This window comes from Kutzneria sp. NPDC051319, assembly GCF_040682195.1.
Lineage (GTDB): Bacteria > Actinomycetota > Actinomycetes > Mycobacteriales > Pseudonocardiaceae > Kutzneria.
The window spans coordinates 284258-341928 of record NZ_JBFBAM010000001.1 but is presented as its reverse complement, the minus strand read 5'-3'; the positions used below and the strand labels follow the sequence as shown (position 1 = coordinate 341928).

General features: G+C 65.5%; 51 protein-coding genes and 1 pseudogene (2 of these 52 running past the window's edge). 25 read left to right on the top strand and 27 right to left on the bottom strand.

Features of this window, described 5'->3' with window-relative positions; translation table 11 throughout:
• The 5 genes from AB0M73_RS01640 to AB0M73_RS01620 form a co-directional block, all read left to right on the top strand.
• Window positions 1-728, top strand: partial view of a tetratricopeptide repeat protein gene (locus AB0M73_RS01640; RefSeq protein ID WP_363885557.1) — the 3' portion only. 2629 nt of this gene lie to the left of the window's left edge; 728 of the gene's 3357 nt are visible here — the last part of the coding sequence; its start codon lies beyond the left edge, outside the window; its stop codon occupies window positions 726-728.
• A gap of 548 nt (window positions 729-1276) precedes the next feature.
• Window positions 1277-1414 carry a hypothetical protein gene (locus AB0M73_RS01635; RefSeq protein ID WP_363885555.1) on the top strand — a complete coding sequence of 46 codons (138 nt, stop codon included), beginning with the start codon at window positions 1277-1279 and terminating at the stop codon, window positions 1412-1414.
• 123 nt (window positions 1415-1537) lie between these two features.
• The gene (locus tag AB0M73_RS01630) at window positions 1538-2347 is read left to right on the top strand and encodes an SAM-dependent methyltransferase (protein WP_363885553.1); all 810 of its coding nucleotides are present in this window, start codon (window positions 1538-1540) and stop codon (window positions 2345-2347) included.
• Between the two features lie 516 nt (window positions 2348-2863).
• Entirely contained in the window at window positions 2864-3136 is a 273-nt protein-coding gene (locus AB0M73_RS01625; protein WP_363885551.1) for a hypothetical protein, read from the top strand.
• Window positions 3137-3542: 406 nt separating this feature from the next.
• A complete protein-coding gene (locus AB0M73_RS01620) occupies window positions 3543-3968 on the top strand; it encodes a PadR family transcriptional regulator (RefSeq protein WP_363885549.1) in 426 nt (141 codons plus the stop codon).
• Window positions 3969-4104: 136 nt separating this feature from the next.
• Here the strand turns inward: AB0M73_RS01620 and AB0M73_RS01615 are convergent, their stop codons facing one another.
• From AB0M73_RS01615 to AB0M73_RS01590, 6 genes are all read right to left on the bottom strand, one after another.
• Window positions 4105-4446, bottom strand: coding sequence for a hypothetical protein (locus AB0M73_RS01615; protein ID WP_363885547.1), 342 nt, complete (start codon window positions 4444-4446; stop codon window positions 4105-4107).
• Between the two features lie 534 nt (window positions 4447-4980).
• Complete coding sequence (locus tag AB0M73_RS01610; protein WP_363885545.1) at window positions 4981-5421, bottom strand: hypothetical protein; 441 nt, start codon at window positions 5419-5421, stop codon at window positions 4981-4983.
• A 179-nt stretch (window positions 5422-5600) separates the two neighbouring features.
• Window positions 5601-6437 (bottom strand): phosphoadenosine phosphosulfate reductase family protein, encoded by an 837-nt coding sequence (locus AB0M73_RS01605; RefSeq protein WP_363885544.1) that lies wholly within the window; start codon window positions 6435-6437, stop codon window positions 5601-5603.
• An 8-nt stretch (window positions 6438-6445) separates the two neighbouring features.
• The gene (locus AB0M73_RS01600; RefSeq protein ID WP_363885542.1) at window positions 6446-10054 is read right to left on the bottom strand and encodes an ATP-binding protein; all 3609 of its coding nucleotides are present in this window, start codon (window positions 10052-10054) and stop codon (window positions 6446-6448) included.
• On the bottom strand, window positions 10051-11157 hold the full coding sequence (locus AB0M73_RS01595) for a DUF4007 family protein (RefSeq protein ID WP_363885540.1): 1107 nt from the start codon (window positions 11155-11157) through the stop codon (window positions 10051-10053). Before AB0M73_RS01595 ends, AB0M73_RS01600 begins: the two co-directional genes overlap by 4 nt.
• Before the next feature lie 58 nt (window positions 11158-11215).
• On the bottom strand, window positions 11216-12367 hold the full coding sequence (locus AB0M73_RS01590; protein WP_363885538.1) for a cysteine desulfurase family protein: 1152 nt from the start codon (window positions 12365-12367) through the stop codon (window positions 11216-11218).
• Window positions 12368-12971: 604 nt separating this feature from the next.
• Between AB0M73_RS01590 and AB0M73_RS01585 the strand changes: the two genes are divergently transcribed.
• From AB0M73_RS01585 to AB0M73_RS01565, 5 genes are all read left to right on the top strand, one after another.
• Window positions 12972-14543 carry a DEAD/DEAH box helicase gene (locus AB0M73_RS01585; protein ID WP_363885536.1) on the top strand — a complete coding sequence of 524 codons (1572 nt, stop codon included), beginning with the start codon at window positions 12972-12974 and terminating at the stop codon, window positions 14541-14543.
• Window positions 14537-16537, top strand: a complete 2001-nt coding sequence (locus tag AB0M73_RS01580; RefSeq protein WP_363885534.1) for an ATP-binding protein — start codon at window positions 14537-14539, stop codon at window positions 16535-16537. Before AB0M73_RS01585 ends, AB0M73_RS01580 begins: the two co-directional genes overlap by 7 nt.
• The gene (locus AB0M73_RS01575; RefSeq protein WP_363885532.1) at window positions 16534-17427 is read left to right on the top strand and encodes a phospholipase D family protein; all 894 of its coding nucleotides are present in this window, start codon (window positions 16534-16536) and stop codon (window positions 17425-17427) included. The genes AB0M73_RS01580 and AB0M73_RS01575 overlap by 4 nt, the downstream gene beginning before the upstream one ends.
• A 988-nt stretch (window positions 17428-18415) precedes the next feature.
• Complete coding sequence (locus AB0M73_RS01570; RefSeq protein WP_363885530.1) at window positions 18416-19009, top strand: hypothetical protein; 594 nt, start codon at window positions 18416-18418, stop codon at window positions 19007-19009.
• A 482-nt stretch (window positions 19010-19491) separates the two neighbouring features.
• The gene (locus AB0M73_RS01565) at window positions 19492-19827 is read left to right on the top strand and encodes a nucleoside triphosphate pyrophosphohydrolase (protein WP_363885528.1); all 336 of its coding nucleotides are present in this window, start codon (window positions 19492-19494) and stop codon (window positions 19825-19827) included.
• Between the two features lie 704 nt (window positions 19828-20531).
• On the opposite strand, the gene AB0M73_RS01560 is transcribed toward AB0M73_RS01565, so the two are convergent.
• Window positions 20532-21371, bottom strand: coding sequence for a hypothetical protein (locus AB0M73_RS01560; RefSeq protein ID WP_363885527.1), 840 nt, complete (start codon window positions 21369-21371; stop codon window positions 20532-20534).
• 781 nt (window positions 21372-22152) lie between these two features.
• On the opposite strand from AB0M73_RS01560, the gene AB0M73_RS01555 reads away from it, so the two are divergent.
• From AB0M73_RS01555 to AB0M73_RS01535, 5 genes are all read left to right on the top strand, one after another.
• The gene (locus AB0M73_RS01555; RefSeq protein WP_363885525.1) at window positions 22153-22521 is read left to right on the top strand and encodes a hypothetical protein; all 369 of its coding nucleotides are present in this window, start codon (window positions 22153-22155) and stop codon (window positions 22519-22521) included.
• Window positions 22522-22922: 401 nt separating this feature from the next.
• A complete protein-coding gene (locus tag AB0M73_RS01550; RefSeq protein WP_363885523.1) occupies window positions 22923-23561 on the top strand; it encodes an ABC transporter permease subunit in 639 nt (212 codons plus the stop codon).
• On the top strand, window positions 23558-24325 hold the full coding sequence (locus AB0M73_RS01545; RefSeq protein ID WP_363885520.1) for an ABC transporter permease: 768 nt from the start codon (window positions 23558-23560) through the stop codon (window positions 24323-24325). The genes AB0M73_RS01550 and AB0M73_RS01545 overlap by 4 nt, the downstream gene beginning before the upstream one ends.
• 8 nt (window positions 24326-24333) lie before the next feature.
• Entirely contained in the window at window positions 24334-25116 is a 783-nt protein-coding gene (locus AB0M73_RS01540; protein ID WP_363885518.1) for an ABC transporter ATP-binding protein, read from the top strand.
• 216 nt (window positions 25117-25332) lie between these two features.
• A complete protein-coding gene (locus AB0M73_RS01535) occupies window positions 25333-27267 on the top strand; it encodes an ATP-binding cassette domain-containing protein (RefSeq protein WP_363885516.1) in 1935 nt (644 codons plus the stop codon).
• A gap of 48 nt (window positions 27268-27315) precedes the next feature.
• Here the strand turns inward: AB0M73_RS01535 and AB0M73_RS01530 are convergent, their stop codons facing one another.
• The 4 genes from AB0M73_RS01530 to AB0M73_RS01515 are packed head-to-tail and all read right to left on the bottom strand — an operon-like array spanning window position 27316 to window position 29160.
• Complete coding sequence (locus AB0M73_RS01530) at window positions 27316-27669, bottom strand: RNA polymerase-binding protein RbpA (protein WP_363885689.1); 354 nt, start codon at window positions 27667-27669, stop codon at window positions 27316-27318.
• A gap of 1 nt (window position 27670) precedes the next feature.
• Window positions 27671-28507: an SAM-dependent methyltransferase gene (locus AB0M73_RS01525; RefSeq protein WP_363885514.1), complete on the bottom strand. Its 837-nt coding sequence runs from the start codon at window positions 28505-28507 to the stop codon at window positions 27671-27673.
• Window positions 28504-28917 carry a recombinase family protein gene (locus AB0M73_RS01520; RefSeq protein WP_363885512.1) on the bottom strand — a complete coding sequence of 138 codons (414 nt, stop codon included), beginning with the start codon at window positions 28915-28917 and terminating at the stop codon, window positions 28504-28506. The genes AB0M73_RS01525 and AB0M73_RS01520 overlap by 4 nt, the downstream gene beginning before the upstream one ends.
• 3 nt (window positions 28918-28920) lie before the next feature.
• On the bottom strand, window positions 28921-29160 hold the full coding sequence (locus AB0M73_RS01515) for a hypothetical protein (protein WP_363885510.1): 240 nt from the start codon (window positions 29158-29160) through the stop codon (window positions 28921-28923).
• 241 nt (window positions 29161-29401) lie between these two features.
• Here AB0M73_RS01515 and AB0M73_RS01510 point away from each other — a divergent pair, with 241 nt between their 5' ends.
• The 4 genes from AB0M73_RS01510 to AB0M73_RS01495 all read left to right on the top strand — a co-directional run bounded on the left by AB0M73_RS01510 (window position 29402) and on the right by AB0M73_RS01495 (window position 33822).
• Entirely contained in the window at window positions 29402-30736 is a 1335-nt protein-coding gene (locus AB0M73_RS01510; protein ID WP_363885687.1) for a helix-turn-helix transcriptional regulator, read from the top strand.
• A gap of 15 nt (window positions 30737-30751) precedes the next feature.
• The gene (locus AB0M73_RS01505) at window positions 30752-31207 is read left to right on the top strand and encodes a GNAT family N-acetyltransferase (protein WP_363885508.1); all 456 of its coding nucleotides are present in this window, start codon (window positions 30752-30754) and stop codon (window positions 31205-31207) included.
• 375 nt (window positions 31208-31582) lie between these two features.
• Entirely contained in the window at window positions 31583-32920 is a 1338-nt protein-coding gene (locus tag AB0M73_RS01500) for a helix-turn-helix transcriptional regulator (RefSeq protein WP_363885506.1), read from the top strand.
• Window positions 32921-32931: 11 nt separating this feature from the next.
• A complete protein-coding gene (locus tag AB0M73_RS01495; protein WP_363885504.1) occupies window positions 32932-33822 on the top strand; it encodes an aminoglycoside phosphotransferase family protein in 891 nt (296 codons plus the stop codon).
• 800 nt (window positions 33823-34622) lie between these two features.
• Here AB0M73_RS01495 and AB0M73_RS01490 read toward each other — a convergent pair.
• The 5 genes and pseudogenes from AB0M73_RS01490 to AB0M73_RS01470 all read right to left on the bottom strand — a co-directional run bounded on the left by AB0M73_RS01490 (window position 34623) and on the right by AB0M73_RS01470 (window position 39866).
• Entirely contained in the window at window positions 34623-34781 is a 159-nt protein-coding gene (locus AB0M73_RS01490) for a hypothetical protein (protein WP_363885502.1), read from the bottom strand.
• Between the two features lie 46 nt (window positions 34782-34827).
• Window positions 34828-35787 (bottom strand): ABC transporter substrate-binding protein, encoded by a 960-nt coding sequence (locus tag AB0M73_RS01485; RefSeq protein WP_363885500.1) that lies wholly within the window; start codon window positions 35785-35787, stop codon window positions 34828-34830.
• A 97-nt stretch (window positions 35788-35884) separates the two neighbouring features.
• Window positions 35885-36652, bottom strand: a complete 768-nt coding sequence (locus AB0M73_RS01480; protein ID WP_363885498.1) for a class I SAM-dependent methyltransferase — start codon at window positions 36650-36652, stop codon at window positions 35885-35887.
• 104 nt (window positions 36653-36756) lie between these two features.
• Window positions 36757-37146: pseudogene (locus AB0M73_RS01475) on the bottom strand (roadblock/LC7 domain-containing protein); the annotation flags it as partial.
• The gene (locus AB0M73_RS01470) at window positions 37143-39866 is read right to left on the bottom strand and encodes a nitrate- and nitrite sensing domain-containing protein (protein ID WP_363885496.1); all 2724 of its coding nucleotides are present in this window, start codon (window positions 39864-39866) and stop codon (window positions 37143-37145) included. The pseudogene AB0M73_RS01475 and the gene AB0M73_RS01470, both read right to left, overlap by 4 nt.
• A 508-nt stretch (window positions 39867-40374) precedes the next feature.
• Here AB0M73_RS01470 and AB0M73_RS01465 point away from each other — a divergent pair.
• Window positions 40375-41631, top strand: coding sequence for a methionine adenosyltransferase (locus AB0M73_RS01465; protein WP_363885494.1), 1257 nt, complete (start codon window positions 40375-40377; stop codon window positions 41629-41631).
• Here the strand turns inward: AB0M73_RS01465 and AB0M73_RS01460 are convergent.
• The 6 genes from AB0M73_RS01460 to AB0M73_RS01435 all read right to left on the bottom strand — a co-directional run bounded on the left by AB0M73_RS01460 (window position 41607) and on the right by AB0M73_RS01435 (window position 47243).
• The gene (locus tag AB0M73_RS01460) at window positions 41607-42626 is read right to left on the bottom strand and encodes a hypothetical protein (RefSeq protein ID WP_363885492.1); all 1020 of its coding nucleotides are present in this window, start codon (window positions 42624-42626) and stop codon (window positions 41607-41609) included. The genes AB0M73_RS01465 and AB0M73_RS01460 overlap by 25 nt on opposite strands.
• Window positions 42623-43645: a glycosyltransferase gene (locus AB0M73_RS01455; protein ID WP_363885490.1), complete on the bottom strand. Its 1023-nt coding sequence runs from the start codon at window positions 43643-43645 to the stop codon at window positions 42623-42625. Before AB0M73_RS01455 ends, AB0M73_RS01460 begins: the two co-directional genes overlap by 4 nt.
• Window positions 43642-44937, bottom strand: a complete 1296-nt coding sequence (serS, locus tag AB0M73_RS01450) for a serine--tRNA ligase (protein WP_363885488.1) — start codon at window positions 44935-44937, stop codon at window positions 43642-43644. The genes AB0M73_RS01455 and serS overlap by 4 nt, the downstream gene beginning before the upstream one ends.
• Window positions 44938-45031: 94 nt before the next feature.
• On the bottom strand, window positions 45032-45610 hold the full coding sequence (locus tag AB0M73_RS01445) for a histidine phosphatase family protein (RefSeq protein ID WP_363885487.1): 579 nt from the start codon (window positions 45608-45610) through the stop codon (window positions 45032-45034).
• A 15-nt stretch (window positions 45611-45625) separates the two neighbouring features.
• On the bottom strand, window positions 45626-46525 hold the full coding sequence (locus tag AB0M73_RS01440; protein WP_363885685.1) for an aminoglycoside phosphotransferase family protein: 900 nt from the start codon (window positions 46523-46525) through the stop codon (window positions 45626-45628).
• Between the two features lie 175 nt (window positions 46526-46700).
• Complete coding sequence (locus AB0M73_RS01435; protein WP_363885485.1) at window positions 46701-47243, bottom strand: hypothetical protein; 543 nt, start codon at window positions 47241-47243, stop codon at window positions 46701-46703.
• A 653-nt stretch (window positions 47244-47896) separates the two neighbouring features.
• Here AB0M73_RS01435 and AB0M73_RS01430 point away from each other — a divergent pair.
• Window positions 47897-49120, top strand: coding sequence for an MFS transporter (locus tag AB0M73_RS01430; protein ID WP_363885483.1), 1224 nt, complete (start codon window positions 47897-47899; stop codon window positions 49118-49120).
• A 487-nt stretch (window positions 49121-49607) separates the two neighbouring features.
• Window positions 49608-50933, top strand: coding sequence for a GGDEF domain-containing protein (locus AB0M73_RS01425; protein ID WP_363885481.1), 1326 nt, complete (start codon window positions 49608-49610; stop codon window positions 50931-50933).
• 185 nt (window positions 50934-51118) lie between these two features.
• On the opposite strand, the gene AB0M73_RS01420 is transcribed toward AB0M73_RS01425, so the two are convergent.
• On the bottom strand, window positions 51119-51403 hold the full coding sequence (locus AB0M73_RS01420) for a hypothetical protein (RefSeq protein ID WP_363885479.1): 285 nt from the start codon (window positions 51401-51403) through the stop codon (window positions 51119-51121).
• 61 nt (window positions 51404-51464) lie between these two features.
• Between AB0M73_RS01420 and AB0M73_RS01415 the strand changes: the two genes are divergently transcribed.
• On the top strand, window positions 51465-52433 hold the full coding sequence (locus AB0M73_RS01415; RefSeq protein ID WP_363885477.1) for a hypothetical protein: 969 nt from the start codon (window positions 51465-51467) through the stop codon (window positions 52431-52433).
• Between the two features lie 45 nt (window positions 52434-52478).
• Here the strand turns inward: AB0M73_RS01415 and AB0M73_RS01410 are convergent, their stop codons facing one another.
• On the bottom strand, window positions 52479-53465 hold the full coding sequence (locus AB0M73_RS01410; RefSeq protein WP_363885475.1) for a hypothetical protein: 987 nt from the start codon (window positions 53463-53465) through the stop codon (window positions 52479-52481).
• Between the two features lie 106 nt (window positions 53466-53571).
• On the opposite strand from AB0M73_RS01410, the gene AB0M73_RS01405 reads away from it, so the two are divergent.
• A complete protein-coding gene (locus AB0M73_RS01405; RefSeq protein WP_363885474.1) occupies window positions 53572-54564 on the top strand; it encodes a hypothetical protein in 993 nt (330 codons plus the stop codon).
• A 52-nt stretch (window positions 54565-54616) separates the two neighbouring features.
• A complete protein-coding gene (locus tag AB0M73_RS01400) occupies window positions 54617-55243 on the top strand; it encodes a hypothetical protein (protein ID WP_363885472.1) in 627 nt (208 codons plus the stop codon).
• Here the strand turns inward: AB0M73_RS01400 and AB0M73_RS01395 are convergent.
• The 3 genes from AB0M73_RS01395 to AB0M73_RS01385 all read right to left on the bottom strand — a co-directional run.
• Window positions 55228-56031, bottom strand: coding sequence for a hypothetical protein (locus AB0M73_RS01395; RefSeq protein ID WP_363885470.1), 804 nt, complete (start codon window positions 56029-56031; stop codon window positions 55228-55230). The genes AB0M73_RS01400 and AB0M73_RS01395 overlap by 16 nt on opposite strands.
• Window positions 56032-56115: 84 nt before the next feature.
• A complete protein-coding gene (locus tag AB0M73_RS01390) occupies window positions 56116-56808 on the bottom strand; it encodes a hypothetical protein (protein ID WP_363885468.1) in 693 nt (230 codons plus the stop codon).
• On the bottom strand, window positions 56805-57671 hold the 3' portion of the coding sequence (locus AB0M73_RS01385) for an endonuclease/exonuclease/phosphatase family protein (RefSeq protein ID WP_363885466.1). The gene runs 147 nt beyond the window's last position; only the last 867 of its 1014 coding nucleotides appear in the window; the start codon falls outside the window, past its right edge — the gene reads right to left on this strand; its stop codon occupies window positions 56805-56807. Before AB0M73_RS01385 ends, AB0M73_RS01390 begins: the two co-directional genes overlap by 4 nt.

The following is a 57671-nucleotide window of genomic DNA, read 5'->3' as shown; positions in this document are numbered from 1 at the left end:
CGATCCGCAAGCGGCTCGTCGCGGTTAACTCCGCAGCCTACCTGCCCGACCTAGCCCTTTCTCTGGACAACCTCGGCGTCGTGCTGTCCGAGACGAGCCGACGGGACGCGGCCTTGGCTCCGACCGAGGAAGCCGTGCGTTTGTTCCGACAGTTGGCGCAGAGCAACCCAGCCTACCTGCCCAATTTGGCCTCATCGTTGAACAATCTCGGCGTCCGGTATTCCCAGATGGGACGGCGGTCGGAAGCCCTGGCTGTGGCCGAGGAAGCGGTGCGTTTGTTCCGACAGTTGGCGCCGACCAACCCGACCGCCTATCTCCCGGAATTGGCCATGTCGTTGCACAACCTCGGCGTTCGGTATTCCCAGGTCGAGATGCAGGGAGAGAAGGCGCTAGCGCTCATTGAGGAGGCAGTACAGCTGTACCGACCGCTTGCCAAAGCCGATCCCGCCGCCTACCTGCCCGATCTCGCCGAGTCTCTATGGATGTGCGCACGGATCTGTATTGGGGCGAACGGCAATCTACGGCACGCGCACGAAAGGGTCGTCGAGGCGATCGGTCTGCTCCAGATGCTTACCGAACGCCTACCCACAGTATTCGGAGTGCGGCTTAGATGGGCGTATCGCACACTTGCCGACGTGCTGGACAGCCTCGGTCGCAGCGACGAGGCGGCGAGCATTCGTCGACAAGTTGCCCGGGCCAGCGGCGACAACACCCCGGCCGGATCCTAGTCATCGCTTCACGGAAGGTTCCTTCTGTGAAGGCAACCCTCCCAGTCATCCGAAAGAGCGGCGACGAGCAGCTAGGCTTCGTCCGGGACGGCAGCTCGGCGGGCGTCAACCGAACATGCCAACGGTTCATGATCATCGAGCGGGATCTTCATGGTCATGACCGGCTATGCACAACGGGGAATGATGCCGACTTGCGCCCCATCGGCGTCTCGCCGGCAGTGCAGGATGCCATCTGGTTGGTTGCTTCGACGTTGTCCACGAGAAGCACCGTACCCCAGCACTCGCACACACGTTCGAGTTATCCCCATGTGGGGATAACCTGTGGACAACGTGGCGATCAGGCTACGCCAAGCTCAGGGCTGGATGGTCGGCGGAACGGTCTGGACGTCGCCGACGGCGGTGCCGATTGGGGCGCTGGGGAATGGCCGTCCGTGGCGACGAGCGGGACGAGGTCGTTGCCTTGCGATCGCCTCGCGGCCAAAGGCTGGAGTTCCTGCTGGGCGGCAACCAGAACCGGCGAAGGACCGCGTCCGCTTCGCCGTCACCAGGTGCGTACCAGGCTGCCGCGGCGGCGAAACTGGTCGACGCCGGGACACCGCCGGCCCGACGTGGGCCAGTGCGACCAGCCGTGGGTGATGCTGACCGACCCGAAGTGCCATGAGTTCCAGGTGCTCACCCCGCGCTGATCGGTCGGAGTGCCCTGTGGGGCGGGGAAACCCGCTGCGTGGCTGTCGCCCCGGCGGGTGGCGGTCATGGCGACCGGGTTGGCCATTGCGATAGACAGTGAGGACTGCGATGGAGGTGCGAGCGTGTCGGACACGATGGGGTGGGTACCGGCCGAGGTCAATCCGGATGTGCCGAGCGTGGCGCGGATCTACGACTACCTGCTCGGCGGCAGCCACAACTTCGAACCGGACCGCGCGATGGCGGACAAGTTGCTTGCTGTGCAGCCCAACGTTGCCGGCATCGCCCGCAACAACCGGGCGTTTCTGCGCCGGGTGGTGCAGTTCATGGTACAGGCCGGTGTTCGCCAGTTCCTCGATCTCGGCTCCGGCATTCCGACCGCCGGCAACGTGCACGAGATCGCCCAGCACGCCGCGCCGGGCTCGCGGGTGGTCTACGTGGACTACGAAGGGGTCGCTGTGGCCCACAGCAAACTCCTACTTGCCGGGAACGCGGACGCCGCGGTGCTCCAGCGCGACGTCACCCGGCCTGACGACGTGCTCAACGCCGACGAGACCCGCAGCCTGATCGACTTCTCGCAGCCGGTCGGCGTGCTGGCCATCACGATCGGACACTACCTGCCGCCCGCCTGCGACCCGGTTGGTGTTTTCGCCTGCTACCGCAACGCTGTCGCGTCCGGGAGTTTCCTGGCGCTCACCCATCTCACCGACGATTTCACCAGCCTGCACGGTGACGAGATCGTCGAGACGATGAAGAGCACGCAGAACAACGTGTTCCCGCGAACCCGGGCGCAGGTGCTCGAACTGTTCGGCGACTTCGACCTGGTCGAGCCGGGGTTGGTCACGACCTCGCAATGGCATCCGGACTATTCGATGGCACCGGCGGTTGATCCGCAGGAGGACGGGCTGTATGCGGGCGTCGCAATCAAGCCCTGAAGTTCACCTTGGGAGATCCACGCTCGCGGACTGCTGGCCCTGGGGTCAGCCTGCCTGGCCTTTTGCGCGTGTTGAACAGGGACGATGCCGGTGAGCCCGTCCCGCCACGGTGGCGGGTCATCGAAGCGATCACCGCCGGGGGCGTTTTCCGCCGCTGGCGGTGACCGCAGCGACGCCGCAGAGATGCTGTTGGCAGCGATCACCACTGCCGAGTAGCGACGGCTTCCCGCCGCCGTCAACGCACCATCCGAGTCGGCCACTAGGGTGGGCTGGTGGCAGGCGCCGAGGCTGGCCGGGCCGCGCTACGGCGGCTGCGTGGTGTGCTCGCGCCAGCTGCCTGACACGCAGCCGGTCAGCCGTCGCGCCGCATCGAGGCGCGGGGTCGCCCGGCGGATGCCTCCGGTATGGGCGACCCCGCTGTAACCTGCGCGTACTTCCCTACGGTGCAGGCCAAGGAGCAATATAGAACACGTGGTCGATTCGCTAGGGCGTCAGGATCAGTGTGTCGAAGGCGGGGTGCGCTACCGGCCGGCCAGGCCGGTGTGGATCGACCTCGCGAAGGTCTTCCCGATCGCCGGCCGGCCGACCCGGTCCGTTCCGAACGGTCTCGACCTGCAAGTGCGCGTGCCCGGCACCCTGAGCGCGTGGCAGCTAACGACCACCGGAGACTGGGTCGGGTACTGCAAGTTCGATGTTCGACACGGCACGGTCGTCATCGGGATGTCGCAGTGGATCCCGGCGGCGGCGCTCCAGAAGCGCGACGACCAGCTGGACCGGCGGCGGCCGTGACCCACGACGAGCACGGTCCTTGACCTGCGATGTTGCGAGAGCAACCATCGATCGCATGCAGATCCCTACAGAGCTGGCCCGCCGCTGGCATGAAGGGCATGACGCGTGCCTTGGCCGACGCCGCGGCCGGCGCCGCGGCCGGCGCCGGCCCACTCGCCGGCGTCTACGACGAAATTCGACAGCTACCACGCAAGGCGGCGCCGCGGTTTCGCTCGACGGTCTTCCACAACCCGGCTGACAACAGGGGCGCCCGATTCGCCGCCTCCGACGGATCACGTGGTTAAGCCTGTGCGGCTGGCAGCGAGCTAGTCGATGGCGTGCGCACGACAAGTCTCCACTCCGCTAATTGCAAGATCGCCCAATAATCCCTCCGCCATAGGACGTAAGTGACACCTATAATCCGGTCATGCCCACCATCAACCGCTCGATAACCACAATGACAACCCTCCGCGTAATCGCACATTCACCGAACTTCGAGTCATTCGGCGCGGAGATTGAACGGCAAACGGAACTCAACGGGGCCTCCGTCTATGGCGCGATACGCCGACTCACCGAACGCGGTTATCTCCAGGTCACCCGCGAGGAACCCGCCAAGCACGGCACCCCACGACGCTACGTTCAACTCACAGAACATGGCCGGGAACTCGCCGCGAACTGGGGAGTGATGCGGCGCGAAACCCTTGCCGCCGAACGACTCCGCCGCATCGCCGACGTCCTGCACCTGCCCGACGGCGGACTCCTTCAGCGCGCGGCCGACCTGCTCGACGAGCACGCCCCATTCGATTCCGACTTCGATCCGGCAGCGCTTGTGGACGCCATCCTGGGCGGATGATCAATCACGACCGTGCTCCGCCGTGCTCTTCCGTCTTCGCCGGCCTCTCCGGCGCCAGACGACAGCGCGACGCGCGTTCCACTCGATCGGGTGAAGCGCTTGGCTTGTCAGACTTCCTCCCCTGGCAAGCACAATCTCATGAATCGGCGGCCGGCTGGGTGCTGAGCCGAACGAGGCGGAACCGTGGGCGACAGATCATGCTGTCCGCAAGGACTTCCGCAAGGAGGCCGTTCACGTTGCACGCCAGCAGGTAGCTGTCGCCGGCGAGGTGTAGGAACGTCGGGTTGTAGGCGTAGCGGGTGGCGTCGTTCTCGGGCGGATCGAGGATCAACTGCGGGCCGGACCAGGGTCCGGCCGGGTGGTCTGCCCGATAGGCGACGATCGGCCAGGCGCCGAGGGGCTTGCGGGTGTCGGAGGTGACCAGCAGCCATCCGTCGCATGGGCCGGGCAACGGCAGGACGCTGATCTCGTTGCTCACACCGGTCAACAGCCGGGCGGCGTCTGCCGGTCGCGTCGACCAGGAGCTGTCGGCTGCGCGGTATCGCCAGGTCGCGACGCCGAGGTCGTGGCAAGCAGAAGGTGTTCTCGCCCTCGTCGGCCACGCCATAGACCAGCAGCTCATCGCCGTCACGGTGGACGGCGGCGCCCCACTGCACACCGGTGCCGTCCACGATCGGCGTGCGGCTGAGCACCCGAAGGTCCGGCAACGACAGCTCGACGAGCACCGTCCGGACCCACGTGAAGTCCCACTCCGTCCTCTGCTCATCGGGAAGCGTCGCCCGATACTCCTGGTAGAAGATCCACAGCCGATGCTGATCGACGGGCGTTGCGGGGTCGTCAACGGCGACACCGTGGCAGGTCCACAACCACCGCGAGAGCCCGTCCGCGCCGACCCGGTCGACTGGGCCGACGAGGGCGGCCGGTTCGGCTTGTGTGCCGCCGAGGACGGTGCGCAGTCGGCCACGCACGACGTCCTCCACCACGACGCAGTTGTTCACAATGCCGGCGCCGTTCAACAGCGTGTAATCGCCCACCCACCACGAGACGTAATCAGTGGAACAGGTGTCCGCGCCGCGTGGTAGCGCCGGGTTCTCGGCTTGCGGCAGGTCCCGAGCCCGTCACCCCTCCCCTGGTGACGGGCTCGTCCATGTCGACGGTCGTGCCAACGGAGTACGCGGTGGCATCTCGCCGGTGGCGGCGAAGTCCAGCAGCTTGGCGACGGAGACAGCTTGGTCGGCGAACCTCTCGTAGAACCGAGCGACAAGCGCCAGGCTGCCGCCATCTTCGGGTCGTGCTCGAAGTCCACGGCGCTGATCGTCGCAAGCAGGCCGGCGTGCATCTGCTCGACGCTGCTGCCGGTGTTCTCCAGCTCGGCGAACGCACCGGCGGCCGGCGCGACGATCAGCTCCGCCAGCCTGTCGGCCATGCCGGCGGTGACCTCGTTGGTGGTCATCGCACTAATTTGCGGACTAGGTGTGCTGCCATCCGCGTCGCGGGGGGCGTGCGGGCAGACGCCTGGACATCGTCGCCGCCTCCTACCACACAGGACGCCCCTGATCGAAGATCACGCCCAGGGGCGAATCCCCACGCCCATTCAGGAACGTCGCACTAGATGTACAGTGCTTCGTCGGGTCAGAGATGACACACAGCGCAACCGGCCTGATCGTCATCCTCGTCGTGCGCGTCGGCCAAGATCTCCAAGAGCGGACGATTGGGCTTGACGCGCTTGGCCGCACGTTCGAGCGCCACTTGATGTTTAGCTTCGATTTCGCCTCGTCGGGCGATCAGTTCGGGCAGCGACTCGTTGTGCGACCACGTGTATTGCCGGTCCTGCATAGCCGTGTGCCGATAGTTGACCTTCTCCTCGTACGCGACCGCCTTCTCGTAAAGATCTGGATGCCGGTCTTTGAGACCCACCCACTCGTGTTTGCGCTGGAAGAAGCAGAAGTAGCAGCCTGACCGAGTGCGCCATTCGTAGTAGTCTGGCAGGCCGATCCCGGCCTCATCGAGAATTCGGTCGACGCCGGCTCGATCGATCCCGTCCTCACGGAAGGGGAACACGGCGGTTATGTTGGGTTTGGTGCTGACGTAGCCCAAGCGGTTTTCGTCCGCGCGGATGGCGACGTAGGAGATGACATTGTCCTCGCCGACCCACTCTTCGAGTGGCTTGATCTTCAAGTTCTTCGTGCACCACCGCATCTGGGGGCTGGGTAGCGTCCCTTGGTACACCTCGAGCCAGTGGTCGAAGTCGCGGCTGCTGTTGAGTCGGACGATCGGCTTGCCGACCGCTGCCTCGAGCCGGTTGAGGTATTCGTAGGTCTCCGGCAGCTCCGCGCCGGTATCGCAGAAGAAGTACTCCATATCGGGCACGCGGTCACGCATGTAGATCGCGAGCGCGGAGGAGTCCTTGCCGCCGGAGAGGCCGAGGACGTGGCGCTTCTCGCCGTTGGACTTGGTGGTGTCGGTCACGACGTCTCCTACCTGTGCTGGGCCGGATCTGGGTCAGTTGCGGCGAGGCGCTCGGCCAAGGCGGCGAGCAGGATGCGCGCGCCGTCGGGGCCGAGTGCTTTCTCAGCTTGCCGGATAACACTGACAACAAGCTTGTCTGCTGCCTGCCGTGACTTCGTCGGCACGTGGATGAGGGTGCGTTCTTCGGCCCCCTCGGCGGTGGTGAGCGTCAGTAGACGGGTTTCGATCTTCCGGGGTTCGGATCGCGTCCCGGGTGTGTCCGGCGCGGGCGAGTGGTGGACGTCATAGAGGTGACTGACTCGGTCGAGGGCTCGTGCCATTTCCTCGACTCGCCGGGGAAAGCCTTCGGCGTCTCGGTCGGTCCAGTCGCCGAGAGCTTTGTTCGTGAGGCGGATGATGATCGGGTCGAGCCAGTCCTCATCCGACAGGGTCTCGTTGAGCACGCGGGATACGAATCCCTGCAGGTTGAGCTCGAGGGAGGCGTTGGCGAATCCGCGCAGCCGCTCGGTGAGACCGGAGCGGAGTTCGCCGAGGTCTGCCGGCAGCCGGAACGCGCGGCCCATGGTCGCGACGATCTCTTGCCGCAGCGCGGCGCTGGCGCCAGAGAGGTCGTTCAGTGCCGTGGTCAGCTGGTCGACGAAGGCGTTGGCTGTGGCCTCGTCTTTGGTGCCGTTAACGGAGATCGGCTCGAATCCCAGTGACTTCGGAAGAGCCGCGAACACCAGCTCGTCCGGGTCAGTTGCTTTGGCCAGAACGTCTCGGATCGTGAGCGCGTCGGGGCTGAGGCGTCGCGTTTGCCGCGCGTACGGGACGAGCACCATGACCCGCTCCAGCATCGCTCGGGTGACCGCGAGCAGTCTGGGGTTGCGGGCTGATGGTGAGGTGGGAGCGTCGACTTCCAGGGATGAGGCCAGACAGTCGACGACGAGCCGGCGCTGGCCGCGTCCGATCGGCATGGCCTTGACGGTGAAACGATCCGGGTAGGGAACGTTGATGCGTTCGATGATGTCGGGGGTCAGTCGTTGACAGTAGTTGCCCTCCTCGAAGAGCGCGACGTCCTCGGCTCGCAGGATGAGGGCGGTGACCATCAGGATCGGAACCACGCCTGCTTTGACTCCGTAGGGGGGAGACATGAGCTGGTGGTAGATGTCGACGATGGGGGTGGGTTGTTTCGCGTTGGTCAGTGCCTCTTCGAGGGCTTCCCAAGCGGGGTGGATACTGCCGTTTTCTTGCTGCTTGCTGGGGCGGGAGATGCCGTGTGTGAAGATGCCGTTGGCGGTTGGGCTGCTGCTGAACGCATCGGCCTCGCGGTGCAGGCCGAGGTACTGCACCACGCCGGCGTACATCGCCCGCTCGGCCGTGTACCGGTTGGTGTCGTAGCCGAGCAGCGGGTAGCCGGACTGTTGCAGCATCGCGGTCAACAGTTCACGGCGGGTCTTGGCGGCGATGCTGCTGAGCTGATGGCGTCCCGCCATCTCGTTGCGGATGTGAGGAGTGAACGGGTACACCGTGTCGCACGCTTTGGACACCAGGCCGGAGTAGCTGCGCGCAGTGATCTGCTCACGCGGTTCGGTGTTGGTGTCGTTGCCGGAGTTCCAGAGATACCAGGAAGATTGTGGGCTGACGGGGTTGAATGCCTCGCTGAGCATGCTGCCGATGCGGTGTGCGATGTCCGCGATGCGTTCCTTGATCTCGTTGGCCGCGGTTCGGTCGAGCGTTTGGTCCTCAAGAAGTTCCTGGAGGGCGACGAGCGTGATCCCAGCTTGCAGAACTGTGGCGGACTTGCTGCTGGTTCCGATCAAGACCGGTAGTGGTGAGTTGACCACAGGCCGGTCGGTGAGCGGGCCGAAGTGGTACACCATGAGGCCGTCGGCGGCGTCGGTGACCACCTCGGGGCCTGGCAGTTTGTCCGTGCGGTGACTGATCGCGGTGCGGAAGTAGCGCAGCATGCCGGTGCGCTGGCTGTGTCCGCCAGCCACGACCGCCACGGGAAGTACCGTTCCGAGTTGTTGGTTGAAGTAGCGGACAACATCGGGTGCTTCAAGGCGGGCGGCGATGTCGTTGACACGATTGTCGATCTTGACGTCGGTGCCTTGCCAGATGCGGTACTCGTCGCTGTATTCGCGGTGGACGACGAAGCTGGTGGTCTCGAGGTTGTTGAGGCGCTCTTGCAGAGCGGCGAAACGCTCGGGGTCCTGTGCGTCGGTCGGGTCGTGCAGCGCGAACTGGATCATCGCGGGCGTCGCGCGGAGGACGCCGTCGACGTCGATCAAGTTCAGGATGCCGATGGTCTTGAGGAGGTCCTGGTCCTCGGGTGGCAGTCCGTGTGCCTCGTTGATTCGGCTGTCCACTTCGAGCCATCGGCTGGCATTGGCCGAGGCGAGCAGCGTCGTGCGGCCGGAGGCGAGGAAGTAGTCGTATAGCTGCGGCAGGCGCAGGGTGGACGCTCGGGTTGGGGCCTTGGTCGTCACTGTGTCTAGGGCGCGGCGCACGGTGTGGGGCTCGTCGCTTGCCAAGAAACCGGTGAGGCTGCGGTCGTGCTGACCGATCTGGGCGGCCAGAAGCGGTGCTGCGATCGCCGTGAGCGGATGCAGCGGGTAGAGGTCGGCGAACATGTCCTCTGAGATGTCCACGATGGCGTTCAGCGCGTGTATACGCCAGGCTGCCGCCGCGGCCTGGGCCTGCGTGTCGATGAGCTTGCGGCCGGCCGGCGTGACCGAGGACAGGTCAAGGCGGCGCCGCAGCAGGTGAACGGCGTCACCGAGGTTCGGGGTGAAGGTGATGTCCTCGAAGCGGCCTTGGACCTTCGCCCACTCCTTGCTTTGGATGGTGCTGGAACGCGCGGCGTAGTCCGTGAAGGCCAGGTGCTGAAGGGTGACCATGAACAGCGGCAACCCGGAGCGCCCAGCGCCTTTTTCGGCGAGAACCTGGAGCAGGTACACGTCGTTTTCTGCGCTGCTGGAGTCACCTTCAGCAGCGAGATGTTCGAGCGTTTTGCCGAACTCGTCGATGATCAACAGGACCGGTGCCTCAGCGCACAGTGCACCGACCGCGTCCACGAGGCTCTCGGTGGTGGGCACGCGATGTTCGGCGCACGCTGCCAGGGCCTGTGCTACGGACTTCGGCGGCCGCTTTTTCCATCGGCGGTCCGCGGCTGTGTGCAACGCGCGACGGACCGTTGTCGCGAGCGGTTCGCGGTCAGCGGTCGCGACGGCCCCGAGGAAACCTTGCGGTGCGAGTTCGTCGCGTACCCGGGCCAGCCGTGTGGCAAGCCCGTGGTTAGTCGTTGCGACGGCGGTTTCGGCTTCGGACTGGCGGCCGGGATCGTGTCCGAGGAACGCATCGAACAGGTTCGCCAAGGTGGACTTGCCCGAACCGTAGGGACCGGTGAATGAGAACGCCCGGGTGCGTTTGAGATCGGCGATCGCGTTGGTGATGCGGTCGAGGACATCCAGCGCTCGCGCCCCGACATACGGGGAGTACAGGTGCTGATCGCGGACATCGCGCTCGAGGTTGGTGGACCGCATCTCGGAACCAACGAGGCTGATTCCCTCGGGAATGTGCGCAACGACCTTGGTCTGGCGAGTGCGCCGCGTGGTCTTGGTCGCGGTGGTCACGCGTTCTCCTCCATCAGTGCCAGCCCCTCGGCCTGAGAGGCGGCTTTCTTACGCGGACGCTTGCGATTGCCGCGGTCAAGGCCGGGATATTTCTGAGACCACATCTGCGCGGTGGGAAATCCTTCGCGGTCGCGGACCCGGCCGTAGTGCTCGTCGAGGACATCCCACGCGAGGGTTTGCGGTGCCGTGGCGAAGGCGAGGCTGCGCTGGCCGAGTGCTTCGACGATTTGGAGATCGGGGTGGCCGTTGACCAGTGTTTCGATGGCCTTGGTGAGTTCTGGTTCGCCGACGCGGAAGGCTCGGCCTGGGGCGCCGGGCTCGTTGGCGAGCCGGGCGAGCGAGATAGATCCGGCATTGGGCGAGAACTGCGAGGCGTAGTCCAAGCACGCGTAGGCCAGCACGGCTGCCGGCAGGTTGGAGCGGGATCCACTGGTGAACAGCCATTCCCGTTCTTTGCCCTTGCCTTGCCCCTCCAACAAGCCAAGCTCGCGGAACGGACAGGCCAGCAGGTCCTCGAAGCTGCCTGGCGACAGCGGGTTGAACTCCTGATCCAGCGCGTACATCTTGATCAGACAGTCGACGTCGCGCCCGATGGACTCCGATGCCGGCCACTGCTCTTCGTCGTAGTCCTCGTGGACGTGCCGGGTAATGATCGTCGCCATTCCCTCGGATGTCTCCCGAGACAACGGAGCGAGATGGAACATCACATACCAGCTCGGCGCCAGGCACTTGGCCTCGGGGCTCGACGACAGCAGCCACCAGTGGAGCAACCACAGACTGCCCGTGTCCTCGAGGTAGGGGTCGGCGCCTTCCACATCCAGCAGCCACCGGGCCCGCCACGTCGGCGACGCGACATACGCTCGATAGGACGGGTCCTTGTGGGGATGCTCCTCGGTCAGTTTGAAGGCCTGGCACCAGTACCGCATGGCATTGACCATGTTCTTGCCCACCCCGAGCGTGACCGGCGCGTCCTCCCGATGGAACGTCTCGTCGTCGCCCTTCACCGCCAGGTAGGCCTTGTGCAACCAGCCGAAGCGCGGCGCGAAGGTTTCATGGCGCCCGAACTTCGGTTCGGCAGCATCGGCGAGGCGGCTATCGGACATCAGACAAACCCTTTCGATCTACAAACAAGCGCATGAGGGCAGCGGCGGTTCGCTGGTGTCAGGTGGAGACCGCCAGGACAGCGCGGACACGCCCGACGGCACGCGCGACCGCATCGACGGACCGTTCGATATCGCGCCTGCTCGTGGCGTAGCCGAGCGAGAAGCGCAGCGTCGCGTCGGCATCGTCACGGCTACGTCCCATCGCAAGTAGGACATGGCTAGGGCTCGGAGCCCCAGAGGCGCACGCGCTGCCATCCGACGCCGCGACACCCGGCATCGCGGCCAGGACCGCGTCCGCCGGCACCCCGGGGAAGGTCACGCTCGTGACCCCAGGAAGGCGGGCCACTCGCCCCCCGTTGATCACGCAGTCAGGCACCCGCGCGATCAGCTCCGCTTCGAAGGCGTCGCGGAGCTCGGCGACACGGACGGCTTCCTCGTTGAGCTGCCGTCGCGCCGCGTCGGCGGCAGCTCCGAGCCCAGCGATCCCGGCAACATTGAGCGTGCCGGCCCGCCATCCGCGTTCTTGACCACCGCCGATCAGCAGCGGCATGTACGGCAGCGAGGTGTCGCGGCGGACGAAGAGCGCGCCGACACCCTGCGGGCCGCCGAACTTGTGGGCCGACAGGGACAGCAGGTCGACCTCGAGTTCAGCAAGATCCAAGGGGAGCCGGCCGACATATTGCGTGGCGTCGGTGTGCACGAGCGCGCCAGCGTCGTGGGTGGCCTTGACGATGGGTGCCAGGTCGGTCAGGACGCCCGTCTCGTTGTTCGCGAGCATGATCGAGACCACGGTCACACCGCCGCGGTCGAGCACCGCATCCAGGGCGCCGAAGTCGAGAATGCCGTCCTTGTCGACGGGCAGCACCACGAGAGCGTCGCAGGCGCCAGCTGTGATGGCTCGCGCCGTTTCCAGGATCGCTGGGTGCTCGACGGCTGTCGTCACCAGCGTCCCTCCGCGGGCATAGGCGGCACGCAGAGCGAGATTGTTCGCCTCGGTGGCGCCGGAGGTGAAGATAATCTCGCCAGGGTGGCAATTGAGCAGGTCAGCGAGCTGTCGACGAGCCTTGTCGACCCTCATGGCCGCGTCGCGGCCGGCCTGATGGAGACTGGACGCGTTGCCAACTCGGTGGAACGCGGCCAAGATCACATCGAGCGCTTCCGGTCGTAGTGGTGCGGTCGCGTTGTAGTCGAGGTAGACGACGTCGGCCACGACTGAGTCATCGTCCATGTCCTGCCCTACTGCCGCACGGGTACGTTGGCCACTCCTGGTGGATCTTCTCGGTAGGCCCTCTCGTCCCACCAGGAGTGCATCACGATCATAACCACCCCCTCTGACAGTTCCGGCAGGCGCACCGGGCGAACGACGGCGATCACACAACGTTGCGATGCCTGCCGCTGAGGTCATAGCCCCGCCGGGGCGGGTCGCCTTCGTCGTCGCCGCCGCCCGGCGGGATGCGTGTGACCAGCGACGTTAGGTCACTCGCCGAGGTCTCGCCGTCCCCGCAGACAACGCGGAATCTGGCTGGTAGGCCACAACATTGCAGGAACGGGACGTCGCCGTAACGGCGAGCCTCTCGATGCGATGTCAGAGGCATCCGCTCTAATGGGGGGCTGCAAGTGACGATCTCGGAGTGACGGCAGACGGGGGGCCCGGTTGAGATGGACTGTGTCGATGGGATGGTTCACTCGACGGTCCACGGTCCCGAGGTGGGAGGCTCCTACCTTCCCGTTGGTGTGTCAACAAGTGACCGCCTTGGGCCCGCGGAGATAGGACCCACAGGGGTGGACCACCTGTCACGGCGCGGTCAGGCGTGATGGAGCGGTTCACCGTCTTTGACCTCTTGAGGACATCGACGCGCGCGCGCTCCTTCATCGATGCCCGGGTAGCACGCACACTTACCAGGCTTGTGCGAGACGGCCTTGTTCGCGAGATGCCTGCCGATGCGGTGCTCGCCCTGGCCTGCCTCGGTGATCCGCTGTCGGCCATACGGCGCCTCGCGACTGCCGGAGTGCTACCGGATGAACTGCCGGAGGAACAGCGTCGGCAGTTGGCGGCACGCCTCGCACTCAACGGCGCCGAGCTGAGCACGCGCGACATGACCGCGAACGCAGGTCGCGTGGCTGTTTTTCTCGGACTGCCCGAGGCGCACAGCGACACACCGACACCGCTTCCCACCGAGGCTGCTCCGGTCTATGGGCTGTTCCCGCATCAGCGACGAGCCATCGCGCAACTGAGAACGCTGCTACGGAAAGGCCGGCCCCGCCTGCTGCTGCACATGCCGACGGGATCCGGAAAGACCCGGACGGCCTTGAACCTGGTCTGCGACATCCTTCGAGAACACGAGGGCCGGCCGGTTCTCTGGGTCGCTTCCACCCGAGAACTTCTCGATCAAGCAGCGCGCGAATTCCACCGCGCCTGGGGCACCTTGGGCAACCGCGACGTCCCGATCGTCGCCGCGTGGGGTGGCCAAGAGTGGTGTATCAACGACCTGACCGATGGTCTCCTCGTGGCGAGCTTGCAGACGATCTACGCACGTCAAGACGAGCCTGGATTCATCCGCGACCTGGGGCGCCGGTTGGGACTCATCGTTTTCGACGAAGCTCACCAAGCCATCGCCCCGACCTACCGGCAGGTAGTACAGCAGTTGTCGGCGGCCGGACAGCCCATCACCCCCATCATCGGCCTGAGCGCTACCCCGGGCCGGACGTTCGTCGGATCCCACACCGATGAGGACCTCGCCGAGTTCTTCGAGCACACAAAGATCGAACTCGACACGGGTGAGACCGGCACCGCGGCCAACCCGGTCGAGTACCTGATACAGCAGGGCTACCTGGCCAAACCAGAGTTCCGCCTCCTCGGCGAACTGCCGGACATCGACGCGGAACCCTCGACCCCCAGCGACGACACGGTCGAGCTGGGCTTGAACGAAGACGACTATCTCAACGCGGTCGTCACAGCGACACTCACTCTCATTCAGGAGTCACACCGACGCGTCATCGTGTTCGCGGCATCCGTCGAACTCGCCCACCTGGTCGCGGCGACGTTGCGGGGCTCGGGCGTGCTGGCCGACTCGGTTGACGGAACCACGGCGCCGGAGATCCGCGACACCGCCATCCGCATGTTCAAAAGCCCGACGCCGGTACCCCGCGTGCTGGTCAACTACGGAGTACTCACGACCGGATTCGACGCTCCGCAGACGAGTGCGGTCGTCATCGCTCGCCCCACCCGCTCGCTCGTGCTCTACAGCCAAATGGTCGGCCGCGGCATCCGGGGCCCAAAGGCCGGCGGCAACAAGAAAGCCGTCGTCGTAACCGTTGTCGACCCGTCCGTTCCTGCGTTCGGCTCCATCGCGTCTGCGTTCACACACTGGGAGGACCTGTGGTAACACCAGCCAACCCACCGAAAGAAGCACCTCTCCTCTCTGGTTCGCAGACGGTCAAGTCGATCCGCGACACCGGCTACAAGGGAACCGACTACGCCCTGGCCGAGCTCATCGACAACTCGTTTCAGTGGGGTGACGCGAACACCGTCCTCCTGGTCATCGTGCAGCGGAAGGTACAAGGCAGGACGCGCGCATCCAACCGCGTCGATGAAATCTGGGTCATCGACGACGGCGTTGGAATGACGGATGAGGCCCTGAACCTTGCGCTCTCCTTCGGCGGCTCCGGCAAGTACGACGACCGCTCGGGAATCGGCCGGTTCGGTATGGGCCTACCGCAAGCAAGTGTATCGCAATGCAAGCGCACGGACATCTGGACATGGCAGAGCTCGCAACCAGAGAACGCTATGCACACCTACCTGGATCTAGGCGAGGTCGAATCGTCCGCAAAAGGTGCGCCCCTCACGGTCCCGTGGCCGACCGACCCATCGAGCCCTGACTACGCTCCCATGCCGGACTGGGTCTACGACGTGTTCAAATCACACGCAGTACCCGATACGACGACAGGCCAGCCGGTCTACAGCGGAACCGCGATCCGTTGGACCGTACTCGACAAGCTCCGGTGGGTACGTGCGGACGCGATGTTCGCGCATACCGAGAATCTCCTCGGCCGCGTCTACCGCAACTTCCTCACCTCCGACACACGGCGGCGCAGCATCAAGGTCGCGATCATGGAAGGCGAGACGCTCCTCGGACCAGAAACCTTCCACGAGGTCCGCCCCAACGACCCGCTCTACTTGCAATCGCCTGACGAGACCACCCTTGAATACTGGGAAAGGTCGGAGATCGCCGAGGACGGCACCGAAAGCAAAGTGCGCATCACGGATGAGCCGCCGTTCAATGAGCACTACACGTCGCCTCGAGATTTCCCCATTCAACGCCTGGACGGCAAGGGCACATCAACGGTTCACGTACGACTCTCCCTAGCCAAGACGCAGTCCAGGCCTGGCCGCAATCCCGGTAAGGATACACATCAAGGTCGCCACGCCCGCGACAACTCCGGCATCTCTGTCATACGGGCCGACCGAGAGTTGGTCTTGGAAAAGACGCTCGCCTCCGAAGCGACGGACCGGTGGTGGGGTGTCGAAGTTACATTCGATCCCTGCCTCGACGAAGTATTCGGAGTCACGAACAACAAGCAGGACGCTCCGACCTTCACACAGGCACTGCGACTCGTGCGAGAACATCGCCTCACAAAAATCGAGGCCCTGGACCAAGGGCTCTTCGACGAAGATCATCCCATCGCCGAGCTGTACGACATGGCATTTCAGCTGGTAGAGCTTGCCGCTCAGATGAAGGCCGAGGGTAAGGATGAGAAGAGCGCTACCACCGGCCCTCGCCGAGCTCAGCCTGAAGTAACCGACGTTGCGTCTAGTGTCAAGAAGGCTCGGTCCAGCGTCAGCCCGACACCCGGCGAGACCACCTTCGCCAAAACCAAGCCCGATCCTGGTCAGGCGGCAGCTGCCATTGATCGAATCCTGGAAGAGCAGGACGTGCCGGCGGAAGTCCGCGGCGCCGTCATCGCTGACTATCAACGTGGCGTCACCGTCCAGGTGATCAAGCGTCCCGTCAAGCAGCTCAACGCCTTTTTCTGGCCAGACGAGGCACTCAACCTCGAGATCCTGTGCCTGAATAACGCCCACCCGGCCTACAAGAAGCTGATTGAGCCTCTCCAGCTGTCGAGTGAGCAGATCCAGGAGATGAGCGAAGCCGACGCCAAGAACCTGCTCGTACAAAGCGCCGATGCGATGACCTGGCTCCTGCTGGCGTGGTCGCGACTCGAGAACGAACACAGGACGAGTCCGCAGTACCGCCAGCTCCAGGAGTTCCGCGAAGGATGGGGGCGCCGCCTCGCGGAATACGTCGAAGACGAGGCGTTCAAGGCAGCCTCGCCGTTCGGCGAGGAGGACGAGAGCCAGGATGGAGAGGACCACGCGTGACGCAGGCGGATTTTGCCCCACAGCGCTGCGGAGATCGGCTCTTGGCATTGGCGCGTGACGCGGAAGACCTGACGATCGTCGCGCCCTTCATCACTGTTCCGGGTATCCAACCCGTCCTGTCGGCATTGCCACCCGAGTGTCCGTTGGCGGTCTTCACGCGCTGGCGACCCGATGAGGTCGCCAGCGGAGTGAGCGACCCGCGGGTGTTCGATCTGGTCAGCGAACGCGGCGGGACGGTGGCGCTGCACCCTGTCATGCATGCGAAGGCATACGTGGTCGGCGTCCGGGCCTTGGTCGGCTCGGCGAACGTGACCACCAATGGCTTGGGCTGGACCCGGCCGGGCGCTGTCGAGCTTCTCGTGGAAACGTCAGCGGAGGATCCAGCACTGGCGGCACTGCTCGCCGTGTTGCGGGCGACGTCTTCGATCGCCGAGGAAGCCGACCGCGACGCAATCCTCGCTGCCGCGGCTACATTGCCCAGGCCGCCTGTCCGGACACCTGTCGGGGCGGCGGACCACACCGACTGGCTGCCTACCTACCGACCCCCGGATGTTCTCTGGCGTGTGTACACCGGGCAGCGGGAAGGCAGCGTGGTAGACCTCGTTCGACCCGACCTAGACGCGCTGGGCGTACCCAGCGGGCTCACGACCGAGGACGCATTCAATACATACGTGGGAGCTATCCTGCGACAAGGATTTGCTGGAAAGATTGCGCGGGAGTGCAGCAACCTGACAACCATGAAGGCTGTCCAGCGGCTCGTCGAGATCTGTGACGAGGTTGGCCATCCCGTCGACGATCCGGCGGATGCATGGGAAATCCTGGCCGCCTGGGTCGCCCACTTTCTTCCCAGCTATCAGAGAATCTGGGGTGGCACTCGCCTGATCGGATAGGGCTGTGCCCGAACCACCCAGTAGGGACGCACCCTGGTGCCTCCTGAAGATCAGCTAGCCCGAGCGAGCCTGTGCCGCTTTCCGCCACAAATCGTGTCGGGTGCCACCTTTCAGCGCTTCCGGCGAACATGTAGTCGCTCCGCAATGAGCACAACGTTGCGACCCTTTTGGAGTTCGCGCACATCCGTCAACCGGCGTAACCGGGCTCCGCCAACCAACATGATCGGTCACACGTGGAAGTGTGATTTTGCAGGCTGGGCGGCCCCCGGCGAATCGGATCACCGCAGGTGAATCCCTTACGGTGCAGGCAAGTTGGCCCAAGCTTGACACGATATGCGGCTCGGCTGGGACCTGAACGGACCGCCGACCGTACTAGCCCAGTAGTCACGGTCCCGTGTGCCGGCCTTGGGGGACATCCTATGCACAGGGGTCAGCCAACTTGTAGAGTCACAGGAAGAAGCGGACCAAGGGGCAGCATTCGCGTCGCTGGATGACTTGACAAATCAGGCGATGCGGAGCGTCCATATACACGTAGCCCGAACGCGCCTGCGGCGCACTATCGAGCGACCGCCCTAATCGGGGTGTGGCCACCTTCCTGCGGCATCCTTGTGGGGCACGCGTATGCATTCCAACAGAACAACCATCGCCGCCGACCTGGTCAGCGTGCGGCAGCGATGTCACGACCTTGCGCTCGACAATGCTCATTCGAGTCCCGCTGTCCAGGCGCTGTTGTGGCTCACATCGCAGCAGACATGACGTCGCACGACAGCTTGCCACTTACGTTGGATGACGGCACTGATTCCTGTGCTAGACGTGACGGAACGGCCCGACTGGCGTCCATATTGCGGCGTGGGTTCGCCGCACTACAGGAAGACCTGGACAGTACCTGCTGGCACCTCAAAGGGAAGTCCGCCTCACCATCACACGCGGCAATTGGTCGGATCAGAAACGTCTTGCAAGGTGCCCATCCGATCCGACGCTCGCCAATGTGCCGTTCGCGCACGAGATCCTCGACACCATCAGCGATCGACGTGACATGCGTTCTCCGACGCATGACTCGTATGGCGATCGAGTCATGATCGTTTTCGTGCCTGGCGACGCCGAGCAACAGATCGAGCACGTACTTCGCAACCGCAATTGGACGGTCGGTGAGAGCGGCGATCGCCCTAGCAGTTCCGATCTCGCCGCCATGGCTCACGAAGTCATCCGCCTCATGCGCGACTGGAAAACCCAATCTGACGAAAACGCCGACAGATTGTTGTCCGAGAAGAGAGCACTGTCGCCGATTGGCCCGGACGTGCTTGAGATCGACCAAGCACAGCTAGTACCCGGCCGGGTAATCAATCGGTACTGCGAGGCGGTTCGCAGTGGACTATTCACCACCGTCGTACCGTGCTGTGAGCGTGCCATCCGCCTGAGCCGGGATGCCGAGCACGCCGTGTGCTGCTCCTGCCTTCTGGCCTACACGGTGACCATCTACGACGAAGGTGATGACGGCTGGGGCAATCCAAGTTACCTGGCCATCTTTACCGTTGCGCACGATGTAGCGGCCACTCATAACCAGAGGCGGACACGGCGATAGGTCCACGCGCCAGCCCATCGGGCATGTTTAGATTGCCAGCAGGCGATGCGCGTCTACACATGAACCACAATCGTGAACCCATGGGCCTTGAGCTGAACAGCCGAAGCACCTGGGGTCGGTTTGGAGTGGCACCGGTCGGCGTGGTGGGGCTAGGGAACACAGCGCAGGCTCACGGCCTTGTTCAACAACGAGTGCACCGATCGGATGCTAATCCTCAACGAACGCCACGCCGCCTTGGTGCTGGAGGAGTTTGTCCCGGCACTACAACGAGCGCCGGCCACACCAAGCGATGGACCAGCATCCACCGAACGACGATCCTCGTGCGCTCGTCCCGCCTGACGGGCGATCCGCCGTCATCGCGTGATCAACGAGTACCACCGCTCCGCCTGACAGCTCAAGCCTCGTGCGGGCTGAAGTCGCTGGTCATCGCCGTGCGTCAGGCTTTGGCACGGTGCACGACCGCTTTCGGCTACGGTCGCCCCATGCGCGTCGAACACAACAAGCTGGTCCGCGACCACATACCGCAGATCATCGAGGCGGACGGACGGCATCCGGTCACCCGGGTGCTCGGCGATGTTGACTATCGGGCTGCGCTCCGGACCAAACTCGTCGAAGAGGCGGTCGAGGCCCGCGACGCTCCTCGTGATCGGCTCCCGGCGGAGCTTGCGGACGTAGTGGAAGTGATTGCCGCGCTCCTGCCCACCCTGGGGCTAACCTGGGAAGACTTGTTCGCCTTGGCCGAACGTGAACGCGCCGAGCGTGGCGGATTCACCGGGCGGCTGTTGCTGGAGCATGTCGATCCAGCCCCCGGCCTGTAACGGCTCGCCGCTACAGGATCGCCGCATCCGTCTCGGTCAATATGCCCTCCTGCCCTCGGCGCCGAGGATCCCACCACCGTCGGCGAGGCGGTCGGCCTGCTCGCGCCACTGGTCGCCATGCCGCCAGGGCGCGCAGCAAGTCCGCTCCTCGGGACTGCAGGACCGCAGACGTCGCCAGCAAGGCGCCGACCAGGGCGACGCCCGAATACACCAGCACGCTGGGCAGGCGCTGTTCGATCAGGTCGATCAGGCTGAGGGCGCTCCCCACGGCGGCGAACACGCTGTAGGGCAGCAGGTCGAACTGGTACCCGAAGCGCCAGGCCAGGCCGCCCGAACGCGGCTGCGGTTAGCAGCATGGCGGCGAGGCCAGGCGCAAGCACGCCTGCGGGAGCCGAGGCGAGCAGCCGCCGAGAGTACGCCGCCAGTGCCGCGCCGACGAGGACCCGGCCCCCGTCCAGGAAGCAACGAACACCGGGGACATCAGCCGACACCATGGTCAGTGACGTCGGGTAGACGATCTGACACCGCTTCGCCTCCGGGAATCCGCGCGTCGCATCTCCGGGGTTCCTCGATGCGAACACAGACGGTGAAGGGCCTGCCGCGCAGGGTGGGCATGGTAGCGGTCGCTGGAAGCGGAAATCGGGCGTGCGGATGACGCGCAGCGTTCAGGAGGCATCTCGCCGAGCGCCACACCCCGGCGAGGGTCACGCAGGCGGCGGCGTGCGGCCACCGGCGCGGTACGGCGAGGCGAGCAGCGTGGCAGCCTCTGCCGGGAGTTGACCGGCGAACGCCTGCACAGCGGCGTACCCCCACAGGGCGTGGACGAGTTCGGGCCGCGTCGGGGACTCGTCCATCGCGGTTTCGGCTCTGGCCACGGCCTCCCAATACAAGCACTTGCCCCGGTAGGGATAGCCCAGCCTCAGGGCGGCCTGGTGCACGGTGTCGGCGGCCGGATCCCAGTCTGCCGTGCTGATAGCGCGGCAAGCGCGGACCATCCGGGTCAGGCACGACCGGGGAAACCCGCACGCCGCCGACAGTGCCGTCAGCGCGTCCTGAGTGTGCGGGCCGTACAGCGTGGTCGGGGTGAACCGGGAGGGCAGACAGACCCGGCGCCAAGAAGCGGACAACAACTCGTAGTCAGCGGGCTTGGCGTGGTCGCCGGCCAGGATCGCCAGCGCCGCGTCGTACACCGGCAGCAGGCCGGCCACGTAGATCCCGATCTCGTCGTCCTCGATCAGGCCATACGGGTGGTCGAGGATGTCCGCGGGCTCAGCGGTCAGCGGCGGGTGGGGAAGTCCGAACGTGTCGGCCCACCGGACCCAGCGGGAGGCGATCCGGCCGTGGGCGAACTCCAGGCTGGCGACGACGCGGCGACGCGCGTGACGTAGGGGGCGGTCATCGACCCGCGTCTCGGCCAGGCGCGCCAACTGCTCGAAGGTCAACGAGGCGACGGTCGCCTCCAACTGCAACCACTCCATGCCCCGCGGATGGGCCTGCAGGTAGGCGCTGCCTAGATCGTCGCGACCTGGCTGCGCACGTCCCACGATGCCCTCCCGCGGAAAGCATTCACTCTAGCGGTTGGGTGCAGCGGCAGGCCGCCAGGACGTTCCGTCGAGCAATGAAGGTCCTGGTCAGCGTGATCCCCGAGAAGGACGGCACCATCGGGGGGACGTGAGCCGAAGCGTGCACGACCGGCCGGTCCCTCCGCGCGGGGGTTGCGGAGGGACCACGCGGCCCTGCCGGGTGGGGTTGTGCCTGTGGGAATCCCGACTGCGATTGTTGCGACACGGACGGCTCTCGTTACGTGCTGAGTCGGTGACTCGCGCACCAGTGTCGTGGCGGCCAGCGTCGATGCCAAGCGTGCTCCGTCCACTGTCGAGCGGCTTCGACTATGGACCTCCGGGACTATCGTCGGACACCACGGTCCCGGAAGTGGGCATCCGGCAGACCGCCAGCCTGATACGGGGTCATAGATCGACAGGTTCCGTGCCAGCACGCCGACGCCCAATCGGATGACACATGACCGGCGCTCGCGCATCTGCAGCTCTGTCGTGTGTGATCGCCGACGACGACTCGGACGACGCGTTCCTCGTGTTGCTGCCGCCGGTATGCGACAGCCAGAACGCCGCGTGGCGCCTGGCGATGGTCCGCGCCGGTCAGCGACCTCGCCGACGACCTGCGGGCCGGCCGGGCGCCGCTGCCCCGGTGCAACGCCGAGGAAGTAGCCCTGCACCTGGTCCTGAGTTGGGCCGATGCCCTGCTCGAGGACCTCGACAATCCGGACGTCGCCGCCGAGCACGGCTTGCCCACGCGGAGGCATTCACGGTGCGGCACCGGCAGTTCGCCCAGATGCGCGAGACCTTCCTGAAAGACGACGACTTCATGAAGTTCTACAACGCCGGCATGGCCGACGTGGCGGGCGCCCCCGATCACGTGGCCATGCGGTACTTGCACGTCGGGGACATTCGCCCGCCGTCATGGTGGTGGACGTTCGGCAACCTGCGGCCCCGTGACGCCGCGCGTGGCTTCGATCCGCATGTACTCGAACGCCTGGCGTCGTCCCCCGCGTTGCGGTTCACCGGTCCCATCGAGGGCGTGGGCGATTCGAACGGCAGAGGGCTTGGCGGTCTCCGGCGGGTGAGGAAGTCCAAACGTATCGGCACACCGGACCCAGTGGGAGGCGATCGGGGGTGAACGCCAGGCTCGCGATGACGCGGCGACGCGCGTGACGTAGGGGGCGGTCGTCGACCCGCGTCTCGGCTAGGCGCCAACTGCTCGAATGTCAACGAAGCGACGGTCGCCTCAACTGCAACAGTCAAGCGCAGGCGGACGCGGACGGCACGGAAGCCTGCTGTCACAGCAACTGTCACCTCGCGGACGGCCACATACGGGTCCAACCCAGCTTCAATGTCGACATGGTGTCGGTACCGGGTCATAGCCCTGCACGCTCAGCGCTTCCTCGCCGAATTGACACCTCGACTCTTCGCAAAGCCGCCGGTCTGACTGGGCTAATCGCGCTGTGGGAGACCATCAGCAGGCTGCAGCTCGTCGACCCCCAGGTCCTCCCGCCACCGTCTGACGTCGTCCGGCGAGCAGTGACGTTGGTCGGTGACCCGACATTCGCCAGCGGCGCCGTCTCGACGATCTTGTCCTGGTTGATCGCGCTCGGCGGGGCAACAGCTATCGGCATCGTGCTCGGCCTTGCCATCGGATCGAGTCCAGCACTCCAGGCCATAGGCATGCCAATCGTGGAGTTCCTGCGACCGCTGCCTTCCGTCGCGCTGATCCCGTTGGCCATCTCGGTGTTCGGTATCGACGCGGAGACGAAGATCGTGCTGGCCGTCTTCGCCGCCACCTGGCCCATCCTGATGAACACGATCTACGCCTTCGAAGCCGTCGACGCCGAGCAGTTAGAGGTCGCCCGCTGCTTCCGTGTAAGCCGCCGGCGTCAGCTAACAGGCGTGGTGCTGCCGAGCATCGGGCCGTTCGTACTGACGGGCGTCCGGATATCAGCATCGATCGCCCTAATCGCCCTGGTCGCCACCGAGTTCTTGGCCGGGGGCAGTGTCGGCATTGGGCAGTACGCCAACGTCTGGGGCGCCGCTGGCGGCCGAATGGACGTCGTGCTGGCCGTCACCACCGTCGCTGGCTTACTTGGTTGCGGGATCAACGCTGCATTCCTTGCACTGCAACGGAAGTGGATGCCATGGAGCGCCGGCGAGGATGCACTGTGAAGGGCCGCAATGTCATCTCCAGGCCGATCGTGTTGCGGCTGCTGGTGCCGCTTGGCGGCCTCATCGCCTGGCAGCTGCTCGCCACGGCGGCCGCCGACGTGTACTTCCCGCCGCCGCTGCAGATCGCCGGCGCGGCTGGGCAGTTGGACGGCCCCCGGCTACTCGCGCACGACATCCTGCCGAGCTTGATGAGGGTACTCAGCAGCTGGACGCTCGGGGCTGCTGTCGGGGCTGTCGCGGGTGTGGCCCTTGGTCGTTGCCAGGCGGCCGCTGACTGCTTCGAGTTGGCCCTTGGCTTCTTGCGCAGTGTGCCGCCCCCCTTGCTGGTGCCGGTGTTCATGGTGGCCTGCGGCCTCGGCACGACGATGGAGCTCACCACAATCGTGTTCGGCGCCGTCTGGCCGATGCTGATCAACACGATGGACGGCGCACGCTGTGTCGAGCCCATGCTCGCGGATACGGCGCGAGTGTTCCGGATCTCCCGGTGGCGCTGGATTGCAGGCGTCGTCCTGCCAGCAGCCGGACCCAAGATCTTCGCTGGCCTGCGGGTCAGCGTGTCCATCGCTCTGATCTTGATGGTGATCGCCGAACTCGTCGGCAGCACCAGCGGGATCGGATACCAGCTCAGCCTCGCACAGGGCAGCTCCGACCTGCCGACGATGTGGGTGTGGATCGTGGTGATCGGCCTTCTTGGTTACCTGCTGAACAGGGCGCTCCTCGTAGCCGAGGACAGGATGTTGTTGTGGCACAGGAGGTCTAAGTAAGTATGCCCATGTTGCAAGTGGACGGACTCGGTCACACCTACACAGCCGGCGGCACCACATACAAAGCCATCGACGACGTGTCGTTTGTCGTTGAGGCCGGCGAGATCGTGTGCGTGGTCGGTCCGTCCGGATGTGGGAAGTCAACGCTCCTGCGCTGCATCGCCGGACTCATCACGCCCGGCCGCGGCACCGTGCTACTGCACGGCGAGCCGGTCGTCGGCGTGCCCGACGATCTTGCCGTGGTCTTCCAGGATTACAGCCGATCCCTGCTGCCGTGGAAGACCGTCACCGGCAACGTCGAGTTCCCGCTCCGCGGCCGCGGTCTGTCGGCTGCTGAACTCGAGGACCGGGTCGGCGAAGCACTCGCCTGGGTCGGCCTGACGGCAGCTGCTGCGAAGCATCCAGGCCAGCTGTCGGGCGGCATGCAGCAACGCGTTTCGATCGCCCGCGCCTTGGCCTACCGTCCCTCGCTCATGCTGATGGACGAGCCGTTCGCCTCAGTTGACGCGCATACCCGCGCCGAGCTCGAGGACCTGGTGCTCAACCTTCGGGACGAGGCGGACATGACCATCCTGCTCGTCACCCACGACATAGACGAAAGCGTCTACCTCGCCGACCGTGTGCTCGTACTGTCCACGGCACCGTCAACCGTGCAGGCCGACCTCGTGGTCGATCTACCCGTGCCTCGCGATCAGGTCCGGACGCGCAGCGATGACGTGTTCGTGCGCCTGCGCACCAACATCGCGACGATGCTGCGTCCGTCAGAGGAACGAGCAACGCAGCTGCGCTGACGCGGTCACGCGCTCTGCGATTCAGGCGGATCTCTTCATCCTGACCGCGTGCAGCGCCTCGGGCGCCTGGTCCTCATCCGACCGGGCGATGCCGCTGGTCCAACACGGTAGACACGAGCCGAACAGCCGTTCGAGATCCTTCCTGCTCGCTACAACGGTCAAACGGCCACCGACTATGCACAGTTCTCCCTCCGGCCTCTCATGAAGGAGACGTTGGTGTCTCGACGACGCCCTGGAAGCGAAGACCCGTTTGCTGGCACCGAGAACGAGCTGATCATGCCGAAGTGGCGGTCCGCCGAGTTCGAAGCCGAGGCGCGAAACACCTCCCTGTGGCGGATGTTCCTACGGCTACCCGACACGGCTCGCTACCTGTTTTCCCGGGCTTGGCCGCATTTTCCTGGCACCGTGGTCATGGTGCTCGTGACCACTGGGGTCGCGGGTATCGCCGCCGGCTTCGGCTTGTACTCCACGTCAACAGTGCTTCGGCAGCTGCTGGCCGACGGCTCGACGCCGAACCGGCTGGTCGCAGCCGTGCCGGCCGTGCTGACCGTCATGGCTGCGCTCGCCCTCCAGCGCCTGGCGGACGCCGTCAGTCAGTACGGCATCGAGAAGATCAGCGTCGTCATGCGGCGGTCGTGCGAGGAGGAAGTCTTCGCGGCCTCCCTCGCTGTGCCGCTCACCGCCTACGACGACTCGGCGTGGTACGACGCACGCGAACTGGCTTCCCAGTCCGGTGGCATGCACGTTGATGGCGCGTTCGTGCGGATGCTCACCGCGCTGGAGTCCTTGATCGGCCTTGTGGCGATGTCGGCGACGCTCGCCCTCCTAGACCCTCTCCTGCTGCCGGCGCTCGTGGTGTCGGTGCTCCCCGACTCCTGGGCGGCGCTGTCTAACGCCCGTGCCCTGTATGGCTCGATGCGACGCTTGTCGCCGATCCGGCGCCGGCGATACCTCGTCGAACGACTGGCTGACAACGAAAAGGCTGCGCCCGAGATCCGCGCGTACCAGGCACAGCCGTACCTGCGAGCCGAATTCGGCAAGTTCGGCACCATCCTGCAAGACGAACAGATCGGCTTGGCAGGACGGCAGGCGCGAACGCGCCTGGTCGGGCGGACAGTTGGTGGCCTTGGGCTGGGCGTGTCCTACGCGCTGCTCGGGCTCTTCGTCTTCACCGGCAGGATTCCCCTGCCGATCGCGGGCAGTGCACTAATCGCCATTCAGACGTCACGCAGCCGCTTGGCCGACGTGGTGCTCGCCGTGAACCGGCTGTACGAGGAGTCCCTGTACGTGAACGCCTTCCGGACGTTCTTGAGCGACTGCGCCGATCGGATGCAGCCCACTACCGGGACCAGCGCGCCGAAGGCGCCGAGCATGTATCAGGTGGAGAACGTGTCCTTCTCCTATCCAGGGACGGGCACGCCTGTGCTGCACGAGGTGTCCCTGGAGATCCGTCGCGGCGAAACCGTCGCACTGGCGGGCCTCAACGGATCCGGCAAGACCACCATGGCCAAGCTCCTCGCCGGCCTCTACCTACCCACCAGCGGGCGGATCCTCCGCGACGGCGTTGACCTGGCCGACGTCGATCCAGATACGGTCTTCAGCGACGTAGCGATGGTCATGCAGGACCCGATCCATTGGCCGGTGAGCCTCGCGACCAACATCCGTATTGGCCGCAGTGACGATATCGACCCCGAGGGCACGGCGCTGACCGCGGCTTCCGAGGCGTCCGGCGCGGACGACGTCGCGGCGTCGGCACCGTTCGGCTGGCGCACCATGCTGTCCAAGCAGTTCGTGATGGGCACGAGCTTGTCCGGCGGCCAGGAACAGCGGGTGGCGATCGCCCGCGCCCTTTTCCGTAGGGCAAGCCTGCTGATCGCCGACGAGCCGACGGCCAGCCTGGACGCCATGGCCGAAGCCCGCATCTATCGCACGCTTGCCGAACTGGACACCGACACCACCTGCGTGTTGATCACGCACCGGATGGCTTCGGTGAAGATGTGCTCACGCATCTTCGTCTTCGACGAGGGGCGGATCATCGCTCAAGGCACCCACGACCAACTGATGGCGCTCGGGCCAGGCACTCGGTACCACGACCTGTATCAGACGCAAGCTGCCGCCTATCAGGACAACGACGTGCCTGCCGCTTCGTAGCGTATGACATGCCCGCCGCGGGTCGGACCTGCCCTCCCCGATCGCTAGTCAGCGCTTGATCTGCCGAACGCCTTTCATCTTGTGGAGCAGCGTCAACCGTTCTTCCAGCAATGCCTGCAGCTCTGGGATAGAACGACGCTCAAGCAACATGTCCCAGTGAGTGCGTGGCGGCTTCGGCTTGGGAGCCTCAGCGCCATCCGAGCGCTCCGACTCGCGCCCATGCTGGCAGCAACGCCAGACGGCGGGAATGGCGACCTCGGGATCGTCGAGGAACGGCACGGAGAAGTCGTGGCCCTGCGGACAGCTGTACTTGATACTCGTGCGAGGGGCAAGCTCGTCTGATACTGATGGTCGCACACGGAACAGGGGTGAAGCCGGGCGATTCGGTCTCCGGGCCACGATGTTAAGCCACCGCCCCAAGTGCGACGAAGTTCAACGACTCGATCGGGTTCCCGATGTCCTCGATGGACACAGGCCGCCACAGTGAGGCGTACGTGATGCCCGGCGGAGCGAGATGATCGAAGCCCGCCAGCATGCTGCCGATCTCCGGCCGTGACCGCGGGTACAGGTGGTCCTGCGTGCGCTCGTACAGCTTTGCGACCTGCCCCATTTGCTCCGGGTAGTCCGCATCGGTGAGGTGCGAGAAGGCCAGGTAGCTGCCGGGCGCAAGGGCGGTGCGATATGCGTCGACTACCGCGCGCGGCCGCTGCTCGTCGGGGACGAATGAGAGCACATCGCACAGCAGGACGAGTACCGGACGATGGAGATCCAGCAGATGCTGGACCGCGGCGTGTTCGAGCACCTGCTCCGGCCGCGTGATGTCCGCTGCGAAGCACATCGCGCAGGGGTTCGCCTCCAGCACCTTGTCGTTGTGCGCAACCGAGACCGGCTCGTTGTCGGTGTAGATCGTCCGGCAATCAGGCGCAATCCGTTGCGCGACGGCGTGGACGCTGCCAGCACCAAGCAGGCCACTTCCGAGGTCGAGAAACTGGCGAACACCACGACGCGCGGCGTATTGCACAGCCCTCCGGACGAACGCTCGGTTCTGGCGGGCGGCGGTTCGCAGCTCGGGCAGCACCGCGAGCGCCAAGCGCGCCTGCTTGCGATCGATGGCGAAGTTGTAGTGCCCGTCGAGGTAGTAGTCGTTCATCCGGGCCGGGCAAGCGCGGTCGAGGTCTACAGTCTTCGGCCCGTGAGCGAAGTCCGGCGCCCACTCATCGGCCTGGTTGGTGACGGTCATGGGATATTGCCACCCTGCCCCGGGCTGGCCACAGACAGCGTCGCCGCGGTTGCTCCGTGCCCCACGGTGTCGTCGATCACGAACAGTTGGCTGCCGGCCGTGCTGATCATGCGAATCAGGACCAGACGGACCAAGCTGAACGACGACAGATGGTCAAGCGTCGGAACGACCACGCCGTACATCGACTTGTCGGCCAGCATCCGGGTTAGCTCGAAGAATCGTGCGCGTGCCGTGGTGTCGTCGCCAACGCCGCGGTCGCAAAACACTGTCACCAGTCGCAGTCCACTCACGCCGCAGTACATCGCGATCTGCTTACGCAGCAAGGCGATCGCAACTTCATCCGGTTCATCGGCCAGCACGTAGCCGACCACCTGGCGCTCGTCCTGATCGGACGGCTGCGTTTTCGCCATCGTTCAGATCACCTCGAGCAGGTCGCAGGCCCGGCAGACGGCCGCACAGGGCCACGGCTCGCGGCAACGCTGGCATCGCACCTCCGTCGAGGAATCCTCCGCCGACGAGCCGTCCGTGTGTGAGCGCAGCGTGAGGATGATCAAGCAGTAGAGCTGCCGGATCTCCGGCAGCGGCGGGTCCATAATGGTCGGCGCGCAGGCAGTGTCGGACTGCGGGGTGTTCCGTCGCTCCAACGAAATCATCAGCCACCACCTGGTCTCATGGGCGGTTCCCGGCGCCGGGGTCAACGGCGACACCGACTTGGCGAGGAGGCGCCGAGTGAAGGGGAGTTACGGTGTCCTCCCGACGCCGGGAACCTGGGTTCACCCTGTCCTGTGACAGGCGCGGTGCGCGACAGCGGCTCGGCCGTTGTCACAGGACTTGTCACCGCTCGCTACGCTCAAGGCGGTATGCACCGCAGTTCTAATAGACGACGTGGACGTGATGTACATGGCCCGCGAAGCAGAGCACCTTGACCAGCTGCGCCGTGCGCTCGGCGAACGGCTCGCCGTCTTCCGCCAGGACGCCGACCTGAAGCAGGGCGAGCTCGCGGACATCATGTACTGCGACCGCACGCTGGTCACCCGGATTGAAGCAGGTACGCGGTCTAAGGACCGGCGATTCTGGGAACAGGTGGATGCCGTACTACATGCCGACGGCGCGCTCCTGGTGGCATTCGATGCCCTCGACGCCGCCGAGTACGAGTACAAGGAACAGCAGCGCCAAGCTTCGCTCGCCGCCGTCCGTGTCGAAGCGAACCGTGCTCGACGGCAGGCCACGCAGCTTGCCCAAGCCGTACCGTACGGCCCTCGCGTGCTGCATCAGGCTGAACAGGTTCGGCGCGGCCTCGATGGCGTACTTCACGGAGCGACGATGAGCGAAGCCGTGCTTGAAGACTGGGAGCGCTCGGCCTGGCGCTACGGCGAGTTCACCCGCGATCGGCCCGCTGGCGCCCTCCTCATGGACCTCACCGTCGACCTCTCGGACCTCAAGCAGGCCATGGCTCGATGCCAATCCGCCTCCGCGCTCCGCCGGCTTACGCGTGTGGCCGCCCAGATGGCTGGTCTCATGGTGCTGACGCTCGTCAAGCTCGACGACCGTCCCTCCTTCCGGCGCTGGGCTCGCACTGCCCGAAGCGCAGCTAGAGAAGCCGGCGACCCCGTCACCCACGCATGGGTGCTGGCGCAGGAGGCATACGGCCACTACTACGCCGAGGACACCGCGCAAGCGATTGCCGTCGCGCAGGATGCACAGGCGGTTGCGCCACGGGAAGCCTGCGTGGGAGCCGTCCTTGCCGCGGCCCTCGAAGGGCGTGCCCAGGCCTTGCTTGGCAGGCATGAAGAGACGCGGCGTGCCTTAGGCCAGGCCGAGACCCTGCTGTCTGGCCTCGACGGCGAGGTACTGCTGCCGTCAGCCCTTGGCTACAACGAGGCGCAGCTCCGCTTCCACGAGAGCAACGCGCTCGTGCATCTGGGTGACATGCGGGGGGCGTGGACAGCCCAGGACCGGGCGCTGGAACTGGTTGCGCCAGGCGATTACATGGACAGGGCGTTTACGCAGCTCGACCGGGCGGCGTGCCTCGTGAAGGGCGGCGATGTACCAGCCGGAGCGTCATATCTGGCGAAGACGCTGCTCGGACTGACGGAAGCGCAGCGGCAGGGCATCATCTCGCTGCGCGCGCAGCAGATCGTGGAGACGGTACCCCGACAGCAGGTGGCGTTGCCGGCAATTCGAGATCTCCAAGACCTTCTACCCCCGTCCCAGACAGATAAGGAATAGGTATCCGTGCCCCATGTGACCACGGCCGAGCCGAAAGACATCAAGGCCATGGCTTCGCTGCTCGCAGAGCTGGACGCGTTCTACGGCGCTACCGCAGTTGAGCCGCTTGACCAGCGCCTCCAACAGATCAAGGAGGCGCTCTTCAGCGAGGTAAACGCCGGCCACGCCTTACTCGCCTGGGACGGCACGCAGCTAGTCGGGCTGGCCGCCTACTCCTTCCTATGGCCCGCCGCTGGGTTGACCCGCTCCCTCTTCCTGAAGGAGCTGTACGTCGCACAGAGCCACCAACGGCAGGGCATCGGCAAGCTCCTGATGGACAGCTTGACCACGGTAGCGGTCAAGCATGGGTGCAGCCGGGTGGAGTGGATGACCGAGCACACGAACATCGCCGCCCAGGAGTTTTACGCCGCGATGGACGCGCCAGTGGACGAGTCGAAGGTGTTCTACCGGGTCGGCCTTGACGCTAGTTAAGGGCAACACTGCCTCGTCGCCAGTCAGCAGGTCTACTGGCGACGAGCAGTCCCTCGCCGCATCATTCACCCTCGTCTCTTACCAGGATCGACCGGTACACGAACACCTTGCCACCAAGGCGCCTCGCTGACAGAAAGCACGGCGACTCAGCGATCACTTCTGCCTGCACATTTCTCCCTCATCTGGGTCACCACGTCACGGGGCACCTTGTACCCAGGAGAGCCACGCCGGAAGTGGAAACGAACTCGCATCACCAGTTCGAGCGCATCTTCTCCGAAGCCAGGACACGGCACCTCCGTTGAGGTAGCAGATCGTGTTCCATACATTGCCGCAGGTGACTAGGCTGACGGTTGAGTACGAGGACCTTCCGGGAGCGTGGTCGACGTGGATGAGCCAGAGCGCCTCCAGGCGCTACGCCGCGCACTTGGAGAACGTCTGAAGATCTTCCGGACCGCCGCCGACATCAGTCAGGGGCAACTTGGTCGCTCTCTCTACTGCGATCGCACCCTCGTCACCAAGCTCGAAGCCGGCCAACGCTCCAAGGACCGGAGGTTCTGGCAACAGGCCGACGCGCTGTTGAAAGCGAGCGGGGCGCTGCTTGCTGCTTTCGACGATCTCGAAGCCGCCAAGCTTGCGCAGGAGGCAGCACAGCGTGAGGCGGCCTTGGTCGAGTTCCAAGCTGCGGCCAACCAGCTTCGCCGCGAGATCGTCCCGCTCGCCGAGCGTCCCTCAGCCCTCGCGCCGAACGCCAGCCCAACGGAGTTCTTGGCGCGGATCGCCGTAGCAAGCCCGGTGCCGGCGCACATCGGTTGGTCCGATGTCGACCAGATGCGCGCGACCACCAAGGCTTTCGCGCTCTCGGAGAACATGTTCGGCGGCGGACTGTCCTGCGAGGCGGCTGAGGGCCAGCTTCGTTGGTCAGCTCGGCTCCTTGAAGCTCAGGCGTCGAACGACGTGGGCCGCGCGATGCACGAGGCAGTTGGCAACCTCGCCGGCGTAGTAGCCTTCTCAGCCTTCGATATCGGGGACCAGGATGCCGCTGGCGAGTACTTCCGTTTCGCACTCTGGTGCGCCGATCGAGGCGGGTCGTGGCCCCTCCGCGCGACGATCCTCGCAGACATGGCGCGGCAAGCCGCCTACCGTGGCGACCTCGACGAGGCGCTGTCGCTGATCGAGTTCGCCTGTGTCCGATCCGACCGATTGCCCGCGACCGGCCGCGCGATGGTGACCACGATGCGCGCCAGGTATCTCTCCCTTCTTAACCGCCATGACGAGGCTCGTACCGAGGTCGACCGGGCAGATGCCTACTTCACTGAGCGTTGCCCGGAGGAGGACCCGCCGTGGTTGGTCTACTACGACGAGGCCGAGCATCAGGGCAGCACGGCGCGGGCCCTGACGCCCTTTGCCGTCGCGTCCCGGCGTCCGGAACTGGCCGCGGAGCGGTTGGGTGCCGCCATTCGCTTGCACAGCAACCAGTATCCGCGGTCGCGAGCCTTCTCGCGGGTACGGCTCGCAACGCTGACCATGCGGGCGGACGATCCGCGGAAGGCCGCTAAGATCGGACTTGAAGCCGTCACCGACGCCGCAGTACTGCACTCCCGTCGGGTGACTGACGAGCTTCGCATCCTTGATCGTGTTGCAGAGCGCCACAACTCGATCTCCGAAGTAGCCGAACTGCGCAGTCTTCTCAAGCCGGCCATCGGCACCAAGTGACATAGGTGAGCGTGTCTACGACTTCCGACCTCCAGCCTCGCCAACTGCTTGACGTCGCGGGCAGGCTTGCCGGCCTTGCAACGGCTGGTGCGGAGTTGATACGCGACGGCGCCAACGTCATGTACCGCCTACCGCACGGGATCGTGGCGAGAATCGGCAGAGTGGGAACAGCGGAGACCGCACGGCGCGAAATCTGGGCATCACGGTGGCTTGCGCAGTCCGGGCTGCAGGTCGTCACGGCACTGGACGATGTCGAGCAACCGACGGTTGTTGCCAGCCAGCCAATCACTTGGTGGCGGTTGCTGCCGCCGCACCGCCCAGCAACTCCGGCTGAGCTCGGCCTTGTGCTGCGCAAGCTCCATGCCCTACCGATGCCCTCCGATTCTCCCTTTCCCGCCCTTGATCCGTTCGCCGACCTGCATGAGCGGATCGGAGTGGCATCGTCGGTCTCAGCCGACGACATCGCCTGGCTCCAGCAGCACCTAGCGGAGCTGCGCGCGGCGTACGAGCAGTTGCCGCCGGGCCTTTCGACTCGCGTCGTACACGGCGATGCTTGGCAGGGCAACATCGCCGTCCCGGACGACGGCCAGCCGGTCTTGCTTGACCTGGAGACGATGAGCATCGGGCGCCCGGAGTGGGATCTAATCTCGCTGGCTGTCGACCGAACCGACTTCGAACGCATCACCGCCAACGAGTACGCGGACTTCGTCGACACCTACGGTGGCCACGACGTGATCGCGTGGCCTGGCTTCCGGACATTGGCTTCCCTCCGCGAGCTGAGGTGGCTGTCCTTTGTGCTCAACAAGGCGTCTACCAACGAACGAGCCGCGGCCGAAAGCCGCCACCGAGTGGCGTGCCTCCGCGGCGAGGTCGCTCGGCCGTGGGCGTGGTCGGCGTTCTGAATGGGTCTCCGGATGTCGCCGCCGCAGAGGCTGGCGTAGGCGCGTCGTAGGAACGAACCGCGGCATCAGCCCATCAGCCATACACCGCGCTCCGCGCGATCATTCCTGTCCCGCAAGCCGGAACGTGTGCACGTGTTCCCACCAGCGGAACCCCCGCTCGGCGTCCTGCTGGACGTCCACGAGCTGCACCTTGTGGACATGTATCGGCGCATGACTGGGGCGCACCCGCCGAAGCTTCTGCCGTATCTCCCGGGCGGGAGTGGAAGCGACGTCTGTACGGGGATAGCACAGTGTCAATGTGCGCCGGACTCGTGTCGTAGGAGACCGGCGCCGGTCCGAACGCATCCGCGACCGCCGTGCGCACCGTGTCGAGCAGCCTATGAAACGGCTTGTCGGGACTCGTGTCGAGCAGCACAGCACGACCACTGACCAGGGGCGAGCCCATCGTCCAGGTCCATGCCGGCACCGCCGCCAGCCGAGCACCGAGGTTGGCGATGAACGTGGCGCGCTGCTCGTCCCGAATCTGGGCCGCTGGCACGTGCGCGATGGGCTGCACCGTGACGTGGTGCCACTCCTGCGGCACCACGAGCAGCGGATACTGCGCGAACACGGCGTTGCAGGGGTCCAGCAACGCACCAAGCTCGTGATCGCGTCGTGGGTCCGGCGTGATGTAGAGCTGCAAGCTCGACCCGTCTGCGGGCCAGATCCGTTCCGGCGTGAACCAGGCTTCCCCGATGTCTCCCTACGGCCGTTGGCAAGTCCGTCAATCGCCAGGCATCTCGGACAGCGTCGTACGTTTGTCAGGTCGGAAGGAGCTCCTGCACGAACCCGATGATCCTCTCGGCCCCATAGCCGAGACCGCCCACGATCTCTTTAACCCAAGACGCGGAGCTCACCGGCTGGGCGATCAACGCGAACAGCAAGAGCGCCACGCCACCGAAAATCATGATCTTCTTCATGCATCACGCACCCAGTGCTTGGTTACAAGGCCGCCGACGAACGCTCCTAGCGCTGCGGCGTGTACAACAGCGGTGCCACATCAAGGTGACCCTTGAGTTGTCCGTACGTCGTCATCAAGTCGGCAACCCGCTGGAGCCTCGTGGCCGACAACGACGTTGGGAACACGGGAATCGTCACCAGCGCCGCGGTGCTGGCGTCGATGCCGGCGTACGAGGGGAGAATCTGGCGCACTGTCTGGTCGTTCGCCGCGTCGGCCGCACCCTTGGCCATCGCCCTTTGGAAGGCGGCCGCAGTCTTCGGATCCCCGTCGGTGAACTTCTTCAACCCGAACCAGCCGCTGATCGGCAGGTCGTGCATGACGCCGGGACCGAAGAGATCGACCACCGGCTCGGTACCGGTCTGCTCGTGTGCCTTGGTGATGTACGGCTCCACCTGGATCGCGGCGTCGACGAGCTTGTTCGCCAGAGCCGCCGGCGTTTCCGGGTGGTGGACAACGGCCACGTGCACCTGGTTGTAATCAACACCGTTTGCTTGCAGGATCGCCTTGAGGGCCAGGGACGGCACGTCGTTGACGGTACTGGTGGAGACGGTCTTGCCGACCAGATCCTTCGGCCCCCTGATGCCGCTGTCAGGCCGGGCTGCCACGACGATCACACCCGACCTGCCCTGCCCGGCATCGAACAGGATCCGGTAGTTGCCGACCTGCTTCTCCTGCGAGGAGAGGATCGTGGCCCAGTTGCTGATGCCGATGTCAATGTGTCCGCCGGCCAGCAACGGAATGGTGTCCGCGCCGCTGACGGCCGGGACGACCTTGATGTGCAGCCCCTCGGCAGCGAAGTAACCCTTCTGCTGCGCGATGTAGAACGGCGCCGCGTCGATCAAGGGGCTGACGCCCACGTTGATGTTCGGCTTCTCCAGGTGGTGGCTGTTGTCGGTGCTGTCCGCCTCGCGAGACCCGTTCAGCAGGCCGCAGCCTGCCGTGGTGCACAGCATGCCCACGGCCACGACAAACACCAGCCAGGATACGTATCTCGGCCCGCTCGTACGGCTACTCGTAAACGTCATCGTCTTCCCTCGACCCGCTGCTGGAATAACATGGTTGCTAATCAAAAACTCTCAGGAACGGAGCGTTGCGGCGGCGTGTTCGCCAACACACCGTCCTATATGGAACGTCCACGAGATCGTTGCCCTGCACCAACGAGTGTTGCTTCAGGAAGTCACGCTGCCTGCGGCGGTAGCCGGCACGTTCCGCAGGCTCCATTGCCAGGACAGGACTGTAGGTACACAGCAAGGACACAAGATCCTCGAGCAGCATTGGCCGCACCCACGACAAGGTGTAGCCCTCGGGCTTGGCAAACGGTGCACCCTCCGGAAGCGTAAATCGTCCAGGCTGCTGGTCTCCTTCGTGCGCACCGTCGATGACTGACCAGAACTCCGCCCACAGCGGCAGCGTGGTGTCGATGGTGGTCCACGCCACCCCGAACTGGCCGTCGGGCCGCAGTACGCGGGCGACCTCAGGGACAGCACGACTCAGGTCCACCCAGTGCCAGGCATCGAAGGCATACACGCCGTCGACGCTGCCGTCGGCGACCGGAATGTCCTCGGCGCTGCCCTGCCGCAAGCTGACGCTCGTGCTGTCGACGATGAAGGCCTCGAGCATCCGCTCGTCGGGCTCAACGGCACATACCTCGGATACGACTTTGGCGAGCTGCCGGGTAGCGAGCCCCGTGCCGGCGCCAAGCTCCACCACAGTCTCGCAGTCGATGCCCACCAACCAGTCGAGTGCAGCCGCCGGCGGGCCAGGCCGCAACCGGCTGTAGTCCATCGCGATCGCCCCGAAGAGCTGGGCCCTGGTGCGGTTGTTGGTCACAGAGTCGGCTCCTGTTTCTCGCCTGCCAGCAATCCGGCTTGCCGCGCGTCGCTGACCTTGGGGGCGCGGGACTCGATGGCAGGACTGTCGGCTACAAGGGCATTGCGCAGCTCGGGAGTGAGTACTTTGCCCGCACGCTCCACGAACCGGCCCATCTGGTGGCCGATCTGTCCGGCGTTGCAGGTGGGAGCTGCCAGCACCGTTAGGCACGACCCGTCGCTGATCGACATCAAGAACAGGTAGCCGTTCTGCATCTCAACCGCGGTCTGGGTAACGGCACCGGCCTCGAAGCACTTCGCCGCACCCGCAGCAAGGCTCACGAGACCGGACGAGATCGACGCAACCTGCAAAGCACGTTCCGCCGGGAGCGCCTTCGAAGCAGCTAGTTGAATGCCGTCGGACGAAATCACCACGGCATGGGCGGCGCCGGGCGTCCGGTCGACGAAATCCTGGCATAGCCAGCCAAGATCGATGGGGTCTGGAACTGCTGTCACTGCAACTCCTGGGAGAGATTCACGGCAGACGTGGTCAAGGAGTGACGGCCTTGCTGCGCGCCACGGGAGAACGCCGCTAGTCGGCCAGGTGGCGGCCGCTGGCCTTCCGGTGCCACAGGGACCTCCGCAGAGCCTGGCAACAGATGCTGTTTCGGCACGCGCTTTGGCAGTCCCGCGACGGTGAGGGCGGGCTCAGGTGCTTGCTGGAGGGCTTCGACCGCCTGCCAACCCGAATCGGCAGACGAGGACCACGCCGGCGTGCCGACGGCCGAGCTCGGCGCGCTTGTAGCGTCCACAGTTTCGACCGGCGCCTCCACGGCGGCGGCAGCAGGGACGGACTCGTGCCTGGGCTGCGGAACATCCGCCGACTCGTCGCCCTCCTCGGCGGTCCGAAACCACTCCGACAGGATCTCGTTATAGATCGGCAGCCGTTCTGTTGGCACCTCGCCGGACACCTCCATGGCCGTATTCGGCGCACCAGCTAAGAGGCTCTCCTCGTCCGTCGGCCACTGTGGATCTATGTCGCGGTATCGCAGGTTTTCCAGGCCCGCCAACGAGTCGGTGGTGATCGGCTCGCCTGCGCTGGCAGCAGCCGAGGGCATGAACAGGCTCACGTTCGCAGTGCGAGTCTGCTCGCGCTCAAGCTGTACGCTGGTCCCCGCACGCAGCGCCGGGTGCGGTTCTAGTCGCAGGGGAACGATGACGTTGCTGGGCACGACGACCTTGGCCGTGGTGCCACCGTCGATGTCCTGGTTGGCGCGCAAGGTGACCTGAATGGCGTGGCGCTTGGCCAGTACACCTACGACGTGCAACCCCATCCGCCGCGACGTCGCGAGATCAAGCAGTGGCGGATCGGCCAGGCGCTTGTTGGCGATGGCAATCTCCTCGTCGTCCATGCCAACACCGCAGTCGTGGATCTCGACACGCAAGTCGCCTTGTCGGGTTACTACCGAGCGGATCATCACCTTCGTGTCCGGACTGGAGAAGTCGGTCGCGTTGTCCAAGATGGCGGACAGCAGGTGCATGAGGTCTCGGGCAACGTGGCCTAGTACGGCGGCCTCCGGGGCCGGACCAACGACGATCCGCGCGTACTGCTCCACTTCAGAAACTGCGCCACCAAAGAGTTCGGTGGCAGACACCGCCTCTGCCCCACGTTGGACGACAGGCTTTCCAGCGAGCACCAGCAGGTTTTCGCAGTTGCGCCGCATCCGGGTCGCCATGTGGTCGAGCTCGAAGAGGTTGGCCAATTGGTCAGGATCCGGCTCGTCCTGCTCGAGCCGGTCGATGAGCGCGATCTGCCGCTCGACGATGTTTTGGCTCCGGCGAGACATGTTGACGACCATCTCGTTGACGCTGCCGCGCAGCGCGGCCTGTTCGACAGCTAGACGCACTGCGGTTCGTTGAACAGCGTCGAAGGCGCGCGCAACCTGGCCGACTTCCTCGTTACTGTGTATCGGTACCGGCGTGATGGCGCTGCCAATGTCACCGGCCCGGCCGCTCGACAGGATGTCTCCAATCGCCGCCGGCAGGCGATGGTTCGCAACTTCCAGCGCGCTACTACGAAGCACCCGAAGCGGCTTGAGCAGCGAGCGCGCCACAATGGCCGTGATGACCAGCGCCAGGAGAACGAAGGCGCATACGGCGATGCCATCGCGCCATGCGGTCTGTGCTGCTGCTTCGGAGAGGTTCGTAAGTGCCGCGTCGAGTTCGTGGTTGACGTCCGCTGAGACGCGGTTGACCAAGCCAACTGTCGCCTCGCCGCTCTGGCTGACCGCGGACGCCGAGACAGTGACGGCCTTGCCGGTCGCATCCTCCAGCCCCGCCTGCTGGATCAACTGCGTGCGCTGGTCGACGGCCGGCCCCGTGACGACGTTCTGGAAGTCTTGACGGTCGGTAGCCGCGCCGACCTGCGCGAAAGTCGTCTGGTCGGCGTCGAACCGTGATTGCGCTGCCTGCAGCTCGACGGCAAGTCCCGGCGCGAAGGCATGACGACCTGCGGCGGAGAGCAGGATGGCGTTCTGTTGAGCGAGTTGTTCCTGCGCATCAACCAGTGCTGTCAACGCCTGGGCGACCGGTGCGGCTGTCGGCGCGCTCACGGCGCCAGCGAAGGCCCGGCTGATCTGCGTCAGCTCGGTGTCGAACGTGGTGTAGCGGACGAAAACCGACGAGTCCGGGAAGTGTGTGGAGAGCACGGTCGTACGGACGGTCTGGAGCAAACTCAGGTCGGCCACCGCCGCCTGGACTGCTTGCTGCACTGCGGGGTCGAGATCCACCAAAGCGGTCGCCGCCGACTTGAATGTGAGGACGGCGGCGTCGACTTGCCGCATCCGGCCGTCCTGATCAAGATCAGTCGTCGTGCGACCACTCGCGACGTAGGCCACCAGCGCATCGCGCTCCGCTTGCAGCGCAGTGGCCACAGCCGCTGCTTGATCGGCAAGTTCCTGCTCACGGTAAACCGTGGCGAGCGCGTTAACACTGGCGATCTCGTCCTGGAGCCGTAGGCCCGCGAGAAGGCCAATAGCCACAATGGGTACCAGCAAGATGGCGGCAAGCTTCGGCACCAGTCGCCAGTTTCGCAGCCGGAGGCGTGCACGGCGGGCCGATCTCCCCCGCTTGTCCGCGTCAGCACGCTCGTTCAGTGGCGATGCAGTCAGGCGGCCATCGCCAGCGGCGTTCCGCAATGCCTGACTGCCCTTGGCGTCGGAACGGGTGTGACTCATGGCCTGCTTCCCTGCTGGCTTGTCGGTATCTAGGTTGATAGGCGGTACCCAACGCCGCGGCCAGTCGGGGATGCACGGGACGGTGCTGGCTAGCTGACCTACGGGGGGAAGTCAGGGCGTTGGGTACCAAAGATCACCCTGGCCTCCAACACGGGTTGTACGGAAGCGTGCACCGTCTGTTGTCACACGAGTTGTCACATCGATCGATGCCGGTCAAACCGGTAGCACGCTTTCGCCTGCTTACCACCGGATGGCGTAGACGGAGCATTCGAACGGCGGGCTCCGCCGGCACAGTGCGTTCGCGCGGCGTACCAGCACAAACGTGCGCCGACCTCGGCAAACGGGACCAGCAGAGTCATTGGTACCGCCGAACCGGTGGTCGTTGTGCACGACACTTCTACAGCTGCTCGGTGCCGCCTTTGCCTTGCAAGGCAGGTGATCCGCGCGGTTTCCCTCCCGTAGCCTGCCCGGCACGGCTCGTGATCACGTCGGACTGGTGGGAGAGAACATGACGCAACTGTCAACGGAGGGCGCGGCTTGGGACACACGCTTCTCGCTGGAGCCGGGCGTACGCCCCTCGACAGCCTTCACCTTGTTGGAACGCAAGGGATTCGGACATCCAGACACGCTCGCCGACCACCTGGCTGAGGAGTTGTCGCGGGCGTACAGCCGATGGACGCTGGAGACGTGCGGCGCCGTGCTGCACCACAATTTTGACAAGCTCGGCCTCCTCGGTGGTGCCAGCCGAGTGTCGTACGGCGGCGGGCAGATCCTGGAACCGGTGCGCGTCTTGGTAAACGGCCGCGCGACCCGATCATGCGGCGCAGTTTCCGTGCCCGTTGATCGGTTGGTCACCGACACTGTCCAGGACTTCTTCCGCACGCGGCTCCCTGAACTCGCCGATCATCTGAGCATCGAGTTGAACATCACAGCCAACTCAAGCCCGGGAGCGGTCCACGCAGAGGGGGCCTCACTTGACCGCCATTCTTGGTTCGCACCGAAGTCGGTCGATGAGTTGCGTGAGCGTCGGCAACTGTTGGCGAACGATACGTCGCTCGGCACCGGCTGGGCGCCGGAGAACCCCGTGGAGACCTTCGCGCGACACCTGGTGGACTGGTTCTCGAAGCCGAGCGAGTTCACCAACTCGCGGCCTTGGTGTGGTTCGGACGTGAAGATGATGGTTCTGGCAGACGGCGAGCGACTGGACGTCGTGCTCTGTGTTCCCCAAAAGTCTGGCCATGTTCCCGACCGGACGGCCTACGTTGCGAACTGCGGCGAGATCCTGGATGAGTGCTACCGCAAGGCTGCGATCGAGCTGCCTCAGTTCAAGACGTCCTTCCGTCTCAACGCTCGCGACATCGTGGACCGCGATGAGGTCTACCTGACCTTCAGCGGCAGCTCCATCGAGTCGGGCGACGAGGGTCTGGTCGGCCGCGGCAACCGCGTCAACGGCCTGATCACGCCGCTCCGTCCCCAGAACATGGAAGGCGCCAACGGCAAGAATCCGGTCTACCACGTGGGGAAGCTGTACAACGTTGCTGCGCAACGGATTGCCCAGGCGCTGCATGTCCGCTTTGGCGGCTACGCCGAGGTGCACCTGGTGAGCGCCACCGGCCAGCCGCTCGACAAGCCCTGGCAAACGCTCGTGCGGCTATCACGGCAGGACATCGCCGACCATGCTGTCCAAGAAGTCGTCCAGGAGATGCTGTCCAGGATCCCCGAGTTGACAAGGGAGATCATCTACGGGCAGACGTTCCTGGCGTAAGTCGGCCGGGTTGCCGTCATGGCTAAAACCTCGTCTTCGACGAGAGTTGCAAGTTGCGGCCAATCCGGACCTGTCATGCCGATAGCAGTCCAATAGGCGCGCTGGGCTCGGACCAACCGGCCGAGCCCAGCGGCTGCCATGTCTGACGGGATGGACCTCAGCACGCGCCGCAGCGCCGAGCCGGTGCCGCTCGCGCTCGGTCGGATGCCAGCCATGACAAGCAACGTCGCTGTGCGCACCGCGTCGAGCAGCTCGGTGTCGAAGCGCCGTGCCGCCGGCCCGAAGGTCGTCTCGGCCCAGTTTGCGCGCGACAGGATCCACCGAATGCGCTCCAGTCCGGACCCGATGTCCGTTGCCATACTGAGCGGATTATCGTTGTGCCACAACAAGACTGCGTCTGCGAAGACGGCACTGTCACAGGTAATGAACCAGGTGATGCCGCTGACGGGTCCACGCTGCCAGCACACCAGGTCACCTTGGATCGTCAGGCGGCGAGCGTGGATCCCGATGGCGGAGAGGGCCTCGATCCAGATGTCCAGGAGCCGGACGTGATCGGCTACTGAGGCGATCCGCTGGACACAGGACACGTTGCAGAATGACGTTAAGTACCCCTCCTTCAAGTGCCCCTGAGCATCCCGCTCGCCCGTGAACCTGACAACGGGTTGCGGCAGAAAGCCTTCCCGCCACACACGGTTGATCCCATCCTTGAGCCACGGGTCTAGTGCTTGGACGGCAGAGATCGTCAGGTCGGTGTCACGTCCCCAGCGGATTGGCAACAGCCCTGCCGCGGGTACGCCACGTGTAGCGAAGGTCGAGGCCATTGCATTGAGCAGCTGGCGCGGTTCGGGAACGATTCGCTGGACCTGGCCTGATGGCAGCGGCGACTGCGGTCGCACCACAAAGCGCTGTCCCGCAAGCGAAACCTGCCAGTTGGCTGCGAAACGCTCGCGTGCAGCCTCAAGCAGTTCTGCGGGCAACACGTCGGCGACAGTCAAGGCACACCGCCTGCCAGTACCCGGAAGTGCTCCGCGGGATCGAACCTCGCCAACCCGATCTCCTGCACCGCTCGCGGTTCAAGCTGGATTGCCGTACTGATCGCGTCAGCCAGCGCGGCGGCCGCCGATTCGTCATCATCATCGGCACCGATCTCGGCGACTGCACCAGTTCCGTTGCACAGGGCGGCTTGTGCGCACGTCCCCGCTCCCCAGACCGAAGCAGCGACGGGCGTGCCGCACCGCAGTGCCTCACCAAAGACTGCCGCGCCGGCTTCGACGTAGTCACGGCCGCAGGTATAGACCAGAGCTCGTGCTTCTTTGAGCGCTCGAAGTTTCACTGGGCCGGTGAGCTCCCCGACGAAATCTACGTACGGCGCCTCCAACACCGAGGCATGCTCTGCGACGTAAGAGCTGTCGAGTACGGGGCCGATAATCCGCAGTCGCATGCCCAGTTTAGCAGCCGCCATGGCCGCGAGGTGCGGTGCCTTGTCGCGGTCGATACGTCCTAACCACGCCAGATATGTACCATCGGCTGCTGGCTCAGGATCTTCCTCACCAAGTCCAAACTGGACGCTCAACGTCTGCTGCGGCCGATGAACGCTATAACGCGCCACCATCTCAGGCGAGTAGCAGTACAGGCGCGACCGCATGCCGTCGAAAGCATCGGCCGCATGGCGAAAGTTGGGATCGTGCTGGAACGTCGCTACGTCACACCCCAGGGCCGCCGCAGCCGCCCGCCAGGTCGGATGGGACGGGTACTCATGGCCGCCAATAAGCAGGTCCAACCCCAACCGTTCGACGGCGCGCCAAGCCGCGTCGCGGTCGATGTCCTCGAGTCGTACCGGGAGGCCGGGCATGCCCGGCACCAAGTCCTGTCGCCAGGCCGGGCCGAGCAAATGCACCTCGGCACCGGCCCGATACGCACCGATGGCGGCCGCCCACAGCCAACGCTCGATACCGCCATAGCCGAACGGCGGAAAGGCGTATTGCGAGGGAAAGTCGCAGATGCCGACCCTCACGCTGTGGCAGTAGTGCCGTCGGGGTTGATCCGGTTGAACCGCAGGTAGGGCACCAACACCTCGGGGATGCGGATCGACCCGTCCACCTCTTGGTTCTGCTCAAGGATGGCGACCAGCGTACGGCCGATTGGCAGGCCGGAGCCATTGAGCGTAGCCGGCAAGGCGCGTTTGCCGTCCTTGCTCTTGGTGCGGATGCTGGCCCGACGCGATTGGAACACACCGAAGTTGGAGACGCTGGAGATCTCGCGGTACTGCTGTTGGCCGGGCAGCCAGACCTCGATGTCATAGGTGAACTCCGCCGAGAAGCCGATGTCTCCTGCCGCCAAGGCCACGACGCGGTACGCCAGGCCGAGCGCCCGAAGGCAGGCTTCAGCGTGGCCGAGCAGGACTTCCAGTTCCTCGTCAGCGCGCTCGGCGTCGACGAAGCGGACGAGCTCCACCTTGCTGAACTGGTGGACCCGGATCAGACCGCGGGTGTCCCGGCCGTACGAGCCGGCCTCCGAGCGAAAGCACGGCGTGTGTGAGGTGTACGCGAGCGGCAATTGTTCGGCGGCCAGCACCTCGTCGGCATGCAGGTTGGTAACCGGCACCTCGGCCGTTGGGATCAGGTACAGCTCGCGTTCGGCGACGCCGGTCTTGAACAAGTCCTGCTCGAACTTGGGCAGCTGTCCGGTGCCGGTCATGGTCTGCCGATTGACGAGCGCCGGCACCGAGTACTCGGTGTAGCCGTGCTGGCGAGTGTGCAGATCGAGGAGGAAGCTGGCGATGGCCCGTTCGAGCTGGGCGCCGATGCCTTTGAGTACGGCGAACCGCGGTCCAGCGAGCTTGGTGGCGCGCGGGAAGTCGAAGATCCCAAGCCGCTCGCCGAGGTCGACGTGGTCTAGCGGGTCAAAGTCGAAGACTGGCGGCGTACCCCACTTGCGGATCTCCGTGGCGAACTCGTCGGAGTCGCCATCGGGCAGGCGGTCGTCGGGCAGGTTGGGGATCCCGAGCAGGAACTCGCTCAGATCGGCGTCGAACTGCCGGTGCGCTTCCTCGCGTGCCTGGATGTCGGTCTTCAGCCCCCGGGCACGGTCCCGCAGCTCGGACACGTCCTCGCCGGCCTTGGCCTTGGCCGGAATCTGCCTCGCAAGCTCGTTCGATTCGGTGCGGGCCGCGTCGATCTCCTGGATCGACGCGTTGCGCTGGGTGAGCAGCTTGTTCAGCTGGTCCAGGTCCAGCTGAAAGCCACGACGCGCGAGCTTGCGCACGGCCTCGGTAGCCGGATCGAGCAGAACACGAGGATCGTGCATCAGTTTCTCCAGAGGACGTTGACCTGGCGGCCCCGCAGGACCGACTCCGCACAGTGAGGGTATCCAACCGGAAGGGCTCCACCGACGCGACGGGCTATCCGCCGGCGCGAGCACCCCGTTGGACCAGTTCGCGCAGCTCCACATCAGTAAGCCTCAGCGGAGACACGTAGGGCGCTTCGGGCAGAGCTGCTCCGTCGGGCGGTCCGTCGTTGCAGCGCAGCGCGAGGAGCAGTGACACGAGCAGGCCGTGTCCCACAACCAGCCGCGGGCCGGGAAGGTCGAGGCAGATGGCAAGGCCGACAAGCAGACGCTCGGTCGCCTGATACCAGGACTCGCTCCCCCCAGGTGGTACAGCGGCAAGCCCATGCTCACGGAGCCAGGCGCCGTATCGCAGCCAAGGTCCGCCCTCGAAGTGCCCGTAGTCGATCTCGTCCAGCCGCGGATCGACGACGTTCGGTTCCGCACCGCCGAGTAGGAGGCCGGCAGTCTGTTTGGTACGTGGAAACCGACTGGTCACGGTAACCGCAATGCCTTGCAACCAGAGCGCACCCCGATGGACGGCACATTGCCGGACACCGACCTCGTCGAGCGGCACCGCCGCTGCAGGATCGCCGTTGACCTGATACGTCGCGCTGAGCGCCGTGCGACCGTGACGGATGACAAACGTCGTCACCGAACCTCCGCAGTCTCAGATGGCGACGAGCACGGGCGACTGGAGGATCTGCTGCATCGCGGTTGCCGTTGTGTCCCCGTCCTCGAGGTAGTACAGCGCACCATCCACTGCCAGCGTCACCGTCCAGGCCAAGACCTCGTCGAACAACGCCGGCACGTGGGCACGACAACTCGCAACGCGCTCTTCAAAGCCGCTGGTTGGCACGTAATACACGCACCAGAAGGCCCAGTCGAATGCCGGGCTCCCGATCTTGGCGTGTGGATCGATGAACACCGGCTGAGCGCGAGCATCGAACAAGACGTTCTCGGCATAGAGGTCCGAGTGCAACATCGCGCCAATGCTCTCCGCCTGGCTGAGCTCCCGTCCCACTGCCAGAGCACGACGGAGGTTGTGCTCGCCGACGACGGCGCCCCAGATGTCAGCCCGCCGGTCGATCCGCGGCAACACCGAGTCGCGGTAATAGTCGGTCAGCAGGGGCACGGGGCCACCCGCCGCGGCAATCCCGCGGTGCAGCGTTGGCAAGGCATCCGCCACGCGATCGGCATGGTCGGCCGGCCGTGGCGCGCCGCCTGCGGTGTCTCCGACTAGCTCCAGCAGCAGCACTTGCGACGTGTCATCCGCGTCCAGCAAGCAACACACGCCGTGTCCAGCCCAATGTGTCAGCGCCGCGCGTTCTTGCAGATAGCGTGCAGTCTCAGGCATTGCCTTGATAGCCACCGGCTGGCCAGATTGACGATGTCCAACCGCAACCACAGAAGTCCAACCGGCGTCTTGATACCCCACGAAGTCGACCGCCCACCGGGCGGCGACACCACGCACTACGTCTTCTACTCGGTCCAACCAATCACGGACAACATCGCCATAATGTGCAGTAAGTCGAGAGACCACGCCTGCGGGCACAACAGCACTTAGCATCGCCAACTCCCCCACGTCGCATGCGCCAGATGACACCGAGAACTAGCAATCAACGAGACCAATAAAAGCGGCAATCAAATTAGCCTTGTCAAGAATCCTCTCTTTGGCCTCGTTTGCCCGGAGCCGCGTTTACGGTGACGGCTGCGGAATTGCGGTCACGCGGTCGGCATCAGCCTCACTCATTCTCGGCCCCCCACAGGATCCATCGGTACTTCTGGCGCTCGGCACGAGCTGCTCGCCAGCCTCCGATCTCCGACGCCAGGAGGCTGTCGTCTTGTCCGCCGAGTAGCACGCTACTCGGTCGCCACACTTGCGACTTCCGCAACACGTAGAGCGTGCTGCCTGTCCGGGCAATAGTTTCAGCCAACGCCTGGAATTCGGCCGGCTCAGGTGCAAGGTCCTGTACATCTGACACCACGGCGCCATGCGTGCTGGGAAGCTGCAAGACGCCGAGGAGTGCAGCGAGTCCCGGCCTGCCAGCTGCGCCATCCGAGAGCAGCTGGTCGACGAAGGTGGTGCCAAGCAGGAGACCACGGTCGCACGCGAACGCCGTGATCGCTGCTCGTACTTGGGCAGGGCGCGCCGGGTCGCCTGCTGGGGCCAGGGCATAGCCGTACACGGCACGAGACCTGGCGAAGTCGTTAGTCAGGCTTCCTTCCACCCAAAACCGCGAAATCTCGGCAAAGCGCTCCTGTTCCTCCGGTGTCAGCTCGCCCATCTCAGGCTCGCATCCAAGGTGTACCTGGTTGGCCGAGCTGGTGCCGGCCCCTGCCAGTCGAACTCCACGATGGTCGGTGCTGCAACGCAGGCTCGCCACCTTCCGTACCTCGCCAGCGGACATCAGAGTGAGCTCGCGCAACCGGCCTGGGTGTCTCGGTCGCTGCAATCCAGCCCTGCACCAACATGCCGGGTACGGGGTGGCGTGCGGAAGCTCAGCGAGTGATTGTCACAGCTGTTGTCACGGCTGCAACACGGTTTTGGCCCGGTCCGCCGGCTCTGCCCAGCGCTCAGCGGACCGACCGAACGACGCCATACGCGGTCAGGCGTGCGTTTGCGCTGACGGCCAACTGCAGACTTGTCGGGCAGCTCGACGGGCAGGGGCTCGGCCTGCTCCGCGTGAGCCGCGTACTGCGACTGCGCAGGCACTGCCGCAGAACCACGAGCAGCTGGGCCGCTGCGCTCGTCGAGTAGAACCTCCCCGCCAACCGTATGTCGGTCTATCATCTGCGATCCATGGACACGTGGCGTGTTCCGGCGTGCGCTCATCGTTACCCACGGGGCACGCGGGAGGTGCCCAACCTCGGGGAGGGGCGGAATGGGGGATACCGCTGACATCTGCACCACACCGTCGTCAGGAACGGGAGTGGAGTGATGGCCGGCCGCTCGGCGGCTCGCTATCGCGAGGTGTTCGCTGTTGGGGAGTTCCGGGCGCTGTGGCTGGCCCACATCGCGTCGATCGCCGGTGACCAGCTCGCCCGCGTCGCGGTCAGCGTGCTGGTGTTCGACCGCACACACTCACCTGCGCTGGCCGCGGCCACCTACGCAGTCACGTTCCTGCCCGACTTGCTCGGCGGCACGCTGCTCGCGGGCCTTGCCGATCGCTACTCCCGCCGCCTGGTCATGGTCACCGCCGACCTCGTGCGTGCCGGCGTCGTCGCCATGCTCGCCCTGCCTGGGCTGCCTCTGGTCGTGCAGATCGGCGCGTTGTTCGTCGTGCAGCTGCTGGCCGGGCCGTTCACCGCAGCCCGCAACGCCGTGTTGCCGGAGATGCTCTCCGGCGACCGCTACACCGTCGCCGCCACCGTGGTAGCCGGGACCTACCAGCTGGCGTTGGTCCTCGGCTTCGGCGCCGGCGCCGCCGTGGTGACGGTGATCGGGGCCCAGACCGCACTGGTGGTCGATGCCGCCACGTTCGCGCTGTCCGCCATCGTGATCACCACCGGGCTGTCGGCGCACCGACCGCCGGCGGCACGCCCGGCGCGCCGGGCCGTGTGGTGGTCGTCGCTGCGCAGCGGAATCGCCGCCATCGCTGACCACCGCGAGGCCCGGGTCCTGCTCGCGATCGCCTGCTTGTGCGGCTTCTACGTGGTCCCCGAGGGTCTCGCCGTCGCCTACTCCGCGCAGATCGGCGCCGGCATCGACGGGCTGGGCTGGCTGCTGGTGGCCAATCCCGTCGGCACCGTGATCGGCGTCCTCATCCTCAACAGGTGGAACCCGGACACCAAGCTCCGGTGGCTGGGCCCGCTGGCCGTGGCTAGCAGCGCGCTGCTCGTGCCCACAGCCGCGGCGCCAGGGCTGGCGGTCACGGTCGGGCTGTGGGCATTGAGCGGGATGGCGACCGCGCACGACGCGGTCACCAACGCCGCGTTCACCACAGCCGTGCCGAACGAGGTTCGTGGCCAGGCCGTGGGGTTGGCCATGGCGTGTTTGCGGGCAGCCCAAGGGGTCGGCATCGCTCTCGCTGGGCTGCTGGCCCAGCTGATGCCGACCTCGTGGGTCATCGGGATAGCCGGCGGCCTCGGCACCGTCGTCGGACTCGCCGTCGCCGTGGCCTGGGCGCAGGTCCTGGCCAGGCGCGCCCCCGACCCGGCGTGACACTGCCGCCGCCCTACCGTGGCGTTCGTTGGTTCCGTGCGTCTCATGCCGCCCAGTTGTTGTCACGCATGCTGGTCACCTCCGCTCTGTTCGAACAGCGTTTCGAGGACTGCCGGTATGGGGCGTGACGTGGCGTAGCAATACGCGGTTCACCGCCAGTTGTTGTCCCGCCAGTTGTTGTCCGACATGGGGGTGCACCGCCTCTCCATGAGCTCGTGTTCCAACCCAGAATATGGGTTCGACCAGGCGAAAACCGCTCGGGCACCGTTCATGTCTGGCCGTCAGCGCCAGTTGTTGTCACGCCAATTGTTGTCGCGCACGGTGATCCACACCTCCTCGGAGGGTCTAACGAGTTCGGCCAAGCGGGCGGTTTTCCGCCTGCGCCTCATCTTCACCTGCCAATCCGGCCACAGGCGGTGCCAGTTTGGTTACGGTGAAGACCCGGCCGTACCCTGGCGGCCCCTGTCGTTGCTGCAGGTGAGGCTTGGTGCGCACCCTGATCGCGGCGCCCTGGCACTGGGCGCGGTCCTGGCGGTTGTGGCAAGCGCCTCGGCACGTCGTCGCCTTCGTGCTGACGGTCGAGGTGATCGCGGTCGCCGCTGCGGCGGGCACGGCCACCCTGATGCCGATCCGCAGCACCGACCTCGTCTACGCCGGCATGCTGGCCGCGGGCGCATGGCTGCACATCGAAGGCGCCCGACCGACCGAGCGGCAACGGGAACGCGGGGCTGGAGCCGGCCCATACCTGGACACCAAAGCGGTCTGGTCGGTGGCCGGGGCGCTGATCCTGCCGCCGCTGCTGGCCTCCGCACTCGTTCTGGTGACCTACACGATCGCGTGGCTGCGGATCTGGCCCCGCCAACGCCCGCTCGATGCGTTCCGGTGGGTGTTCTCCGGCGCCACCATCCTGCTCGGCACCCAAGCCGCCATCGCGGTCCTGGCCCTGGGAATGCCGACCTACCCCGGCTTGCCACGCGCGACCTGGGCAGGCTTCGCGGACCTGGCCGTCGTCGCCGCAGCTTTGGGCCTGCGATGGCTGCTCAACTACGGCTTGGTCGTTGGTGCGATCCTCATCTCCTCACCGAACACGCGGCTCGCTCAGGTCTTGGAGAATTTCCACGAACAATCTCAGGAGATCGGCGCCTACGCGTTCGGTCTGCTGGCTGCCGCGTTGGCCGTCACCAATCCGCCTTTGCTGCTCGCGGTCGTGGTCGGCGTCGTTGCGGTGCACCGTGGTTTGTTGCTGCACCAGTACCGGATGGCTGCTCGCACGGACGCGAAGACGGGCTTCTTCAACTTGGAGTGGTGGTTCAGTGCCGCCAGGCAGGCGCTGGACCGTGCCCGGGTGCACGGCACCACGCTCGCGGTCCTGATCGCTGACCTCGACCACTTCAAGCAGGTCAACGACACCTACGGCCATGTCGGCGGCGACCGTGCCTTGGAAGCCGCCGCTCAGGCGCTGCGCGCCGAGGTCCGCGACTACGACCTCGTCGGCCGGTGGGGCGGCGAAGAGTTCGCGGTGCTGCTCCTCGATGTCGACGAGCAGACGACCCGCGCGATCGCCGAACGCATTCGCGAGCGCATCGGCTCCCTGACTGTGTCCGTCGAATCGGTCGACGACTCCCCGGCGCAGACCATCACCGGCTTGACGATCTCCATCGGCGCGGCGCTGATCCCGCACGACAGCAACGACACGATCGACGAAGCGGTCCGCGCGGCCGACGCAGCGCTGTACAACGTGAAGGAGGCAGGACGCAACCAGGTCAGCCTCACCCAACTAGTCCGCAACCATGACCGTCCTTCGCCGGCATAGCGCAGGTGTGGACAGCAGCACCACCGTAGTCCTCCAGGCCGTACACGCCGTGACCGGCGACCTCACCGAGCCCGAGACGATGAATCGACTGGCATGCGAGATGGAGCGGGCCGCCGACCGGCTGCACGTCCCTCGTCTTCCCAACGCGGGCGCCCCGTTGTTGGTTCGGTCGAGCCCAAAGGTCATTAGTGCCAGATGACGGTGATGGGGTTGTGCGGTCGGTCGAGGAAGAACTGGCCACGCCCAGGATCAGAGACGTCACTGCGGTTGGCGGGGATCTCGAAACACACGGCCTGCTGCCGGTGCTCGTCATTCCAAGTGTGGATCGCCTCGGTGAGGTGCTCGGTGAGCGCTGTTCCCGCTCGGCCATGTCCGATGACGCCGACCTCCGCACACTGTCGGCGAACGCTGGCACCCTCGGCCGCTCGCCAGGTCAGGCACGCAAGTTCGCCGTCGCCGACGACGGTCATCGCGCTCGGAAACATCGGGTCCACCAGACTAGACCTGTGCGAGGAGCGCTACGGTCGAGCGGTGAGTATCGACCGCGACACGCTCGCCAGCGCCGCCACCGCGTCCGCCCGCCGCATCGTCGAGTTGCTCATCGACCACGACCCGGAGGTCACGGGCTACCCGATAGGTGACGTGCTGCGCGGGCTCACGTCCGAGCAGCAGGCCCTGACCACCGCGCTGTCCAACTACCCAGCAGTCCTGGACAGCGCCGAAGTCGACGGCCGGCCGGAGCCCTTGGCCGAGCCGTTGGCGACGCTCGTCAGCCTGGTGGCGCGCGTGCTGGTGACCTACCACGGCATGGACACCGTGCGAGAGAGCAAGTTCGGCCGGCTGGTCAGCGACCACCGGGCGCTGCTCATCGCCGCCTACGCCATCGTGCGCGTCTTCGACGATGAGCAGAACCCCAAGAAGTGGCCCTACACCCCGCAACAGTGCCTGCGCACCGCCGGGCCGGCCCGTTGGTTGGCCGCGCGCCAGCGCGCGATCGAGATCGCCGATCACGACCGCGACTTCACCCAGCGCATCGAACCCTGGCACGCGATCGATCTGCTCGCGATCATGATCTACGGCGCCGAGGGACCGGCCGACGAAGTCGACCTGCAGAAGCTGGTCGACCAGATCACCCCCGCGATTGAAGAACCCGCCCGACCGCAGTCCAGTGATGAACCCGAGGCCCCGAACATGGACGCCGCGACGGCGGATTTTCATACCAGGGAACAAGTCCTCACCAAACGTCGCGCCCAGCCCCGGACCCGACTTGTCCAGCTGCATGACGACCTCTCCGACACGTTGGAAGACGCCGGCCACACCATGCGCGCGCGAGCCGGCAGCGACCCCGTCATCGACGCATGGCGCTGGCTGGACATCGAACCGGTCAACAACGGCGAAGCGTTCAGCGAATTCCCGGCGTGGATGGTGCACCCGCGCGGCAGCACCGCGCTCGGGCGTCAGCTGCCCATCGTGAGGGAGTGGCTCAATGCCGCGTTGTAAGCCGGCCTGGCGGACAAGATTCGGCGCCGCGCCGCCGGACGCTCGCTATCCTTGAGGAGCGACATTATGACTGCGCACGTAATCGTCGGATGGCTGAACCATGCGGACGTCGATGTTCAGCCTGGCGCGGCGGTAAGCGTCTCCAAAGCAGCGCATCATCACCGTGGCGGGCGGGTGACATGGACGTTTGTCTTGCGGACTGACGTTGCGAACTGTCGCTGACTGGACGACTGATGGCACCATTGTCCATGGCACATTACTGACGCCGTACGCCGCGGTTCCGGTGATAGTGGCTAGCACGCCTGCCTGTGTGCGGAGAATGCACCGATCCGACAGTGCGACCGCCGCAGTGCTTCGGAAATAGCGTCGGTCATCGAACTGCTCGCGCAACCAAGAATGGGCGTCGGCCTCGACAAAGCCGCCTTCGTAACGGGCGTCCAGTAATAGGATGTCACACCAAGACCGGCACTGCTTAATCTCCATTTCGCGGCTGACCCATGGGAGTTTCGGAGTGCGGTCTGCCGGCACTGCGACATGGAGGGCTGACTCGGTCCACTGCGGATTCTCGTGGGTCACCCCGAGTGGCAGACGCACCACCACGGCAACTTCGCCGTCGGTCTCGTGGTTCGTCCACAGCACGTGGTCGACGGCGACGCCTTCCTCGATCAGTGGCTCGGGCAGCCGCCCGACCCGCCGGCGGGTCGGGACGTTGTCGTCGGGCTGGAGCGCCACCTGGGCGGCTCCCACAGGCGAGGTCGCCGTCATCACCACCGGAAGGCCTTCGACCACTACGCTGGCGCGGATGTTGATCGTGGCGGCGGTTGGCTCAACAGCCGCTAGATCGATCTCCCCGGAAGCGCTCAGCTCCGCCAGTGCGCTCGCGACCTCCCTCGGGTAGGGGCCTTCGTACCACCGCAGCTCGATCGCCCCTTCGGCGCTGATGCCGTAGCGAACGTCGCGAGCCCCGAGCAACAACCGCCGTTCGCTGATCGCCAGGACGAGTTGCCCGATCACCTGGTGTGCGTTGGCCATGTCATGACCGTAGCGGTTCGTTGGTTCCCCGGATGGCAGGTCGACCGGATGCTCCATGCGTACCGTCGTGCTGACGGAACGACGCGCCGGGCGCTACGGTCGAACGGTGCACCCCACCGAGCAGCAGCAACGGGTTGTCGGGCAGCTCGTCCTCGTGTTCCGCGAGAGTCTGCTCCTGAACGGTTCGAGGGACGTCGACTACCGGATTGACGAGCACGGCGCGGTCGAGGTGCGCTGGACCAGCGGACCGTTCGCCAGCGAGGTCGCCGCAGAGCTGGCCGCCTACGGCGCCATCGGGCTGCTGCACGTTGACGCCGTCACGACGACGGCAAGCACGACCGGACGCGTGCATTTGCTGATTTCAGATGTGCCAGTGGTGTTGCACGCATTCGAGCCGATCGGCAAATCCGCCGTGAGCCGCAGGACCTTCCAGACACGCCCATCGGAGAAATGGTACTGGCCTTCCCCGTTGGAGGAAGAAGGCGTCGCTCGAGACCAAGTGCTATGGACCCTGGAGCTGAGTGGCGACCTGGTCGCCACGGTTATCCGAATTCCATATGATCGTCCAAACGATATCAACTGGTCCGAGGGGGGGCAACTTGTTGCGGTCTCGGAGGACGATCGACCGAAAGGGTTGTCCCCCGCGAGGCGAGCTGAGGTCAGCGGCGCCTGGGAGATCTGCTCCATCCTTCTGCGTTACGCCCCGAAGGGTATGTCGGATGATGACGCTGACACCTGGATGGCCGAAGAGTTGGGCAACAGCTTTTTTCTTCGCATGTCCGTCGCTGTCATCTTTCGCGACCGGTGTATTATGCGCGACTGGTCAGGATTTCGTGTCGAAGCCACCATGATGGACACTGCAACTACCATTCCATGGTCGATCGTGCCTTCCGCTTTGCGCGCCTCAACCTTTCGCTTCAAGAGAAGTCGGAATGTACCCCCGACTACCCTGCATGTGCGAGAGTTTGGCGGGCGGCACAGTATGTTTACCGTTTCGACGGCGGTGACATGGCACGCTCCGTCTTCGTTTTTCTCCAAAACGTCAACTTATCACGAGGTGAATCGGCCGCCGGCAGTCGGCGAGGGCTTCGTAGATTAAGCGCGCAAGCTGTAATGCAGTCCCATTCCATTGTTGAGGAGATGTGGATCCCGTGGCCGAACCTGAGACCCTCGCGCCCGGCGACCTGGCGGAAGGTCATCCGCAGCGTCAGTTCGAGAGCACTGCGCGCATGCGCTCCGCAGCGCCGTTCAGCGAGTTGGTGGACTTCTCGCTCGCACTGTGCTTGGACGACGCCGTCGCGCAGCGCGAGGATCCCGCCTCCGAGACCCTCTCCTTCGACGTCAGGACCGCCGTTCTGCTGGCGCTCGCCCTCTATCAGGCCGGTCTGGATCAGCACGCGACCGCCGAGGGGACGGCCCGTGCGGAGTTTCAGGCGCGGAGCGTCGACATGGTTCCCGCTGCCGCCGCCCTGGCCGATCCAGACCGAGCCCGAGCGCTGCTGGCCCTGCGACCAGGACACCCCCGGTATGCCGACGGCCAGCTGCGCCGCGACTGCGACCTGGCCGACGCGCCGGATCTGCACGGCGGCCACGGCGAACAGTGGGACCAGCTGCGTCAGTCGGCTCGCGATGTCCTGGAGCGCGCCATCAGCAGGTGGGGCATATCCGAACCGAACCGCGCGTTGCTCACCTACCTGCTCGTCCGGGTGAACGCCTGGAACGCGTTCGGCTGGTACGACAGGCCCGAGTTTCCGCAGCTGAATCAGCCGGCCAACTGACCGACATCGAGCGTCACGACCACGCCATCATGATCTGACCAGGGTTCCATGGGCACGGTCCAGTAATCGACCAACGCGGGCACCAGCCTCTCCGTGAGGTGGACCTGATCGGTCCTCACTTTTCCGACGTGCCCGGTCCACCGTCGCAGGCTCGGGTCGCTGCGGATGTCCGCAAGGTGACCGGCGACATCGACCAACCGCCCGCGCGCCAACGTGTACCCGACCGAGTGGTCGGGCCGGAGCTCCGGATCGGACACCACACTGCGGGCAGACCGGTCGTGGGCCGGAATCTCATCCCACGGCGGCGGCTCATCCCCCGGCGGAATGTGGTTGATGTCGCCGGCGATCAGTCCGAGCCCGCCGGCGCGGTGGGCGCGAGCGACCAGCACCGCCGCCTCCTCGGCGGCCGTTCGCGCGCTGTACGGCGTCAGGTGCGCGGAGATGACCGCCAGCGGCTCGGACAGTCCCGGCACGCCGACCGTGAGCTCGGCGTGCCCGTGCAGGCTCGTGTGGTTGTACTTGGTGATCCACTCGCCCCAGTTCACCGCCGTCCGGTCGAGGAAGATGCCGGTGTGGAACCCGGTGCGCGACGGCGCGGTCTTCCCCCGCATCTCCAGGTCATGCCCCGCGGTGATCAACTGCTCGTTCGGCGTGATGCCGGGGTCATCCGGCGTGTACCAGCCCACGGCCTCCTGCACCAACAGCACGTCAGGGCCGACCGCACGGATCAGCGGGACCATCCCCGCCCAGTTCTCGCCGGTGGCGCCGTTGCGCAGATTCAAGCTCATGATCGTCAGCACAATGTGTTTTCCCTCGTTCAGTCTTCCGTCAGTTGTTCGACGACCCGCCGCGCCGGTACGGCACGGCGCACGTCATCGTTGGCGTCCTTGACGAACCACGGACGCGACGTCGCTCAGGCCCGCACGACGTGTGAGGGTCTCGCCGCCGACTAGCGGGAACCGGGCCACCTCGGTCCACCACAGCTGGCCGGCCGCCTGATCCACGCCAACCTCGACGAGGTGGATCTCCGGGAGCACCAGCGGCGCACCGTTCGGATCGATCTGCCGCAGTTTCCCTTGCCACGCATCGGAATCGGCTTCCGCTGTGGCGTAGCCGAGCGAGATGTGCGGCTTCGGCACCGCGTACCCCGTTGCCCCAGGCCCCCGCACCGCATGGACCGCCCGGCGGATCCGACGGTGCGCCTCGACCAGCGGGGCCGCCGGCGAGATGTCGATCATTGCCCCGGATTCGTACGCCAGGGCGGACCCGGCACGTCCTCCGTACACAGGGGTCTCGGCCAACGCCACGCGGATCGCGTCGGCCAGCTCGGTGCGCTCGTCAGCGCCGATCTCGCCGCCAGGACCATCAGAGATCATCTCCAGGGTGGTGTGCAGCCACTGATCGTCCACCAGGCCGATCGGGGCGCCGGACAGCACGTCCCGCCACCGGCTGATCAGTCTGGCGAGTTCCGCGTTGAGAGCGAGGTCGACCGGTGCGTAGACCTGCAACGTGGTGATCCCGGGCGGCCAGGGCTCGGCGCCGTAGCGGAACGTGTAGGGCTTCACCTCGGCGTGCTCCTGACGGCGATGAGGGCCGGGTCGTAGGTCACGACCTCGGCGAAGTGGTCCGAGGCCATCTCGGGCCTGATGTCCTGGCGGCCCTGGGCGACGAAGTACGCGGTGTCCGCGATCTCGACGGAGTGCAGCGCGGGCACGAGCTCCTCGGTGACGCGGACACCACAGATCCTGCGTGGGCCGAAGGCGACCGTTTCCGAACGATGGCCGGTGGTCGCCTTCCACCGCAGGCCGCCGGCCGCGACGGTGGAGTTGTTCAACGCCACCGTGGCGTCGAGAAGCCCTCCTGCGTAGAGGATGTCGCCGGGTTCGCGGTCAGCCCACCACCGCGTGCGCCGGCCGCGTTCGTCGTACTCCCACCGGCACTGGTACACGCACGCGTCGGACCAGTCGCGGTCGGCATACGGGTCGAGGTCGTAGAAGTCACCGTCGAGCGTTCGGTCCGCGCAGACGGTGTTGTAGTCCCCCCCGACGAGGCCGGCCGGCCGGATGAGTGGTTTGGCGAAGGCGGAGACGACGCGGGCGGCTTCATCCGCCCGGCCGCCCCGTGGCCCGAACGGCGTGAGGTGGACGCTGCCGTGCCGCACGAGGTGCCGGCTCCCGTCACTTCCCGGCACGTCGAAGGTCGCCTTGATCAGGCCGTGGTGCAGGTTGTCGTTGTCGTACGAGCGAAACGAGCCCGACTGACACTCGACACGGTCGGAGTAGAGCAGTGCGACATGCAGGTCGTGCGGGCTGATCCCGACGAGCATCCGCTCGACCTGGTCTTCGGGAGAAGCGTCGTTCATAGGCGTGCGGGAGAAGACGCTCATACCGACGCGATTGGCGAGGTCGACCAGATTCCTGCCCAACCT

Excerpts from the sequence above, each read along its gene's own strand:
- AB0M73_RS01470 (WP_363885496.1), bottom strand. The coding sequence starts at position 39,866 with ATGAGTCACACCCGTTCCGACGCCAAGGGCAGTCAGGCATTGCGGAAC.
- AB0M73_RS01620 (WP_363885549.1), top strand. The coding sequence starts at position 3,543 with ATGCCCACCATCAACCGCTCGATAACCACAATGACAACCCTCCGCGTA.
- AB0M73_RS01610 (WP_363885545.1), bottom strand. The coding sequence starts at position 5,421 with ATGACCACCAACGAGGTCACCGCCGGCATGGCCGACAGGCTGGCGGAG.
- AB0M73_RS01585 (WP_363885536.1), top strand. The coding sequence starts at position 12,972 with ATGGAGCGGTTCACCGTCTTTGACCTCTTGAGGACATCGACGCGCGCG.
- AB0M73_RS01565 (WP_363885528.1), top strand. The coding sequence starts at position 19,492 with ATGCGCGTCGAACACAACAAGCTGGTCCGCGACCACATACCGCAGATC.
- AB0M73_RS01540 (WP_363885518.1), top strand. The coding sequence starts at position 24,334 with ATGTTGCAAGTGGACGGACTCGGTCACACCTACACAGCCGGCGGCACC.
- AB0M73_RS01430 (WP_363885483.1), top strand. The coding sequence starts at position 47,897 with ATGGCCGGCCGCTCGGCGGCTCGCTATCGCGAGGTGTTCGCTGTTGGG.
- serS (WP_363885488.1), bottom strand. The coding sequence starts at position 44,937 with ATGCACGATCCTCGTGTTCTGCTCGATCCGGCTACCGAGGCCGTGCGC.
- AB0M73_RS01420 (WP_363885479.1), bottom strand. The coding sequence starts at position 51,403 with ATGACCGTCGTCGGCGACGGCGAACTTGCGTGCCTGACCTGGCGAGCG.
- AB0M73_RS01595 (WP_363885540.1), bottom strand. The coding sequence starts at position 11,157 with ATGTCCGATAGCCGCCTCGCCGATGCTGCCGAACCGAAGTTCGGGCGC.
- AB0M73_RS01410 (WP_363885475.1), bottom strand. The coding sequence starts at position 53,465 with ATGGCCAACGCACACCAGGTGATCGGGCAACTCGTCCTGGCGATCAGC.
- AB0M73_RS01520 (WP_363885512.1), bottom strand. The coding sequence starts at position 28,917 with ATGGCGAAAACGCAGCCGTCCGATCAGGACGAGCGCCAGGTGGTCGGC.
- AB0M73_RS01525 (WP_363885514.1), bottom strand. The coding sequence starts at position 28,507 with ATGACCGTCACCAACCAGGCCGATGAGTGGGCGCCGGACTTCGCTCAC.
- AB0M73_RS01440 (WP_363885685.1), bottom strand. The coding sequence starts at position 46,525 with ATGCTAAGTGCTGTTGTGCCCGCAGGCGTGGTCTCTCGACTTACTGCA.
- AB0M73_RS01465 (WP_363885494.1), top strand. The coding sequence starts at position 40,375 with ATGACGCAACTGTCAACGGAGGGCGCGGCTTGGGACACACGCTTCTCG.
- AB0M73_RS01515 (WP_363885510.1), bottom strand. The coding sequence starts at position 29,160 with ATGATTTCGTTGGAGCGACGGAACACCCCGCAGTCCGACACTGCCTGC.
- AB0M73_RS01510 (WP_363885687.1), top strand. The coding sequence starts at position 29,402 with ATGTACATGGCCCGCGAAGCAGAGCACCTTGACCAGCTGCGCCGTGCG.
- AB0M73_RS01395 (WP_363885470.1), bottom strand. The coding sequence starts at position 56,031 with ATGAGCTTGAATCTGCGCAACGGCGCCACCGGCGAGAACTGGGCGGGG.
- AB0M73_RS01490 (WP_363885502.1), bottom strand. The coding sequence starts at position 34,781 with ATGAAGAAGATCATGATTTTCGGTGGCGTGGCGCTCTTGCTGTTCGCG.
- AB0M73_RS01435 (WP_363885485.1), bottom strand. The coding sequence starts at position 47,243 with ATGGGCGAGCTGACACCGGAGGAACAGGAGCGCTTTGCCGAGATTTCG.